The sequence below is a fragment of the Clostridium hydrogeniformans DSM 21757 genome (assembly GCF_000686705.1).
GTDB lineage: Bacteria > Bacillota > Clostridia > Clostridiales > Clostridiaceae > Clostridium_Z > Clostridium_Z hydrogeniformans.
Window position 1 is genome coordinate 115344 of record NZ_JMLJ01000012.1, and the last position, 40957, is coordinate 156300.

General features: G+C 31.6%; 40 protein-coding genes, 2 tRNA genes and 1 other annotated feature (1 of these 43 running past the window's edge). Of the genes, 5 read left to right on the forward strand and 37 right to left on the reverse strand.

Translation table 11 applies throughout. The annotated features are described in order from the left end of the window. From BR69_RS0107815 to BR69_RS0107835, 5 genes are all read right to left on the reverse strand, one after another. On the reverse strand, positions 1–337 hold the start of the coding sequence (locus BR69_RS0107815) for an MIP/aquaporin family protein (RefSeq protein WP_027632691.1). The gene continues 419 nt to the left of window position 1, outside the view; the window shows 337 of its 756 coding nt (coding positions 1–337); it begins with the start codon at positions 335–337; the stop codon falls past the left edge of the window. 92 nt (positions 338–429) lie between these two features. Continuing rightward, a complete protein-coding gene (locus BR69_RS0107820) occupies positions 430–990 on the reverse strand; it encodes a glycerol-3-phosphate responsive antiterminator (RefSeq protein ID WP_027632692.1) in 561 nt (186 codons plus the stop codon). Positions 991–1479: 489 nt separating this feature from the next. After that, positions 1480–1833 (reverse strand): DUF1667 domain-containing protein, encoded by a 354-nt coding sequence (locus BR69_RS0107825; RefSeq protein WP_027632693.1) that lies wholly within the window; start codon positions 1831–1833, stop codon positions 1480–1482. After that, positions 1833–3089, reverse strand: a complete 1257-nt coding sequence (locus tag BR69_RS0107830; RefSeq protein ID WP_027632694.1) for an NAD(P)/FAD-dependent oxidoreductase — start codon at positions 3087–3089, stop codon at positions 1833–1835. The genes BR69_RS0107825 and BR69_RS0107830 overlap by 1 nt, the downstream gene beginning before the upstream one ends. Before the next feature lie 13 nt (positions 3090–3102). Next, a complete protein-coding gene (locus BR69_RS0107835) occupies positions 3103–4530 on the reverse strand; it encodes an NAD(P)/FAD-dependent oxidoreductase (protein ID WP_027632695.1) in 1428 nt (475 codons plus the stop codon). Positions 4531–5117: 587 nt separating this feature from the next. On the opposite strand from BR69_RS0107835, the gene BR69_RS0107840 reads away from it, so the two are divergent. Further along, a complete protein-coding gene (locus BR69_RS0107840; protein ID WP_242840667.1) occupies positions 5118–5609 on the forward strand; it encodes a CarD family transcriptional regulator in 492 nt (163 codons plus the stop codon). 332 nt (positions 5610–5941) lie between these two features. Here BR69_RS0107840 and truA read toward each other — a convergent pair whose 3' ends face one another. After that, positions 5942–6679 (reverse strand): tRNA pseudouridine(38-40) synthase TruA, encoded by a 738-nt coding sequence (gene truA, locus BR69_RS0107845; protein WP_027632697.1) that lies wholly within the window; start codon positions 6677–6679, stop codon positions 5942–5944. A gap of 323 nt (positions 6680–7002) precedes the next feature. On the opposite strand from truA, the gene BR69_RS0107850 reads away from it, so the two are divergent. Continuing rightward, positions 7003–7899, forward strand: a complete 897-nt coding sequence (locus tag BR69_RS0107850) for an FUSC family protein (protein WP_027632698.1) — start codon at positions 7003–7005, stop codon at positions 7897–7899. A 161-nt stretch (positions 7900–8060) separates the two neighbouring features. On the opposite strand, the gene BR69_RS0107855 is transcribed toward BR69_RS0107850, so the two are convergent. From BR69_RS0107855 to BR69_RS0107905, 10 genes are all read right to left on the reverse strand, one after another. Beyond that, the gene (locus tag BR69_RS0107855) at positions 8061–8939 is read right to left on the reverse strand and encodes a sulfite exporter TauE/SafE family protein (protein WP_027632699.1); all 879 of its coding nucleotides are present in this window, start codon (positions 8937–8939) and stop codon (positions 8061–8063) included. A gap of 199 nt (positions 8940–9138) precedes the next feature. Then, positions 9139–10143 carry a proline racemase gene (locus BR69_RS0107860; RefSeq protein ID WP_027632700.1) on the reverse strand — a complete coding sequence of 335 codons (1005 nt, stop codon included), beginning with the start codon at positions 10141–10143 and terminating at the stop codon, positions 9139–9141. Between the two features lie 2 nt (positions 10144–10145). Beyond that, positions 10146–10616, reverse strand: a complete 471-nt coding sequence (locus BR69_RS0107865) for a glycine/sarcosine/betaine reductase component B subunit (RefSeq protein WP_027632701.1) — start codon at positions 10614–10616, stop codon at positions 10146–10148. 16 nt (positions 10617–10632) lie between these two features. After that, positions 10633–11391 carry a proline reductase cluster protein PrdD gene (gene prdD, locus BR69_RS0107870; RefSeq protein WP_027632702.1) on the reverse strand — a complete coding sequence of 253 codons (759 nt, stop codon included), beginning with the start codon at positions 11389–11391 and terminating at the stop codon, positions 10633–10635. A 77-nt stretch (positions 11392–11468) separates the two neighbouring features. After that, complete coding sequence (gene prdB, locus BR69_RS21470) at positions 11469–12194, reverse strand: D-proline reductase (dithiol) protein PrdB (protein ID WP_084315343.1); 726 nt, start codon at positions 12192–12194, stop codon at positions 11469–11471. 1 nt (position 12195) lies between these two features. Further along, positions 12196–12447, reverse strand: a complete 252-nt coding sequence (locus BR69_RS0107885) for a CBO2463/CBO2479 domain-containing protein (protein ID WP_027632705.1) — start codon at positions 12445–12447, stop codon at positions 12196–12198. A gap of 23 nt (positions 12448–12470) precedes the next feature. Continuing rightward, positions 12471–14621: a D-proline reductase (dithiol) proprotein PrdA gene (prdA, locus tag BR69_RS0107890; protein WP_027632706.1), complete on the reverse strand. Its 2151-nt coding sequence runs from the start codon at positions 14619–14621 to the stop codon at positions 12471–12473. A 24-nt stretch (positions 14622–14645) separates the two neighbouring features. After that, the gene (prdC, locus tag BR69_RS0107895; RefSeq protein ID WP_242840668.1) at positions 14646–15947 is read right to left on the reverse strand and encodes a proline reductase-associated electron transfer protein PrdC; all 1302 of its coding nucleotides are present in this window, start codon (positions 15945–15947) and stop codon (positions 14646–14648) included. Between the two features lie 268 nt (positions 15948–16215). Further along, a complete protein-coding gene (gene prdR / locus BR69_RS0107900; RefSeq protein ID WP_027632708.1) occupies positions 16216–17988 on the reverse strand; it encodes a sigma-54 dependent transcriptional regulator PrdR in 1773 nt (590 codons plus the stop codon). 14 nt (positions 17989–18002) lie between these two features. Then, positions 18003–18512 (reverse strand): DUF5698 domain-containing protein, encoded by a 510-nt coding sequence (locus tag BR69_RS0107905; RefSeq protein WP_027632709.1) that lies wholly within the window; start codon positions 18510–18512, stop codon positions 18003–18005. Positions 18513–18893: 381 nt separating this feature from the next. Then, positions 18894–19114, forward strand: a binding site (T-box leader). Positions 19115–19208: 94 nt separating this feature from the next. On the opposite strand from BR69_RS0107905, the gene proS reads away from it, so the two are divergent. Next, positions 19209–20648, forward strand: a complete 1440-nt coding sequence (gene proS / locus BR69_RS0107910; RefSeq protein ID WP_027632710.1) for a proline--tRNA ligase — start codon at positions 19209–19211, stop codon at positions 20646–20648. 284 nt (positions 20649–20932) lie between these two features. Then, the gene (locus BR69_RS0107915; RefSeq protein ID WP_242840670.1) at positions 20933–21427 is read left to right on the forward strand and encodes a hypothetical protein; all 495 of its coding nucleotides are present in this window, start codon (positions 20933–20935) and stop codon (positions 21425–21427) included. A 321-nt stretch (positions 21428–21748) separates the two neighbouring features. On the opposite strand, the gene BR69_RS0107920 is transcribed toward BR69_RS0107915, so the two are convergent. After that, positions 21749–22360 (reverse strand): TrkA C-terminal domain-containing protein, encoded by a 612-nt coding sequence (locus BR69_RS0107920; RefSeq protein ID WP_027632712.1) that lies wholly within the window; start codon positions 22358–22360, stop codon positions 21749–21751. A 184-nt stretch (positions 22361–22544) separates the two neighbouring features. Here BR69_RS0107920 and BR69_RS0107925 point away from each other — a divergent pair, with 184 nt between their 5' ends. Further along, complete coding sequence (locus tag BR69_RS0107925; RefSeq protein ID WP_027632713.1) at positions 22545–23483, forward strand: Rossmann-fold NAD(P)-binding domain-containing protein; 939 nt, start codon at positions 22545–22547, stop codon at positions 23481–23483. Positions 23484–23691: 208 nt separating this feature from the next. Here BR69_RS0107925 and modA read toward each other — a convergent pair whose 3' ends face one another. The 20 genes from modA to BR69_RS0108025 all read right to left on the reverse strand — a co-directional run bounded on the left by modA (position 23692) and on the right by BR69_RS0108025 (position 40953). Beyond that, on the reverse strand, positions 23692–24480 hold the full coding sequence (gene modA, locus BR69_RS0107930; protein ID WP_027632714.1) for a molybdate ABC transporter substrate-binding protein: 789 nt from the start codon (positions 24478–24480) through the stop codon (positions 23692–23694). A gap of 3 nt (positions 24481–24483) precedes the next feature. Continuing rightward, positions 24484–24915, reverse strand: coding sequence for an MOSC domain-containing protein (locus BR69_RS0107935; RefSeq protein ID WP_027632715.1), 432 nt, complete (start codon positions 24913–24915; stop codon positions 24484–24486). Between the two features lie 6 nt (positions 24916–24921). Further along, positions 24922–25908 carry a GTP 3',8-cyclase MoaA gene (gene moaA, locus BR69_RS0107940; protein WP_027632716.1) on the reverse strand — a complete coding sequence of 329 codons (987 nt, stop codon included), beginning with the start codon at positions 25906–25908 and terminating at the stop codon, positions 24922–24924. 16 nt (positions 25909–25924) lie between these two features. Beyond that, positions 25925–26707, reverse strand: a complete 783-nt coding sequence (locus BR69_RS0107945) for an ABC transporter permease (protein WP_150112254.1) — start codon at positions 26705–26707, stop codon at positions 25925–25927. Next, positions 26682–27173: a cyclic pyranopterin monophosphate synthase MoaC gene (moaC, locus tag BR69_RS0107950; RefSeq protein ID WP_027632718.1), complete on the reverse strand. Its 492-nt coding sequence runs from the start codon at positions 27171–27173 to the stop codon at positions 26682–26684. Before moaC ends, BR69_RS0107945 begins: the two co-directional genes overlap by 26 nt. Beyond that, a complete protein-coding gene (locus BR69_RS0107955) occupies positions 27157–28179 on the reverse strand; it encodes a molybdopterin-binding protein (protein WP_027632719.1) in 1023 nt (340 codons plus the stop codon). The genes moaC and BR69_RS0107955 overlap by 17 nt, the downstream gene beginning before the upstream one ends. 17 nt (positions 28180–28196) lie before the next feature. Further along, entirely contained in the window at positions 28197–28688 is a 492-nt protein-coding gene (locus tag BR69_RS0107960; RefSeq protein WP_027632720.1) for a MogA/MoaB family molybdenum cofactor biosynthesis protein, read from the reverse strand. Position 28689: 1 nt separating this feature from the next. After that, positions 28690–29496 carry an XdhC family protein gene (locus BR69_RS0107965; protein WP_027632721.1) on the reverse strand — a complete coding sequence of 269 codons (807 nt, stop codon included), beginning with the start codon at positions 29494–29496 and terminating at the stop codon, positions 28690–28692. 3 nt (positions 29497–29499) lie between these two features. Beyond that, positions 29500–30303 (reverse strand): selenium-dependent molybdenum cofactor biosynthesis protein YqeB, encoded by an 804-nt coding sequence (gene yqeB / locus BR69_RS0107970; RefSeq protein WP_027632722.1) that lies wholly within the window; start codon positions 30301–30303, stop codon positions 29500–29502. Next, positions 30296–30880 carry a molybdenum cofactor cytidylyltransferase gene (mocA, locus tag BR69_RS0107975; protein WP_027632723.1) on the reverse strand — a complete coding sequence of 195 codons (585 nt, stop codon included), beginning with the start codon at positions 30878–30880 and terminating at the stop codon, positions 30296–30298. The genes yqeB and mocA overlap by 8 nt, the downstream gene beginning before the upstream one ends. Next, entirely contained in the window at positions 30873–31595 is a 723-nt protein-coding gene (yqeC, locus tag BR69_RS0107980) for a selenium cofactor biosynthesis protein YqeC (protein WP_027632724.1), read from the reverse strand. The genes mocA and yqeC overlap by 8 nt, the downstream gene beginning before the upstream one ends. 64 nt (positions 31596–31659) lie before the next feature. Next, the gene (locus BR69_RS0107985) at positions 31660–33942 is read right to left on the reverse strand and encodes a xanthine dehydrogenase family protein molybdopterin-binding subunit (protein ID WP_027632725.1); all 2283 of its coding nucleotides are present in this window, start codon (positions 33940–33942) and stop codon (positions 31660–31662) included. Between the two features lie 3 nt (positions 33943–33945). Further along, positions 33946–34401: a (2Fe-2S)-binding protein gene (locus tag BR69_RS0107990; protein WP_034849548.1), complete on the reverse strand. Its 456-nt coding sequence runs from the start codon at positions 34399–34401 to the stop codon at positions 33946–33948. Continuing rightward, complete coding sequence (locus BR69_RS0107995; RefSeq protein WP_027632727.1) at positions 34389–35198, reverse strand: FAD binding domain-containing protein; 810 nt, start codon at positions 35196–35198, stop codon at positions 34389–34391. The genes BR69_RS0107990 and BR69_RS0107995 overlap by 13 nt, the downstream gene beginning before the upstream one ends. 760 nt (positions 35199–35958) lie before the next feature. After that, positions 35959–38223 (reverse strand): xanthine dehydrogenase family protein molybdopterin-binding subunit, encoded by a 2265-nt coding sequence (locus BR69_RS0108000; RefSeq protein WP_027632728.1) that lies wholly within the window; start codon positions 38221–38223, stop codon positions 35959–35961. A gap of 3 nt (positions 38224–38226) precedes the next feature. Further along, positions 38227–38676: a (2Fe-2S)-binding protein gene (locus BR69_RS0108005; RefSeq protein WP_027632729.1), complete on the reverse strand. Its 450-nt coding sequence runs from the start codon at positions 38674–38676 to the stop codon at positions 38227–38229. A gap of 3 nt (positions 38677–38679) precedes the next feature. Then, entirely contained in the window at positions 38680–39465 is a 786-nt protein-coding gene (locus BR69_RS0108010; RefSeq protein WP_027632730.1) for an FAD binding domain-containing protein, read from the reverse strand. Between the two features lie 208 nt (positions 39466–39673). Continuing rightward, positions 39674–40465, reverse strand: coding sequence for a transglycosylase domain-containing protein (locus tag BR69_RS20170; protein WP_051623537.1), 792 nt, complete (start codon positions 40463–40465; stop codon positions 39674–39676). A 268-nt stretch (positions 40466–40733) separates the two neighbouring features. Next, positions 40734–40810, reverse strand: a tRNA-Arg gene (locus BR69_RS0108020). A 69-nt stretch (positions 40811–40879) separates the two neighbouring features. Next, positions 40880–40953: transfer RNA gene (locus BR69_RS0108025), tRNA-Gly, on the reverse strand. Between the last annotated feature and the right edge of the window lie 4 nt (positions 40954–40957).

Below are 40957 nucleotides of genomic sequence, written 5' to 3' on the forward strand. Positions count from 1 at the left end.
TTGTTGTTTCATCATAATGGTTTTTATAGTTAAGATAAACTATAACCATACCTGCCATGGCTCCTAGCATTTGGCTTATTATATACATTGGCACCTTGTCCCATTGAAACAATCCTGAAGATGCTAGTCCAATTGTTACTGCTGGATTTAAATGCGCCCCACTCATCCATCCTGTCATATATGCTGCTACCGCTACTGCAAACCCCCATCCTGCTGTTATAACAATCCATCCTGAGGAGTTACCTTTAGTATTTTTTAGTACTACATTGGCTACAACCCCATTACCAAGTAAGATTAAAATTAAGGTACCTAAGAATTCCGCTAAATATGCTTGCATTCTGCTCTCTCCTTTTTAAAATTATTTAAAGAAAAAACTACATAAAATTGCATAAGCAATCTTATGTAGCCTTTTCTCTCATTCTCTTTGCTCTACATAGACCAAATTTCCTTTTTAGTTGTTGATATACATGTAGCACCTGCTTTTAAAGCTCCAAGTACATCTTCTTTATCTGAGATTAATCCCCCTGCTATAAGGGGCTTATTTAAACTTAGAGATAATTCCTTAATAATCTTAAATAACAGTCCTGGAAGTATCTCAACAGCATCACATTCTTCTACTAAATGATTTTTTATGTTTTCCTTAGATAGACTATCTATCATAAACACTCTTTGAATTGCTATAAATCCTAACTTCTTAGCACTTCTTATAACCTGTGGTTTAGTGCTTATTATTCCATGAAACTTTGTAGTTTCTTTTAAAAACTTTAAAGATACTTCTTTATTAGAAAGTCCCTCTACTAAATCTACGTGAATAATCCCCACTTTATTACTACTATATATTTTTTCACTTATTTCAGTAATATTTAATATACTACCGAATAAAACAAAAATAACTTGTATATCACCTTCTAAAGCTAACTCTAATTCTTTTTCATCTTTTACTGCTGCAACTATTGGGTTGTCTTCTAAAACCCTTTTAAAATTATTCATACTATCATCAATCCCTTGTAATCATTTACAACCTAATATTATTTTATCACGTTATATTAGCAATTGTCAAATACTCGCTTATTTTTTTGATGATTTGTTTATATTTTAACAATCAACCTAATATTTATTAATAATATAATAATTCATATTCATGTTTCCATTTCTAACGCACCATAATATAACCTATATATATACTTTACTAGCCTTAAAACTTCTAAAATAAATGTCTCCAACTTTATAATGATCTAATTTTCTTCCTTAAGTAGTTATATTCTTAATAAAACACATATTAATAACTCTTTTATTTCTAGACAATGTTTTAACAATATGTAAGTATTTTTAGGGTTTTTCAGCCAATATAAAAAAAGTTATATCTATAAATTTCCTTTTATTCTAACAAAAAAAATATTAAATTAAAAAACAATAGGTTAATAAAAAAGATTTTTTAATCTTTTTATGATTAACCTATTGTTTTAAAACTCTAAAATCTTATATTTTCTTTAAAGTCCTTGCTGCCACTACATTTATTCCAGTTCCTAAAACATTTTCTATTACTACTTGTCCTACTTTTATAGGAGCTTCTACCTCTACCTTAGCTATTTCTTCCATACATTTAAAGTTCAAATCCTTTGGTATTGCCCCATCAGTTTTTACAGGTAACATCCTTAAAGCTGCTCCATTTATTTTAACAGTAGAAGTTATAACTCTAACAGGACTTGTAACCTCATTTATTCCATAGATTTCTCCTCTTTTGCAGCTATTTCCTGTTACTGTCTTTTCATCCACATTAACTTTTAATCTACATCCTCTTGGACAAACTATACAAATTAACTCTCTCTCCATTACTTAACACCATCCTCAAGTGAAATTACTATATCTTCAGTTACATTTTCTAGCTTAGACTTTGGTATTATTAATTTTTCCATTTCTGCTGGAAGTAAATGTAGTTTTTTAAATGAGGCTATGATTTCTCCCCCAGATCTAACCACTAATGTCTTATTCTCATAAACATTATTAACTCTTAGGAAAATATTTAGATTGTCCTCCACAGCATCTATACATACCTTTTGAGGCACTGTATAGTTAACTGCATTTCCATTTTTAATATTAATGTAGTTTCCTCTTTTTAATTCCCCTTTTACATACTTAGCAGCATTTTTTCCTGCATGCTTTGACTCAGCAGTAACAAAGTCAACTAAATCATGGACATGGACAGCATTTCCACAAGCAAATATTCCTTCTTTTGATGTTTCCATGCTCTCTGTAACTATTAATCCGTTGGTCCTTTTATCTAGTTCTATTCCTGCATTTTTAGATAACTCATTTTCTGGTATAAGTCCTACTGATAATAAAAGTGTATCTGCACTGAATTCTATTTCTGTTCCTTCTATAGGCCTTCTATTTTCATCAACCTTAGCTATAACTACCTTCTCTAATCTATCTTTACCTACTATCTTAGTTACTGTATGAGATAAATATAATGGTATATCATAATCATGAAGGCATTGAACTATATTTCTATTAAGACCATTGGAATATGGCATAAGTTCAACCACTGCTTTAACTTTTGCTCCCTCTAAAGACATTCTTCTAGCCATTATAAGCCCTATATCACCAGAGCCTAAAATAACAACTTCACGGCCTACCATATATCCTTCCATATTTATATATCTTTGAGCTGCTCCAGCTGTAAATACTCCAGCTGGCCTATCTCCTGGTACATTTATAGCTCCTCTTGTTCTTTCTCTACATCCCATAGAAAGAACTATAGATTTTGTCTCTATAATCATATATCCTTCTTCTGTGTTTATAGCATGAATTACATTATTATCATCTATATTAAGAACCATGGTATCTAATTTCACTTCTACCTTAGTACTCTCTACCATATCTATAAATCTCTCTGCATATTCAGGACCAGTAAGCTCCTCTTTAAATGTATGAAGTCCAAATCCATTGTGTATACATTGATTTAGTATTCCTCCTAATTCCTTATCTCTTTCTATAATCAATATATTCTCTACTCCATTTTCATAAGCTTCATAAGCTGCTGCTAGTCCTGCTGGACCTCCACCTATTACAACTAAATCATAATTCATAACTCCATACCTCCTACTTTGTTTTTCCTGTTAAAATGTAAGAATTCCCCTTGTCCAATGTTATACTAGTTATGTCTTTATTAAGTTCTCTAGATATTATCTCCTGTACTCTAGGTCCACAGAAACCACCTTGGCATCTTCCCATTCCTGGTCTACATCTTCTCTTAATCCCGTCTATGGACATGTTTCCAAAAGATCTTTTTAAAGAATCTACAATCTCACCCTCTGTAATATTTTCACATCTACATATTATTCTTCCATACCTTGGATCTTTTCTTATTATCTTTTCCTTTTCTTCTTTAGATAAATCCATAAAGTGAACCTGTTCTCTTATAGGATTAAAATTATGGTTTACTTCTAAATTAAGCCCTGAATTTTTTAATATATCTATAACCCCAAGAGCTATAGCTGGTGCTGAGGAAAGTCCTGGTGACTTTATTCCTGCAACATCTACGAATCCCTTAACATCCTTTGCTTCCTCCACTATAAAATCATTTCTATCACTAGTAGCTCTAAGCCCTGAGAAATTTCTTATACTTTCCCTGTAATTTACTGCCTTAGTAGTCCTACTTGCTATTTCCCTTATTTTCTCAAGTCCTTCCATAGAAGTTGAAAAATCTTCCCTCTCTTCTATATCAATAGCATCTGGTCCAACTAAAAGGTTTCCATGTACTGTTGGAGTTATCAATATTCCTTTACCAAGTTTTGATGGACATTGGAACACTGTATGACTTACCACATCCCCTTGACTCTTGTCCATTACAAAGTATTGTCCTTTTCTTGGAAGTATTTTATACGACTCTTCACATACCATATTATGAATCTTGTCTGCAAATACTCCTGCAGCATTTATTAAATATCTGCTTTCTATAGTACTTCCATTAGATAATTTTATTTTAAAGTTCTCATCCTTCTTTATATCAACAACCTCTGAGGATAATTTTACTTCTCCCCCATTGTCTTTTCCATTTTCCATAAGTGCTATTGTGTATTCAAAAGGTCCAACGATAGCTCCTGTTGGTGCATATAAGGCTCCAACTATATTATCTTCTAAGTTAGGTTCCTTCTCTAAAACCTCTTCTTTACTTAAAATCCTTAATCCCTTAACTCCATTATTTTTGCCATTGTTATAAAGCTCTTCTATAGTTTTCATATCTTCTTCATTAAAGCCTATTATTAAGGACCCATTTCTCTCAAAAGGCACTGAAAGTTCTTTACATAGGCTTTCAAACATCTCATTTCCAAGAACATTATATTCAGCCATTAAACTGCCCTTCTTTGGATCATATCCTGCATGAACTATTGCTGAGTTTGCCTTTGATGTTCCCATGGATACATCATTTTCTTTTTCTATTACTACTACTTTTAGATTGTACTTTGTAAGTTCTCTAAATACTGAAGCCCCTATTACACCTGCTCCTATTATTGCAACATCATACATAAATAACTCCTCCTATAAAACTCAATATCTTTTAGTTTTTATTTAAAGCATTTTTACTAGATCATAATTGTAAATAATTTTTTTTGTATTTAATTTATGCTTTGTCCTTCTTTAAAGGATGCTAAAAAATAAATACGACAAAATAAAAAAGAGTTACGCAAAAAGTGGGTATTATATCCCGACTTTGTGCTTAACTCTATAATTCTCTTGCACTTTTATATATTAATTTTTAATTACTACGTTTTCATTCTATCACTATTTTATATTTTTTTCTATAGTTTTTATAAAAAAAGTTATATTTTTAACTTTAGACTGGATAATATTGATTTCTTTTTAACTATATAATCACCATATAATTGAACACTTTTTCATAAATTTAGTGCTTCTTTACACCATCCTGAAAAAAGAATATATGATAACTTTAGAAACCAAGACTAGTGTATAAATGTGATAATATTTTTCCGCATTTTTTGTTGATATTTTATGTATAAAAATTATTGACTTGATTATATTTTTTATGTTAATATAATAAGTTTGATTTAAAAATCCATATATGTTATAATAAATTTAAGAAATATAATGTAGAGGTGAGTTATTTGTTTTATGTTGGCGATAAGGTAGTTTATCCAATGCAAGGTATAGGGATAGTAGAGGGTATAGAGGAAAAGGATTTTTCAGGAGAAAAGCAGCAATACTATATTATAAAGATGCTTACAAATAATATGGACATAATGATTCCATCAAAAAGACTTGAAACTTCTAATATACGTTTAATAAGTGATGCATCAACTCTTGAAGATGTATTATTTAATTTTCATACTAAGGAATGGGATTCAGAAGATGTACCATCCTCAAAGGAAAGATATCAAGTTAATATGGATAAAATCAAGTCTGGGGCTTTAGAAGATATTGTGGAAGTTGTATATTACTTAACTCATATGAATAAAGAAAAAAGTCTTAATTCAAGTGAAAAGCAAATGCTACAAAATGTAAGAAAATCTCTAATAGATGAAATGTCATTAATAAAAAAAATTACTGAAAAGGAAGCAGAGAAGTTATTAAATGCTAATATTAGTTAAATCTATTAATGTGAAAAATAACATAGCTGAAGAATATTTAGGTTTAATATTCTTTCACTATGTTATTTTTTTACTATTTTATATGTATTTGAGAATAACCCTTAAATTTAACACTTAATATTCTTTAGATAAACAACACATCCACTTTATACTGATATATGTTTATCTCATAATTTAACACATTTAAAAACCTATATTTATATTAAAATATTAATATATTTCATATAAGGATTATACGGTAATTACCCTACATCTCATATGAAATATAGGGATTACTCACTTAAATCTTAATCTATTTAATGCTTATACTTCTATTACTATAATAAAACTCTTTAGTAATCAATTTCTTTTAAGCATAATCCCTTAGCTTGAGCTATTGGACCTGCTTCTGATCTTTTTTTCTCATCTAATACCTTTTTCACATCTTTAGGAGTCAGCTTCCCACTACCTACTTCTAATAATGTTCCAGTAATAATTCTTACCATATTCCAAAGAAAACTATTACCATTAACTTTTATTTCTATTACTCCATTGTCCTCAACTATATCTATGTAATTAATAGTTCTAACAGTAGATTTTGTTTTAGGCTTTAGACTAGTAAAGCTCTGAAAATCATGGGTTCCAATTAAAAATTTTGCCCCTTCTCTCATATGGCTTAAATTTAGAGTTTCATCTGTATGATAAGTATATTTTCTATTAAATACATCTCTAAACTTACTATTATTTATTCTATATACATAAGTTTTTGCCTTAGCATTATACCTAGCATGAAATCTTTCTGTTGTATCCTTTATAGATTTTACAACTATATCCTCAGGTAAAAATTCGTATAAATAGTTTAGCATAAGTTCTATACTAAGGTCACAATTAGTGTGGAAATTTGCTATATATTCTTCTGCATGAACTCCTGTATCTGTTCTTCCACATCCTATTAATTGAATTTCCTCACCTGTCATCTTACATAAGACATCCTCTATTTTCCCTTGTATGGTTGGCACATCTCCTTTTTGTCTTTGCCATCCTCTATATCTAGTTCCATCATAAGCTATTGATATTTTTAAATTTCTCATAATACTCCTTCTCCAACTCCTTGTATTATTACTTTATTAATCTTTTGCAAAAGCACTATATAATTATATAGTTTATATTGAAACAAAGCTATAGATAAGTATTTTATATTATTGTTTTAGATTTATAAAACAACTAATATCTAATGACTAATTTCTACTAAAAAAGCTAAGGATAAATAATATCTAAATTTAAAAGTTATAAAACTAAGAAATACTCCTGTTTTAATATTATTAACAATTAATCCATTATATATATACAGTTTATTAACTCTACTTTGATAAACTACATAAGATATAAATATTTAAAGTTGGAGGCAGTAAAAATGTTTAAACTAGAAAGAAATCAATTAAGAATTGTAAAAACTGCGCTGGCTATAGTCTTATCTATGCTTCCGTTTTATGTTTTAAATGTAGATTCCCCATTTTATGCCCTTATAGCTGCTCTAGTAACTTTTCAAAGTACTATTTATGATAGCTTCATGGCAAGTAAACATAGACTTCTTGGAACACTTATAGGAGCCATCTTAGGTTCTATTCTTGGGAGTTACTTTAGCTTCAACATATTTGCAATTTTTTTTGGAATAATATTTTTATTAAATTTAGTCAGGTACCTTAATATACCAAAGGCTGGAACCTTGTCTGGTATATCTTTCTTATATGTAATGAGCCACTCTCAGGTAGCCCCTCACGAGTATTATTTTATAAGGCTAACTGAAACCTTTATAGGTATAGTAATTGCCTTAGCTGTTAATTATATAATATTTCCTCCTAAGCCATCTCATGATGTGGAAAAGTCTTCCCGAGCCTTGATAGATGATATTTTTACTTATCTTGAAAATCACTTAAATAGTAAAGATCCTATTAACACCACGGATCTTTACCATAGCTTAAAGACTTATATAGATTGTTTAGATATCTATTCTAAGGAACTTAAACCTAAAAGACGAGATCTTTTAGATATTAATAAACTAAATTTATTAAAGGAGAACTTTATAGAGGCCCTATCTCACATATCAGCACTAGAAAATTTAGCTAAGGACTCATATATAAGCTCTAATAATCATAAAATTTTATCTGAAAAATACTTTAGAACAATAAAATTAAAACCTTATAAGGATTCAACTAATAATATTGTTTATAATTATCACCTTGAAAAGCTAATAAGTCTTTTAGATGGGTTCAATAAAATTATTTCAATACCAGACTACTTAAAAAAATAACCTAAGAAAATAACTTCTGAACCACACCTTTGTTTATTTAGCCTTAATCCATCATAATTCTATCTATATCCATAATAGAAACTTATATAAAAGATATAGGGCTATAAGTATAATATTATACTTATAGCCCTATATCTTTTATAAGTTATTTACTTTTTAAACTATTTAGCTGCTTTTGCTCTCTTACTATAAGATCTAAACATTGTTATAGAAGTATAAAGTATAACTACTACTACAAGCCACTTTAGTATATCGAGAGGTAAACTCTTTACTAGATAAGCCGCTATAAACACACCACAAGATCCGAATATAGTTATGGCTATAGATGCTTTTTTATCATAAGCTCCCTCTTTAACAAATTTTAAAGAAGCTGATGGCATTAAAAATGCACAAGATCCCATCATTATAGGGAAGGCAACTGCTGGGCTCATACCTAAGGCATAAACTAATGCCATACATGGTGCATATAATCCTATTCCAACAGTCATTAATGCTCCTAATATAAAGTTAGCCACTATTGCTATTACAAGTTTTACTCCACTTAGTCCTATTTCTTCTCCACCTATAGGCATTAACCCTAACTGAGATGCTAACATAATTAAAGCAACTGCCAGTAATGCTACAGCCATAAATAACTGTATCTTTTTCTCATCAAGCTTAGAAACAAATCCTGCTCCAAGAACTGCTCCTATAGCAGCTGCTGCAAGCATTCCTATCAGTGTTACAGGTTCTACCTTTATACCATCTATAAATATAAATGCCTCTAAAACAACTGGTATTGTACAAGATACATTTAATGTTCCTGGTATAAGTTTATCTCTTGTTAATTTAAAACCCTTTAATAAAGCTGTTAATGGTGCAAATGCCCCTATTCCTAAGGTATCAAAGAAGTTTACTACAAATCCTGATACTCCGGCTATTACAAAATTTCCTTCTCCAAGGTTACCTTCTTTTCCCGCTGATATAACATCTTTTATATAAAAGACTGCGAATACTAATGTAATAACTCCTAATACTGCAAGGACTATATTGGTTAACATATATCTTCCCCCTATGTTATGTTGCATATTTTTATTTAATTAAATTCTCTTTTTTAATCAAATTTCAGATATTTTTATGTATTATTGCTTTATATATTGCTTTAAATTTTAACCTTAACTTATGTTATTTAATCTGCAAAACCTTGTATTGATATCTTTATTATATGAATTTTATAGAGGGATTAACCCTCTATAAAATTTATCCTAATATAAATCCATGCTTTACTGGGTCATTCTCATCTATTACAAAGTGGTTAAATCCTGTTATATATGCACTTCCTGTTATTTCTGGAATTACTGCAGTATATTCTCCCACTTTAGTAGTTCCTAAAATTTTGCCTTTAAACATGGTTCCAAGAATACTTTCATACACAAAATTTTCGCCCTCTTTAAGCTCTCCTTTTGCAAATAATGTAGCCATCTTTGCACTTGTACCTGTTCCACAAGGAGATCTATCAACTTGACCTTCTCCAAATATAACTACATTCTGGTAAGTTGCTTCTTTATTCTTTGGTGCTCCATAAATTTCTACTAAATCTACAGTTTTTATGTGAGATAAAGTTGGGTGCTTTATTTCTACTGTAGAGTTTATTATATCTCTTATTTTTAATCCAACCTCTGTAAGCTTTGTAGAGTTTTTAGACTCAATCTCTAATCCTAAATCCTTAGAATTTACTATTGCAAAGAAACTTCCTCCAAAAGATATATCAACTTTTACCTTACCTATTTCAGGAACTTCTATTTCTACACTCTTGTATAAAAATGATGGTACATTAACTATTGATGACTCAATAGCCTTTCCATTTTCAACTTTAACCTTAGCCTTGACAAGTCCCGCTGGTGCTTCTAAAACTATTTCTGTGTAAGGTTCTTTAACCTCTACCATTCCTGTTTCCACTGCAACTGTTGATGCTCCTATGGAACCATGGCCACACATGTTTAGATATCCACCGCCATCCATGAATATTATTCCAAGATCTGCATCTTCATGGGTTGGCGCTGTTATTATTGAACCGAACATATCCTTATGTCCTCTTGGCTCATGCATTATAGCTGTTCTTACATAGTCTAAGTTCTCTTCAAGATAAGCTTTTTTCTCTGCCATTGTGTTTCCTTTTATAACTGGAATTCCACCTACTACTATTCTTGTAGGTTCTCCCATAGTATGAGAGTCTACTGCTTGAATTGATTTTGAAAATTTCATTATTATTCCCCCAATTTCTTCATTTTTAATTTTAGAAAAGCTAAAGCTTTTCTTGCATCCTTTATGATAACATTATTTTCTCCAATAACTTCTGTCTCTATGCCTTCTTTAGATTTATTAAAATCTACTATGGTATCCATATATTTATTGGTAACTACAAATTGACCTTGAGTACCTATAAAGCTAAGTCCTACCACTGGTATATCTCTTTTTCCTATTTCTTCAATGGTGTTTGCAAAATCTACATGACTGTTGCCCCATCCATCTAAGGATACTATGGCACCATCAGCTCTCATAGATTCTAATAAAACCCCTACTCGTTTTCCAACAAATACTTTATCCTCATTAGCCTGTGGTGTACCAACTATAACTATACCTAATAAATCTACATCATCATCTTTATCTACTACATCTAATAAAGGATCTCTAAAATGGTGAAGGGTTGTTTCTTTTGTAGATGGTCCTACTCCCATAATCATCCCTCCAAAATTAATGCATCGCTCTTAGGGCTCCATCTCTATATTCATTAGGTGATAATATCACAGGAACATTTCCCATATCTATTATAGATCTACTTCCTAAGGCTCCGCAGGGTTCTTTTCCAAATAAAGCAGTGTCATACATAGCACCTTGACCTGCCACTTGCTTTACTATAACAATGTTTTTTCTATGTTTTTTTACTGTGTCATAATATTCATATCTCTCATCACATAATTTTCCATTTAAGTTTTTTAAAAATCCTCTTATTTCCTGTATTATAGTATCGGCTACTTTATGAACCTCTGTTATAGCTGATCTTAATGTTCCCATACCTTTTTTTAATACAAAATCTAAATGAATTATTATATCATCTTTTTTAGGTGTTCCTGCCCTATCAAAAACTACCTGCTCTTCTAGGATTCCTTCAGATGATCCAAACTCTGCAACTTGAATACCTTCTTCATCTATCCCTGTAAGCATAACAGTTATCCCTGTGAATACATGAGTTATTCCCTCTCCTAAGCTTCCTAACACTTTAGTAGCTATAGGAGAAAAGTCCATTATTGAATTCACAAAAACCTTTCTATCACTGGGCTCTATAAGCCTTATCTTTAAACCCTTTATATATTCTTTGTTAAATTCTAGATTATTAATTCCATGTCTTAAGTAAAGGGTTCCCTCTTTCAAAAAAGTTTTGTCTGAAAATTCAACTTTTTCAACATGGAAAGTTTTTATTGAAAGTTTTCTTAATTCCTTTACTTCTCTCATAATTTAATCCTTCTAAACAAATAAATAATAGTTAATAAATACCGATCTCTCTAAAAAGAGAGATCGGATATTTTTTATTAAACCTTAGCAACGTACTCGTATGGAAGAGAAACTATCTTTCCTGGAGTATCTATTGTAACTAACTGATTTAAAGTGTCTTTTAATATTGCAGTTTGCATTTCTTTGTTGTTAGGCTCTCCAGCATTAGCTCCCATTGGAACTAATGGTGCAACTGATCTTGGTGTTCCAGTTTGTCTAACAACTGGTGGTAATGCTGCTATACATATTGTAGGAATCCCCGATTCCTCTATCGCTCTCTGTACTAATACAGCAGAACGGTGGCAAGTTCCTCAGCCAGCAGTTAAAACTACAGCATCAACATTTTCTTCTTTTAAAATTTTAGCTATTTCTGGACCAGTCTCATGAGCGAATTTTTCTTGGTTTCCACCACCACCCATGAATCCTATATGAGTTTCAGCAACTTCCTTTATAAATCCTTCTGCTGCTAACTCTCTTAGTCTATCTATAGGGAACATACAGTTGATGTCCTTATTAACATCTGCATTATCATATCCTCCATGGGATACCATCATATCAGATACTGGTGCATCTCCTGGTATTCTTCTAAAAGTAAAATCTCCTGCTAAATTAAATCTCTTATCAGACTTTAAATGTACTCCAGCTGCTGTAGCAAAAGCTATTTTCATATCTTTTAACTCTTTTGTTACAGGTGTCCATACTGGAGGAGGAGTTATTGGTACAAATATCTCTGATTGTAAACCCTTAACTACAGTATAATCCATGTTACTTTCCTTCCTTTCTATTTCTTATCTCTAGGTTACTTACATATTTTTCATTAACCTCTTCTGATACAACTTCTGGAAAGCTCATATTAAAAGCTATCTCTTGCCCTACCTTTAGAGGATAATCTGTTATAAGCATTCTCATAGGAACTTTCAAGTATCCTAGTCTTCCTTTAAGGTCCATAGCTACAGCTCCATCTTGAACTTCAACTATAACACCTTCCATTTTTATTATCTTATCACCATATTTCATATTATGGCCTCTCTTTATCTAAATTACTTTGTAGAGTATTTCTCTAATCTTTTTTCACTCATTGGTATTGTAGTTTCATTTGGTACTCTATCTATCTTGCTTCCATAAGCTTTTTCAACTGATTCTAAATTACTTTCCTTAACATTTGGATTCCACTTTCTTTCAGCTGTCTTTACATCTTCTCCTGCTATAGCAGACTTAACCATAGATAAAGCTCTTATAGCATCTTCCTTACATAAAGTGTTACAAGAAAGAACCTCGTTCTCTATTCCACCCTCTGACTTGTTATTATCAACCATATACTTCATATGCTTGTTTCCAACAACTAGAGCTCCTTGAACTGCACAGAATGACATTCCTACTGCTGGAACTCCTCTCATTCCTATTTGCTCTATGTGAGATGCGAAATCTATATGGTTGTTTCCAAATCCTTCAGTTGTAACTATGGCACCATCAACATCCATAAATTCGATCATCATTCCTAATCTTTCAGATACATAGAACTTTTCAGCATTTATTTGTGGAGATCCAACAAATATAACTCCTGCAAAGTCTATTTCTTCATCATGCAGCGCCTCTGTTACAAGTGGTTCTCTCCAGTAGTGTCTTGAACATTCCTTAGATGCTGGTCCTATACAAGTTAATGCGTGGATTCCTCCATCTAATACTTCAAGAGGAGATAACATTACAGGTACATTTCCAAGGTCAACATTTGGCTTACCTCCAAGTACTCCAACTGGTTCAACAGGTAATATTAAGTTATCGTGCATTGCACCTTGACCCATTATTTCCTTAACTATAACAACTTTCTTTTTACCTGGTCTTCTATACTCTACAAGTTCTTCAGTATTAACTACTAATGACTCATCAAGTGTCTTAAGAGCTTCTCTTATTTCTTGAGTTATGAAGTCAGTTGCTGCGTGAGCTGCTAGAGGACCTGGTCTTTCCATATTCATTCCTCTTGCTATAACAACTTCTGTCTTTATGAATATTTCACCCTTATCTGGTGCTCCTGGTCTTCCCCACATAATGTTTTCTTCTAATATTCCTTCTGAAGATCCAAATTCTCCAATTTGTACTCCGTCAACATCTGTACCAGTTACCATTATGATGGCTCCATCTATAACTCTTGTAACTCCATTTCCTACCTTAGCATCCTCTTCTTTAGTCGCTATAGGTTGAACATCCATTATAGTTTCAGAATAAGTGTTATACTTATCTGGAGTTATTATATCAAGCTTTATAGACTCAACTAAGTGGCTTTGCTGTGCAGCATCTTCACATACATTTTCTCTTATATAAAGAGTTGTTCCTTCTATCTTAGTTTCATTTCCTTCAACTTTAACATTCTCTATCTTAAAATGTTTCTTTGTTAAAGATCTTACCTTCTTTTCAGCTACTACATTTTTAACTTCTACCTTTTCCTCAGCTTTAGCTGGTGACTTAACCTCTGCTGCTTTAACAGCTACTGGTGCTACAGGTTTAGCCATTGGTGGAACTGGAGCTGATCCATTTAATGTTAATGGAACTTCAATGTCAATTCCCTTACCTTCAGCGATTTTTATCTTAAGTACTGAACCGCTTATGGTTGTTACAACGTTTTGTTGGTTTGGCATTATTTCTTCCTCCTCATATCCCTCTAGGATCCAACTTGTTACAGGAGTTAAAGCTGGAACTTCAACACTTAATGTCTTCCCTACAGCTTCCTGTCTTGTTAAAACATTATCTCCTAAATTAACAAGTAAAGAATCCTCTAATTGCTCAAAGTACATCGGATTTTCTAAATCTTCAGCATCAATTGTTTCTCCAGCCTTCTTATTAAATTTAAGAACAGCTTTCTCTTCTGGGCAACATAATTCATTAGTTTCTTCTTTTGATTCATTAGTTTCTTCTTTTAATTCTTTCTTTTCTTCATCTAACTCTTTGTAACCTTCAACTACATCTGGAGTTAATGGTGTTAAAGAATCTACTGTCTTTGTAAGCTTTGCTCCAATTATTTGCCCTACTTTAAGGCAGTTGTCAGGTATTGTTAACAATCCTGAGTCAACCATATCTGGAAATATATCCGGATCTTCTAAATTATCTGCTGAAAGTATAGTTCCAGCTTCTGCTCTACAACAAACAACAGCATGCTCATTTTTAAGAGACTCTGCATGTTCAGCACTCATTGACATATCTCATTTCCTCCTTCTAAGTTGTTATTCAACTTCTAATCTTCTAGTTAATTTATGGTCTACTGTTCTAAAGATATGGTCTGTTGCGTGATATACGCCCACACCCATCTTTGGAGCACAGTTCATAACAGTATTAGAACAATCACTACAGTTAGATATTAATATTCTTTCTGCACCCATTTTCTTTAGCTGTAAAACTACAGCCGTTTGGCCAGGTCAGTCACCTGGTGTCTTACATTTTAAAGCTGTTTTTATATGTTCTACATTTTTACACTCTACAGCTCCAACCACATCTGAATTCATCTTTCCAGCAATCTCTCTTAATCTATCCTCATTTGCACCGCAGGCACAAACTAATAAGCCAAGCTTTCCTTTAAATTCTGGAAGTTCAATAGTTGGTATTGCCCCACCTGATGTTTTGGTAACACTTGCATTTTCAAGGTTGTCTGATTTTCCAGTATATGGTCCACCTATAACAAGCTCTCCATATGTACCATCAATTCCTCCAGCCTTTTCTACAAGTTCTGATACCTTACTTCCTACTGGAACATCAAAGAAGACTACTGTCTCTTTTCCACTCTTAAGCTTTCCTGCTACCGAAAAGTCTTTATCTATAACTGGTTTTCTATCCTCAACTGCTCTCTTTATATTAGCAAGGGTTTCAGTATTTAAAACAACACACTTAGCTTCTAATGGAAGTTGGTCTGGTCTTAACCACTGTCCAAATATTCCATTTATAAGTGCTCTCTCTTCCCCCATTGGATACAAATCTTGAAGTTCTTTCACTTCTATATTATTTACTCCACTTAATGCTTTATTTATAGATTCTATAGCCTTCTTATTCTTAGCTTTTATTCCAATATACGCCTTTGGAGCCTTTGTAGCTTCCATAGCATACCTTATTCCCTTTATAACTATTTCTGGATTTTCCTCTAAGATTCTTATATTATGCTTTAATAAAGGTTCACACTCAACACAATTGGCTATTATATATCCATCAGGTATATCAGCCTTAAGTTTTACATGAGCTGGAAATCCTGCTCCACCTGCACCTACTATTCCTGCCTCAAATACATAATCTATAACTGAATCACACTCTCTTATCTTCATATAATCTTTGCTTTGATTTTCATCAGCTAAAATTATTATTTCATTATCATTAACCTTTGATACCACTCCATTAACACTAGAATGTATCTTAGCACCTAAACCTTTAGTTGGATCTGCTATACATTCCCCTCTTTGAACCTTCTGTCCTTCTTTCACAATTGGTTCACATGGTGCACCTACATGCATCTTTAGAGGAAACTTGAACATCTTGTCCATACACTCACCTCCGATTGAATTACGATATTATATACAGCAATTACCGTGCCAAAACTTTTAATATCAGAAAAATTTATTAAAAACCCTTGTAGAATAGGTATGTGCAATAGTGTGAATTTTTATTCAAAAAATAGATTCCAAATATAAAATCGTCATTTTTTCGACACTTATTTGCATTTTTCATTGTTAATAATATGTCAAGCATTGATGAATCAACACCTAACCATATTTTTCTATATAGTGTCAAAAAATAAACACACCTGTCAAATTATTGACAGGTGTCTACAAGTCCATATTGCTTTAATTTATAATATAATGTAGTTCTTTTAATTTTAAGTATCTCAGCTGCCTTTGCTTTATTCCCTTTTGTAATCTCCATAACCTCTTTAATTATGTTGTACTCAAGGTTTTTCACTCTTTCTTCTATATTATATTTATCGTCTTTTTCTTCCTGTATTTTCTCTTTAACTACTGAGGTATTAAGTATATACTCCGGTATGCTACTTATAGATATATGTCCCTTGTTAGAAAGAACCACAATCCTCTGAATTACATTTTTAAGTTCTCTTATATTTCCTTCCCAGGTATAATCAGAAAGTATTTCATATATATCTTCATCTATATTGTTAACTTCAATACCCTCATATTTTGATATGTTATTAACAAAATAATTAATTAAATCTCTAATATCTTCCTTTCTTTCCCTAAGAGCTGGAAGTTCTAACTGAACAACTGCTAACCTATAAAATAAATCATCCCTAAAACTTTTATCCTTTATTGCTTCCCTTAAATTTTTATTTGTAGCTGCAATTATTCTAGTATTAGTATGGATTGCTTTTTCACTTCCCAATCTATATACAACCCCATCTTGAAGAACTCTTAAAAGTTTACTTTGCATTCCAATTGGCATATCACCTATCTCATCTAAAAATAAGGTTCCATTATTTGCAAACTCAAACATACCAATTTTCCCTTTTTTAACAGCCCCAGTAAAAGCCCCTTCTACATATCCAAAAAGTTCACTTTCAAGAAGTTGCTCTGGTATAGCACTACAGTTAACAGCCACAAACTGTCCTTGTCTACCACTAGCTTCATGTATTGCTTTAGCAAAAACTTCTTTTCCTGTTCCACTTTCTCCCGTTATAAGAACTGATGCAGTGGTGGATGCAACTTTTTGACAAAGAGCTATAGAGTCTATCATCTTTTTACTCTTTCCTATTATATGAGGAAATTTATAATTATTTGCAATTTCCCTATTATAGGCATTACTTAAAAGCTCCACCTTTTCATTTGCACTTTCTAATTCCTTGGATAACGCAACCACCTCAGTTATATCTCTGTCAGTGGACACAACAGCAATAACTTGTTTTTTAGAATTATATATAGGTACCGCACTTAAAATAACAGACTTACCTTTTATAGGTTCATGTCTTATATTTTCTATAATTTCACCATCTTTTAATGCTTTTAAGATTATAGCATTAGTAAAGTGATTTTCTATAGGTCCCCCAATAACCTCTTCTGCCTTTAATTTATATAATTTTTCTGCACTCTTATTCCAATAACTTACTACACCTTTTTCATCACATATACATACTGCTTCATGGATATTATCTAAAATATTATTTTGCAAATCAAACATTTCATCTATTTTTAGATAAAAGGTATCTCTAAGATTATTAGATGTTATAACCCCTATAACCTTCTCATTTTCTACTACTGGTATTCTTCCAATACCATTATCTATCATAATATCTCTAGCTACCCTTGCAGATTCCTCTGGTCCTATAGTTATTAGGTTCTCTATCATGTGATCCTTTATAAGATCTTTTATATAGTTATTTCTTCTTGATACACGAGCTAAATCCTTTCTTGTGAACATTCCTAGCAGTTTCTCACCTTCATCTACAACAATAACCTCATCTAAGTTATTGTTTACAATAAGATCAGCAACATCACTTAAAGTACTTTTCTCTTCTACCTTTATAAAATTTACATTCATTATATCTTTTACTCTATAAAGCAATTCAGATAAATTCATTTAAATCTCCACCTCTATTTTCTAAGACCATACCCTCCATAAACTACCTTTGTATCATTTATAGATACTACACAATTGTAACTTGATTCCTCTATTAAAGATACTATTTCATTTTTTCTCTTTCTTTTTAAGTGTACTATTAACATTTTTTTATGCTCAATTTTCCCTTCCCCATCAATCGTGGTAACCCCAACCTGTTTTTCTCTCAGCATAGCTGCTATGGCATCACCTTGTTCTCTAGATGCTATTATATTTAGAGTTATTAAACCTAAAGCTAACCTCTCTTCTATTATAGCTCCTACATAATTTCCAAGAGAAAATCCAAGGGAATAGAATACAACCTTAATAGGATCTTCTATAACATTAGAAATTATAGATCCTATTAAATAAAGCCAAATTACAACTTCAGCAAATCCAATTAATGACCCCCAAAATTTTTCTCCTCTAGTTATAAGAACCATCCTAACCGTAGCTAAGGATACCTCTAAAACTTTAGCAAAAAAGATAGCAAAATAACTAAGCAAAACCATAAATCCCCCTCCATCCTTAAATGTTTTTTTAATATTTTATCCCTTAATTATGGTGCTCATTATAATTAATTAACATTAAATTTAATTATAATGAACACCATAAATAGAATACACTATTTTAAAATTAGCATATCCTATAGTTACCCCTAAATATAATGATTTATTATGCTTATATGTACTTTTCCAATAATAATATAAACATAACTAAATATTAGTCTTTATTTGCATAATTTATTATCTTAATTATACTATACTCCCCTTATTATTTAAAGATAAATACTACAGTAACTTTATTATTTAGAACCAAAGAATTTTATAACATTCTTGACAAGGATTACTTTATAATATATTATAAAGTAATAAAAATATAATATATTATAAACTATGATAAGGACTAGTAAAAAATCACTATTTTTTAAGAGAGGGAATAGATTTGGTGAAATATTCCTAAAGATATATTTTTGAACCTACCTTTGAGTTCTGTTACGATTAAGTTACAGCGGATTTTTACCGTTAAAGATTTTAGAGCCGAACATAAATTAATTAGTTATGTTAATTAGGGTGGTACCGCCGATATTTAAGCCTCGGTCCCTTCATTGGGATTGAAGGCTTTTTTTATATTCAAAAATATATTTTTTAAACTTATTACTAAGATTTGTTGTATTTGTTATTATTTAAGGAGGTATTAATATGTCAAAAGATAAGAAGTTAGTTGAAGCAATTACTTCTATGGATGTGGATTTTACACAATGGTACACTGATGTTGTTAAAAAAGCTGAGCTGGTTGATTACGCTCCTGTTAGAGGTTGTATGGTTATAAGACCTTATGGATATGCTATATGGGAAAATATTCAAAAAGTTCTTGATAAGAGTTTTAAGGAAACTGGTCATGAAAATGTATATATGCCACTTTTAATCCCAGAAAGTCTTTTAAAGAAAGAGGCTGACCACGTAGAAGGTTTTGCTCCAGAAGTTGCTTGGGTTACCCATGGTGGTTCTGAAGAACTTACAGAAAGATTATGTGTAAGACCTACTTCTGAGGTTTTATTCTGTGATCATTATAGTAATATAATTCAATCTTATAAAGATCTTCCAAAATTATATAATCAATGGTGTTCAGTTATAAGATGGGAAAAAACTACTAGACCATTTTTAAGAAATCTTGAATTCTTATGGCAAGAAGGTCATACTATGCATGCATCTCGTGAGGAAGCTGAAGAGGAAACTTTAAGAATCTTAGATATATATGCAAACTTCTGTGAAGAAACTTTAGCAATCCCTGTAGTTAAAGGAAAGAAAACAGATAAAGAAAAGTTTGCTGGTGCTCTAGCAACTTATACTATAGAAAGCTTAATGCATGATGGTAAAGCTCTACAATGCGGTACATCTCATAACTTTGGAGATGGATTTGCCAAAGCTTTTGATGTAACCTTCACTGATAAGGATGGCAAAATAAAAAATTGTTTCCAAACATCTTGGGGAGTTTCAACTAGAATTATGGGAGCTATAATAATGGTACATGGAGATGATAATGGTCTTGTACTACCTCCAAGAATAGCACCAACAGAAGTTGTAATAGTTCCTGTTGCTATGCATAAAGAAGGGGTTCTTGAAAAAGCTACAGAACTTAAAGATAAACTAAGTAAATCCTTAAGAGTTAAGTTAGATAGTTCTGATAAGAGCCCTGGATGGAAGTTCTCTGAATATGAAATGAAGGGAGTTCCTCTAAGACTTGAAATAGGCCCAAAGGACATAGAAAAAAATCAATGTGTCCTTGTTAGACGTGATACAAGAGAAAAACTATTTGTATCCCTTGATGACTTAGACGTAGAGATTCCAAGAATACTAGATGATATTCATAATTCTCTACTTGAAAAGGCAAGAACTTCTCAAAACAGTAAAACTTCTGATGCTGAGAACTTAGATGAGTTTAAAGCAAGCCTTGATAAACAACCTGGTTTCGTTCGTGCTATGTGGTGCGGTGATGTAGAATGCGAAAATAAGATTAAAGAAGTTGCAGTGGCTACTTCTAGATGTATGCCATTCCACGATACTGAAAGAATATCTGAAACTTGTGTTTGTTGTGGAAAAGAAGCTAAATCTCTAGTTTATTGGGGTCGTGCTTATTAAAAATAAATATAGAAGAAAAGGTGTGGTAGTTTATATCTACTACACCTTTTCTTCTTCTGCTCTCCTTTAAATTAAATATATACTAAGGTTCTATAATATTTAATTACGGCTGATTTTATGTATTTAAGTAATTAATGATAAATTAACATGCCCTTACTTAAAATGATTTACTTTTAGTTAAAATTAATTTAAGATAAATTAATTTTAACTCTTTTAACTACAAGTAACATTTTACCCATATATTTCATATTATATGTAGTGTAAATAATTCTTAGGAGTATTGTATGAACTATTTTTATCCTGATGATTTAGATGAATTTGAAGGTGTTAGATTTTTTAGGGAATATGAAGGAGATGTTGGGGAATATGAAATTGAAGTTTTAAATCCTTATGAGCAAAACTTCACTGTGATGGATGATGAAACTAGAGGATTTATGCCTCCACCACGTCCTCCTAGTGGAAATATGCCCCCTGGTGGAAACATGCCTCCTGGCGGTAGTTCTTCTCAAGCCCCTAAGTCTGCTCCTCCTCCTTACATTCCAAGTAAAACACAAAAAGGGGTTAAATCTATGGCACCAGGTGCTAAGGCAGTTGATCCTGGTTCTATAAGACCTTGTCTATTTAGGTTCACTTACATTTGGCAAACTAATGGACGAGGATATTGGGCATACTTAACTTATATAGGTCCGAGATCTTTAGCTGGTTGGAGATGGATGGGCTGGAGATGGATTTATTTTGGTCTAGACTTAAACAGAGTTGAGAGCTTCTACTGTATTTAATATCTTTTGAAATTATATACTTTTAGACTTTATTACTAATTAATACTTATTTAGTAATAAAGTCTTTGTTTATATAGGAACCTTATAATTATACTCTCCTCTTCTTAAAGGAACATAATAATTATAAGGTTCATTCATTTTCATCTACTCTTCATCTTTAAGAAAAATTCCCCACTAATTAAGGTGAAATTTCTCACCCTTACCTTTAGATAGATACTCTTATCCTTATAAATATTGATTTTTATAGGTTACTTTTATCTTTTAGAAGTTTAAATTATAAATCATTATGCCTTTAAAATTTAACTTGTATAATAAATAAACTTAAATATCATTAATATAATTATTTATAACTCCATAATCCCCAACTACAAGAATTATATCTCCTTCTTCTATGGTAGCATAAGGACCTGGAGATATTATAAGATTCTGCCCCCTTCTAATACCAACAATTGTACCACCGGTATTTTGCCAAAATTTAAGTTCTTTTATTGTATCTCCACTTTTTTTCCATGGGCTTGGAATTTGAACTTCTACGGTATTTAATGGATTTACATTTTTAAGCCTATTTGACAAATCCGTTATTTTATTTATTAATTCGTTTACTTCCCCATCTATTTCCTTTCTTTTATCTATTAATTCCTCTAGCCTGTTTTTCATTGTACCTAGGCTCTCTACCTCTTGAAATCTTTCTATAAAAGAATAAGCCTTATCTTTAGATAATACGGTTATACCACTTCCCTTAGATACTGTTAAAACCTCCATGTCTTCAAGAAGCTTTATAGATCTTCTTATGGTTTCTGGCGATACGTTATACTCACCAGCTAAGGTAGATCTTCCATGAATTTTTTCCCCCTCATTAATTGAGCCATGATATATTCTATTGGCAACATCTAAGGCTATTTGTTTATATATTGGAGAAACTATTTTCTGCACTTTTTCTTCCCCCTATGATAGTTATGTATATTTTATTTCATTATTTTACATATTAAGAATAACACAAATTTCTCAACAAACAACTATTTTTGTTAAATTCTATATACTTTTTTTGACAAGTAAAAACCTATATATTATAATTAAGTTGTTACTATTTATTGTACAAAGAAAGGAGCGTGCATTATTGAAATTAGGATTTATAATTCCAAATCATCCAAGCGAACGTCGTGTAGCACTTTTACCAGAAGATATAATTGACTTTGAAAATGAACTCTTTATACAAAGGGGATTCGGAGAAACCCTAGGTATAGAAGATGAAGAATATGAGAAAAAGGGATGCACAATCCTAAGTAAAGAGGACATATTCAGCACTTGTGATGGTATCTTCTCATTAAAAAATCTAAAAGAAGATGACTATGATCTTATAAAGAATGACCAAATAATAATAGGTTGGACTCATCCTTACGGTTCAGGACGTGATTTCATGAAAGACATCGCAATTCCTAAAGATCTTTTAGTAGTTGATCTTGATAATATCCACCCTGCAGTATTCTATAAAAATCATGAACTTCCATTAAACTGGGTTCCAAAAAACTTTATTTATGAAAATAGCTTCATCGCAGGATATGCCTCAACTATTCATGGACTTATGAGCCATGGACTTATTCCTAATAACAACACCAATGTAGCTGTTTTAGGTTCTGGCAATGCGTCCCAAGGAGCTTATAAAGCAATTTCTATGTTTAATGTAAACTTAAGAATGTTCTATAGAAAAACTATGGATGAATTTTATGATAATATAAATGATTTCCATGTAATAATCAATGGAATAGAAATTGAACCTGGCACTAATCCTATAATATCTAATGAAGATAAAAATAAGCTAAAAAAGGGATCACTAATCATAGATGCTGCTGCTTGTGCAGGCAGAACCATTGAGGGTTCAAAACACACATCTTATGAAGAACCTCTATATATAGAAGAAGGGGTTTATTATTATGCAATAAACAATTCACCCTCTATATTCTACAGAGAGTCTAGTAAATTTATAAGCAAATCCTTTAGTAAATACATCTACTCTAAGGATCTTAATGTTTACAAAGAAATGTGTATAGATCTTTAATATTTTCATTTCATTTTTTACCATGAAAAAAGAGATGCCTTTCTTTAAGCATCTCTTTTTATATTTAGAGCCATTGTAAATTATTTTATCCTTAATAATGATTTTTATCAGTAGAGAAAATCTATTGATATCCTATATTTTATTTCTAAATAAGATATCCTCATAGTTTTAATAAAGTCCTTAGCAAATTATTTATTAACATATAATGTTATATTTTAAACTTATGTTTCTTTATGATTTCTTTTCCTTTTTCACTTTCAATGAACTTCATAAATTCATCTCCAAGTTCTTTCTTTTTAGAGTTTGTAGCCATCCAATACTCTGCTTTTTCATTTAAGTTTTCTTTGATTTCTATTTCTTTTATGCTATCCTTAACATCATCTGTTACATCTGTTAGATATACAAAAGTAGCATCTCCTTCTTTTATCTTAACCTTATTTAATGCCATTTTAACATTAGCTTCATTTGAAACTACCTTAGCCATTACCTTATCTTTGAATCCTTTATTTTCCTTGTCTACCTTGTCTATGATCTTTCTTGAGTACTTTCCTATTGGAACTTCCTCAGCACTCATTACAAGCTTTTCTACAGATGTTAAATCTTCTAAAGAATTTATGGTTTTATTATCCTTATTAACAACTAAAACCACTTCATTAAATGCCATTACCTTACCTTCATTTACTAAAGACTTCTCATTAAGCTTTGAATAGTGTCCTTTGTCTGCAGATAAGAATAAATCAAAGTCTGCTCCACTTTCTATTTGAGTTCTTAGTGTACTAGAACCACCAAAGTTTGCAACTATTTCTCTATTTTTGTTTTCTTTTTCAAATTCCTTTTTTAAGTCATCCATAACTTCTGTTAAAGATGAAGCTGCAAATACTGTAATTTTCTCTTTCTTCTCCTCTTTCTTTGGTTCTTCTTTCTTACTTCCATTTCCACAAGCCACCAATGATAACATTAAAACTACTGAAATAATAACTGATAAAAATCTTTTCATTTTTTACTTTACCTCCTGAATTTCATCTCCAATTTTTACTTTTCCACCCTTTAATACTTTTGCAAATATACCATTAGTCGGCATTATACAGCTTCCTACAGTATAAAAAATATTACAAGGTTTATGACATTGTTTACCTATTTGGGTTACCTCAAGTAAAGTTTCCCCAACTGAAAGCTTAGTTCCTATTGGAAGGTTAACCAAATCCACTCCCTCTGTAACTAAGTTTTCACCAAAGTCTCCTAATTCTACCTTTCCTCCCTTTTCTCTAAATTCTGTAATCCTCTCCATTGCAAGAAGGCTTACTTGTCTATGCCAATCACCTGCGTGAGCATCACCTTTAAGACCATGATTTTCAATAAATTCACATTCCTTAACATCAGCTTTTCCAATTCCCTTTTTATCACTTGTACACACTGCTAAAACTTTACCCATAACTATTTATCCTCCTATTTGAGACATAAATCTAATGTCTACATTGTTCTTTTTTTCTCCAAAATTATGATGAGTTGGTTTATTATATATTGTATCTTTTATAATCATCTTAGCTTCTTCGTAGGTTTTTTCTCCCCTAAGTATAGCCCTTAAGTCGGTTCCACTATTCCAATGAAGACACTGTTTTAGAAATCCATCACAGGTGAGCCTTATCCTATTACAATCACTGCAAAAACAGTTGCTTATAGGACTTATAAATCCTATGGTAGAAGTCTTACCTTTGCTTTCGTTGTAAAAGCTTTTGTATAACGCTGGGCCTCTTAGATTACTCTTTCTTGTTTCTTCCTCTATGTAAGTCCTTTCTTCCTTTATAACTTCTTCTATTTCCCCTGAAGTCATTCCTATAAAGTCCTTACCTTTTCCTATAGGCATAATTTCAATAAACCTAACTTTAATACCCTTATCTTCTGAAAATCTTACAAAGTCCATTATTTCATCTTGATTTTTCCCTTTAACTATTACTACATTAAGGCTAACTTCAATTCCATATTCTATGGCCATGTCTATAGCCTTAAGAACTTTTTTAACATCCCCATTATGGGTTATATTTTTAAATCTATCTTCCCTAAAAGAATCTAGACTTATATTTACTCTATCTAAACCATTTTCTTTTAATGTTTTGATTTTTTCTGGTAATAATATTCCATTAGTTGTTATTGCAACTTCATTAACACCTGGTAAACCCTTAACCTTTTTTATTAACTCTTCTATGCCTTCTCTTACTAAAGGCTCCCCCCCAGTAAATCTAAATTTATTGATTCCAAGTTCTGAGCCTATTTTAGCAACAGTATATATTTCCTCAAGAGTTAATACTTCTTCTTCTTTAAAAAAATTATTATACCCTGATGGCATACAATAGCTGCATCTTAAGTTACATCTATCTGTTAAAGATATTCTCATATAATTTATTTCTCTATCTAAGTTATCCTTCATCCAATCCCCTCTTTAATTAATACATTTCATATTTTTTTACTCCGAGGATTACAGCTAAAGATATTATAACAAGAACCATAGAAATAGAAATTGATAAGTTTAAATCCCTTTCCAGTGCCATATAAATAGCCAATGGTAATGTTTGAGTTTTTCCTGTTAGATTACCTGCAAAAATTATAGTGGCTCCAAATTCTGATAGAGCTCTTGCCCAGCAAAGTATACTCTGGGTAACTATTGGCTTTCTGCACATAGGCAGGGTTAACTTATAAAAAACCTGATAAGGCTTAAGTCCTAAATCCGCTGCTGCATCTTCTAAAGTTTTATCTACACTCTTAAAAATATGAGTTGTTGCTGTAATAAATTGAGGAAGTATTATAAAGGTTTGAGCCATTACTACTGCTATAAAAGAAAAAGATATATTTATTCCATAAAGATCTAGATACTTACCTATAAAGCCTGCCCTTCCAAAGGATAGGAGTAATAGTATTCCAGCCACAGAAGGTGGCAAAACAGTTGGAAGTCTAAATACTATATGAAGAATTCCCTTTCCCTTAAAGTTATATCTTGCCATAAGCCATGATATGGGTATTCCTAAAATCAGCGTTGCTATAAGGGATATACCGGTACTTTTAAGACTTATAGCTATTGCCTTTAAAACATAATCACTTAGCATTGTTTTTATTGAAAATGTTGAATAAAGTAATATTGATACCATAGGCAAAAATAAAAATCCTGCCCCTAAAACCGTTATTATTACTATTATTATTAAAGGCTTATTTTTCATAAATGTAGTGACCACTCTTTCCTCCAATCTTCTCTCTTAAATGTATACCCTCTATTGTCATAGCCTTATCTACTGCCTTACACATATCATATATTGTAAGAGCTGCAATAGATACTGCCGTTAATGCCTCCATTTCAACCCCAGTCTTACCTGTAGTCTTAACGTTAGCTCTTATTATAACTGAATTATTTTCATCATCTATCTCAAAATCTACCTCACATCCATTTATCATAATAGGATGACAAAGTGGTATTAAATCTGATGTTCTTTTACTTCCCATTATAGCTGCTACCCTTGATACTCCAAGAACATCACCTTTTTTCATATTTCCTTCTTTTATAAGATTCAATGTTTCTTTCTTCATTGTTATTTTGCCTTCTGCAAAAGCTATTCTTTCAGTTTCATTTTTATTTCCTACATCCACCATTATAGCTTTTCCATCTTTATCAAAATGAGTAAGCACATTAAACCCCCTTTCCAAAATTACAATGTGGAAATCTACAAATTTCACAGTCTAAGCATAATCCACCATGTCCATAAGAACCTATGTCTTCCATAGTCAATTTTTCATCTGTTAGAATTCTTGGAAGAACTAAATCAAATGCTGTTCTCTTTGAATACATAACACATCCCGGAAGTCCAAGTATAGGAATCTCTCCCTTATAAGCAACTAAAAGCATTGCCCCTGGAAGGATTGGTGATCCATAAGTACAAAGCTCTGCTCCTGTACTTTTTATAGCTGTAGGTGTTAAATCGTCTGGGTCTACTGACATTCCCCCTGTACATATAACTACCTCTGCTCCCTTTGCAATCCACTGTTCTATTGCTTCCTTTATTCTAGTTTCATTATCATCAACTATAACCTGTCCTAAAACCTCGCATCCATATTCTTCTACCTTTTTTCTTATAACAGGTCCAAAAGCATCTTTTATTCTTCCATGATAGACCTCATTTCCAGTAGTTACTATTCCAATCTTCTTTGATTTAAAAGGTATAATTTCTACTATACTTTGTCCGGTTGCTATTTCCTCAGCTTTTCTTAACTTTTCTTCTTCTATTATTAGAGGAATTATCCTAGTTCCTGCAACCTTTTCTCCTTTTTTTATTGGAGTATTATTATGGACTGTTGCCATCATAATTTCTCCTAAGGTATTTATTTTAAATAAAAGATCTTTATTTATTTTTAAAAGCCCATTGTATTTAGCATAAAAATCTATCTTTCCTTCTTTTGTTTCTCCAAAGGTAAGTCCATCCCCCGCACTTAAATCCCTTAATCTTTCTGCTGCATCATTTTCATGAACTATTCCCTCTGTTTGTTCCCAAACATATATATTGTCCTTACCACAAGATAATAGCTTAGGAATATCCTCTTCTTTTATTATATGACCCTTTTTAAATGCTCTTCCTTTAAACTCCCCTGGAATAATTTGTGTTATATCATGACATAAAACACAACCTACTGCATCTACTGTTCTTATTTTTTTCATAGCTATTCCCCCTTAGGTTATTTCCTTGCACATTCTGTAGCATTAGCCTTTAGTATATCAAGACCATGTTTAACACTTGGCATAATATAATCTATAACCTCTTTAACTGCTTTTGGACTCCCTGGCATATTTATAATAAGAGTTTCCCCTCTTATACCACTAACCGCTCTTGAAAGCATAGCCCTATCCGTTATTTTTAAGCTATACATAGTTATAGCTGTACTTATACCTTGTGCTTCCTTTTCTATAACCTTCTTTGTAGCCTCTGGAGTCACATCTCTTTTACTAAATCCAGTTCCTCCTGTTGTTAGGATAAGATCTACTTTAAGGGTATCACACATATACTTCATTTCTTGTATAAGATCTATTTCCTCATCTGGTAATACTACATACCTCTCAACTTTATATCCCAGTTTTTCTACTTCTTCTATTATTACTTTTCCACTTATATCTTCACGTTGACCCTTTGATCCTTTATCACTTGCTGTAATTATTCCAACCTTATACACACTATTCCCCTCCCCTTATATCTTTTATGTGTTCTAAAGTTCCCCTATTTTTTATAAGTAATATTTCAGCTAATGCACTAAATGCTACCTCTTCTGCTGATGGTGAAGATAAATTAAGTCCTATTGGTGCATATACCTTTTCTAATGTATCCTCTTTTGTAATATTATCTTTTAGAAGCTTTTCTTTTAATGTAGTCCACTTTTTCCTACTTCCTACAACTCCTATATATGGAACATCTTTATTTATAACTGCCTTTAGTGTTTCATAATCTCCATTAAATCCACTTGACGCTATTACCATATAGGTATTCTTGGTAATTTTAATACTAGAAACCTTTTCATAAAAGTCTCCACATAAAACCTCATATGCATTTTTAAATCTATCTTTATTTGCAAATTCTTTCCTATCATCTATAACTGTTACATTAAATCCTATGGTATTAGCTATATTATAAAGAGAAAATCCAACATGTCCTCCGCCACATATTATAAGGGATGGTCTTGGTTTAAAGATTTTTATAAAACCTTTAGCACTTCCACCTAGCTCTAGCCCATTAGTATTTTCACTTATCTTTTCCTCAAAAGTTTCATCTTTACCTAATTGTAGATTCTTTGAAGCTTTTTGAATAATCCTATACTCAAAACTTCCTCCACCAACTGTTCCCTTTATAGACCCATCCTCAAAAACAGCCATGGTAAATCCTTGCTTTCCAGAAGTTGATCCTATGGTTTCTGTTAATGTTACCATAGCTACACTTTCTCCCTCTTGAAGCTTATTATATATTTCCTTAAGCATCATGTCTTCCATAAACTAGACCTTTTGTCTTTCTAGCATAAGTATTGCTTCTAATACACTTCCTGCTATACACCTTGCTTTATCAGAAATGGTGAAACAATTTTTTAATTCTGAATATCTTGGATCCACATCTGCTATTTTAAATTTTTCTGTAACCTTATACTGGTCTTTAATAATCCCTCTAAGTATGCCATCAATAGATGATAGAACTTTATGATCTCCAATAGTTGCAATAACTTGTCCTTTTTCTACCTTATCACCAATTTTGCTTAGGGTATTTATAATACCAGTCTTTCCACTATAGATTACTCTTTCCTTTGAATAACCTTTAATCTCTCCTGGCATTCCCGTGTTTTCCATAGGTTTACCCTCTAAAATTATTCGTCCAAGGTCATGTCCTCTCATAGTCTCTATTACTGCATCTACGTCTTTACCAGCCTCAAATCCTGGACCAAGACCTATGGTTATAGGAGCCATTGATTTATTTGTTCCCATATTTCTTTTAGCTAAGATTGCATCTACTACTACCTTTGGCTTTAGTTCCTCTATTAGACTTCCCTTCTCATCTATGGCTATTGGAATAAATCCATTTTGCCATGCCTCTTTAATTTCATTAAAAGTTCTAACCTTTACCGCCTTTACCCCTTCTACTACAGATTCTCCATCATATATAGCCTCACAAAACGAAACAGCACGTCTTATAGCTGATGGTTTTTCTATATCAAGAACAAGGATCTTAAAACCACTTCTATAAAGCTTATGAATAGTTCCAGAAGCTATATCTCCGCCTCCTCTTATGACTATTATATCTCTATACATTTTTAAATACCCCTTTTATAAGATTTAAGTATTCCTCATTAGTATCGATATCAATAAAGGGAAGTTCCTCCTCCATATTAACCTCTTTAACTTTATGAGGATATTTTTTTATAACTGCCCGTCCACCAGTATCTCCTTCTATGGATAATAAATCCTCTCTATATATCTTTGGAAATATAGTTGGGTGTGCTCTATGGCCTTGTACTTTAGGAATTATTATACAGTCCTTTTGTTTTTCACTCTCTTTAATAAGAATTTCAATAACCTTATTATTTAATAGAGGTTGATCTCCAGTAAAGAACATATAATCTCCATCCTTTAAATACTCTACCCCCAGTTTAAGACTTTCACTCTGTCCAAGATAAGGTTTTTCATTTTCTATGACTATGATACCCTTTTCTTTACCTATACTTAAAACTCTTTCATCTTTAGCTACAAGAACTATTTTGTTAAACTTTAAAGAGCTTAATGTATTTATAAGAGTTTCTATAAAGGTCTTCCCTTTATACTTCAGTAATAACTTATTCTGTCCCATTCTTTTTGAGTAACCAGAAGCCATTATTACAGCATTAATCATATATTACCTTCTCCTTTTTTAGACTTACTCCAACAACTTTATCTATGTAATTTTTATTTGTTTTCTCTACTAATTTTTTAAGCTTATAATATTTCTCTTTATCCTCCTCATTATCAACTGCATTTATAACAAGGATTCTTTTTCCCCTACTATTTTTAAATAATCCATTTTCATTAAAAATCATATTTACTAAATGATCATAACTAACCTTTTCTGATTCTATCCCTTTAGATATTTGTAAAAACTTTTCTAATCTATGTACGTTTTCACAATTAATAATAAGATCTAATGCCTTAAGAGAAACAACTCCCAAGGTCTTGGTTGTTATATTTGGAACTAAAGGTTCATCTTCTCTCCACCCTTTTAAACTTTTCCTTTTTGAACCATCCCCCTCTATAAAAATATAATTAAAATTTTTAGCTAAGCCCTCTAAATCCCTATGGCTTATGCCATAAATCTTATTTTCTTTACTTAGTTCGACACCAATCACCCATATACCTTTTTTATTATAATTTAACTCATTAAATTTATTTCCCATATATATATGATCGTAATCCTTAGATTCTGGTAAAAATATTTTAGTTGTTGTTGTAATTAAAGTTTTTTCATTTCTAAATTCTTTAGAAAGAGCCATCATAAGGGATGTTTTTCCACCTGCTCCTACAATAGTTATGATATCCTTATTTTCAATATTAAATAACTTTTTTAAATCCATGATAATCATCCTTTATTAAAGTGAAAGAACTGAGATATCCTCAGTTCTTCCACCCAAATTTACACTACTTATTTAAATGCATTGCATTAAATACCTTTTCTGGGAACATTGGAAGTTCTCTAAGATTTACTTCTACAGCATTATATATAGCATTTGATATAGCTGGAGCTGTAGTATTTATAACAACTTCTCCAACTGACTTAGCTCCAAAAGGACCTGTTGGCTCATAACTTGGAATAAAGTCAACTATTATGTTTCCTATCTCTTTTCTACATGGCATTTTATATTGCATAAATGTATTAGTATCAAGTTTTCCTTTTTTATTGTATCTTACGTCTTCATATAAAGCTAATCCTATACCTTGTACTATACCACCCTCTACTTGAACTTTTGCAAGTTTTGGATTTATAAGAGTACCACAGTCAACTATTCCTACATAATTAACCATATCTACCTTTCCTGTTTCCTTATCAACTTCTACTTCAGCAAGTCCTACCATATATGGTGATGGTGACGTAGCACTACCAAAAGTTCCATGTCCTTGAAGCTGCCTTCCCCCTACTCCTGATACACTCTTAACTGCCATATCCTTAAGGGTAAGTTGTTCTCCATTAGTACTTTTTAAGACTTTTCCATCAAAATCCACGTCATCCTTAGACACATTTAAGTATCCTGCTCCTGCTTCGTAGATTTTTTCTATAAGCTCATCACAAGCTTTTACTACTGCCATTCCTGTTACATAGGTAGTAGAAGATGCATAGGATCCTCCATCATAAGGAACGGTATCTGTATCTGTAACATTTATAACTATATCATCAAAGTTTGTCATTAATTTTTCTGCTGCTATTTGTGTAAGGATTGTATCGCATCCTTGTCCCATATCAGTTCCTGCTAAATATATAGTATAGAATCCATCATCCCCAAGTCTCACTTGAACAGATGCACAGTCAACATTAGCTATACCTGAACCTTGCATTCCAAGGGCCATTCCTACACTACGAACCTTAGTATCAGATACCTGAACTCTTGGATATTTATCCTTCCATCCTATAATTTCCTTACCTCTCTCTATACACTTATCAAGAGTTGAGCTTGTTAATGGAGTTCCAAGTAAATGCATCTTCTCTCCAACCTGACATAGGTTCTTTAATCTAAATTCTGTTGGATCCATATTAAGTCTTGCTGCCATCTCGTTCATAGCTGACTCTAAAGCATAATCTCCTTGAGTAGCTCCATATCCTCTGAAAGCTCCTGCTGGAACCTTATTAGTATATACAACCTTACCATGGAATCTAGCTGCATTTGCTTTATATAGAGGTATACTCTTCTTACCAGATGCTCCAAACACTGCAAATCCGTGATCTCCAAAAGCACCTGTATCAGATAATCCTTCCATATCTATAGCTTTTATATTTCCTTCATTATCCGCACCAATTCTAACTCTTATTTTCATAGCATGTCTTGTATTAGTACATCCAAAGGTTTCTTTTCTATCATATATTATCTTTGATGGCTTTCCAGTCTTCCAAGTAACTATAGCAGGGAAGAATTCAACTGCTGCTGTTTGCTTTCCTCCGAAACCACCACCTACTCTAGGCTTTATAACTCTTACCTTACTTGAAGGTATTTCTAAAGCTCTAGACACATGTCTTCTAACATGGAATGGTATTTGAGTTGAGCTTACAACTACTAATCTTCCAGTATAGTCAAGATAAGAGAATGATCTATAAGTTTCCATCATTCCATGTCCTTGAGCTTGCATTGAATAAGTTTCATCTACAACTACTTCTGAATTATTAAGCTCTTCTTCAACATCTCCACCTGTAGCCATGTTAACAGTAGCTACTATATTTCTCTTAGCATCAAAACCACATATTTTTCCTAATCTTTCTACGTTCTCTATATCATCCTCATCATGTATAACTGATGGGTTGTCTATTGCTTTCTCTGGATCAAGCACTGGTTCATAAACTTCATACTTAACCTTTATAAGGTTCATAGCCTTTATTGCAGTTTTTTCATCCTTTGCTGCAACTATAGCTACCTCATCTCCTACATATCTAACTATAGGATCTAGTATTAATCTATCATATGGTGATAATTCTGGATAAGCTTGTCCTGCTAGAGCAAAACGGGTTTGAGGTACATCTTTATAAGTTAATATGCACTCTACTCCATCAACCTTTTCTGCTATAGCTGTATTTATATCTATAATTTTTGCAAAAGCATGAGGACTTCTAAGTATTTTTATAACTAAAGCATCCCTCATTACTAAATCATCTGTATATGCTGGCTTACCAGTAATTATTCTAACTGCATCAACTTTATCAATATTACTTCCTACCATGGTTTACTGCACCCCCAAGTATATTTTTATAGCTCTAAGTTGAGACTCATATCCTGTACATCTACATAAGTTTCCTGTTACATACTGACGAATCTCATCATCAGTTGGATTAGTAAGCTCTTTTTTCATAGCTATAACTGTCATTATAAAACCTGGACTACAATATCCACATTGGTCTGCTCCTTGCTCTGCTAAAAGCTTTGCAAATTTATTAGCCTCTTCTTCAATTCCTTCTATTGTAGTTATCTCTTTTCCTACTGCTCTTACAGCTAGATAACCACAAGATAGGGTTGGTTTACCATCTATCCATATGCTACATAATCCGCAGCATCCAGTATCACATCCACGTCTAACACTTAAGTTTCCAAGATCTCTAAGAACATCAACTAAGAATGCATCCTCTTCTACATTTAACTTTGTCTTTTTCCCATTTAAAATAACATCTATTACTTGTGACATGATAAAACCTCCATTATAGCTCTCTTAACTAATATCTTACATACATTTTTTCTATATTCTGCTGAAGCTCTCATATTAGGACCAAAGCTTAATTCTTCCGCTGCCATTTCAGCTGCCTTTATAGCTATAGTTTCATTAACCTGATTTTCTGATAAAAATGCTGAAGCTGTTTTAGCCTCAGTAGCTACTGCCGGTCTTGCTCCAACTACTATTTTCCACTGTCCTTCTAAAAGGCTTACTCCAAGATTAAGCACAGGATAATCACTTATTTCATTTCTCATATCCTTATATACTGCTATCCTTGGGTTCTTTTTTATAAATATTTTAGTTAAAAGATCTTTTTCACATTTTTCATATGGTCTATCAAGCCACTTGTCTAATGTCATTCTTCCTTGATTATATAATTCAACCTCAGTATCTAATGTTAAAAGTCCTGTTATAAGGTCTGAAAATCCATATCTTGAGTAAACTGTAGCTCCTACTGTTACAACATTTCTAAATTGTATTCCTATTATATTTCCTACTGCTTTTTCTAAAAGGCCATTAAATTGTTTATTTAATCCTTCATGAACTTCTAAAGTTCTAAATGTTGTCATTGCTCCTATTTCAAAATATTCATCATCTTCTTTAACATAATCTAAATCTAATTTAGATAATTGTACTGCTGTACCTATTCTTTTCTTTCCCATTCTTAAAAAACCACATCCAGCTACAACCGCATTAGTCTTCTTAGCCGTAAGAGCCTTATAAGCATCTTCTATGGTTTCTGGTTGTACTAACTCCATTAATGTAAACACGTTTATTCCCCCTAATTCAATGTATTTGTTTTATCCAGTCATCCTAAAATGTTAGTCAAAATTTTTAGTATATTTTATGTAATACCTGATCTTAACTTAAAATAAACACTAATTATATATTTGTATAATTTTTAAATATTACATAAAATATATAAACCTAATTAACTAATAGCTTTTAAAATTACTTATGTAAAATAAGCTAAAATATTAAAGCTTATATACTACCTAATTAAAACAATAATTTTCCTATCCTTAGTAATGTGAACCCCAAAAATATATTTATAATTCTATTTAATGTTTTCCTGGTTTTAAAATTAATTTTCGTTTTTTTCTATTTCTATATTGATAATTTATCAAAAAACTTGGAAACATTTTCAACGTTTAATTATATCATTTTATTACCTTATTACAAGAAGCTAATTATTGTTATTAATAATAGGTCTTATTAGCATAATAGATATAACTTTAAGATTTTTATGTTTTACTTATATTAGTTTAATAAAGATTTTTTTTATTTGTGTTTTTGCGAAGATTCTCTTTAGTAAGCATATAATAATCCATAAATATCTCTATAAATATAATTTTTTATTTATAGATTTTTTCTAAATTTTCTATTTGTTTTTCTTATGAAATATAAGCTTTGCTTATGTTAAATACTTCCAGTCGAATATTTTCTAGAAATTTATAATTAATATTCAAAAACTTTAAATTAAATACTCTATTTGTAATGAAAAAAATGCTGACTTACGTCAGCATTTTTTTATTTATTTATCATAGCACAAAAAACTTTTTCACTAGTTATTGGTAAACTCCTTACATTAACTTTTCCCCCATTATATACTGCGTGAGCTATAGCTGGAGACGGTGTATTAACAACAACCTCCCCTACCGATTTTGCTCCAAAAGGACCTGTTTTCTCAAAACTTGGAACAAAGTCTACTATTATATTTCCAATATCTTTTCTATTTGGTATTTTATATTGCATAAAAGTATTAGTATCAAGTTTTCCTGTAGGATTATAATGTACATCTTCATAAAGAGCCATTCCTATCCCCTGTACAATACCGCCCTCAACTTGAACTCTGGCAAGATTAGGATTGATAATGGTTCCACAATCTACTACTGCTATATAATCTATTACCTCTATTCCTCCTGTTTCCTTATCTAACTCTATTTCAACAAACCCAGCTATAAATGGAGGAGGAGAAACCTGACTTCCATGACTACCTATTCCCGTAAGATGTTCTGTTCTTGGCCCTAAGGTTAGCCCTTCTGCAAGATTTTTTAAAGATATAGACTTTCCACTAAGAGTACTAACCTTATTTCCCTGGAAAATTACCTCTTCTAAGTCCACATCTAAATTTTCTGCAGACTTAGAAATTATCTTATTTTTAAGATTTTCAGCAGCCTTAACCACTGCCATGCCTGTAACATAAGTAGTTGATGATGCATAGGAGCCTGGATCATATGGTGTTACATCTGTATCTGATGCAATTACTACTATATTATCCACTGTAGTTTCTAAAATCTCTGCCGCCATTTGAGCAAGTATGGTATCACTGCCTGTCCCCATATCCGTGGAACCTATAAATAAAATATATTCTCCACTATCTGAAAGTCTTATCTCTGCTGATGAGGTATCTATTCCAGCTATTCCTGAACCTTGCATTGTCACCGCCATACCAACTGATCTTACTTTATTGTTTCCTACAGAAACACATGGATATTTTTCATCCCATTTTATAAGTTCTTTTCCTTTTTCTATACACTGATGTAAGGTAGAGCTTGTCATAACTTTTTTATAAGGATAAGTCATTTCTCCTTCCTTACATAAATTTTTAAGCCTTATATCTATTGGATCCATATTAAGCTTTTCCGCCAATTCATTAACTGCACATTCTATGGCAAAACATCCTTGAGTTGCCCCATACCCCCTAAAAGCTCCTGCTGGCACTTTGTTAGTATAGACAACCTTTCCATGATATCTTCCTGCATTTATTTTATTATATAATGTTATTGTTTTTTCCCCTACTACTCCGAAAACTGTTGAACAATGCTCTCCATAAGCCCCTGTATCTGATAACCCTTCTATATCTATTGCTTTTATATATCCTTCTTTATTTGCCCCTATTCTTACTTTAAACCTCATAGCATGTCTACTTGTGGAGCACTGAAAAGTTTCCTTTCTATCATAAATAAGCTTGGCTGGTTTTCCTGTTTTTAAAGTAACTATAGCTGTGAATATTTCCACACAAGCTGTTTGTTTTCCCCCAAACCCTCCACCTATTCTTGGCTTTATTACCCTTATTTTACTACCTGGTATTTGAAGAGCCCTTGATAGATGTCTCTTTACATGAAAAGGTATTTGAGTTGAAGTTACCACAACTAGCCTTCCCATATGATCCATATAGTTGAATGCTCTATAAGTTTCCATCATACAATGAGACTGTGCTTGAGTATAATAAGTTTCTTCTACCACATAATCACATTTTTTAAGCTCTTCATCTACATCCCCATATTCAACATACTCCTTAGAGGCTATGTTTTTTTCTTTTTCCATTCCTATGTTAAAATTACACTTTACATCTTCTTCATGAACTACAGAATCATTTCCTTCTGCTTTTTCAAAATCTAAAACTGGTTCATAAACCTCATACTTAACCTTTATAACTTCCATAGCCTTCAAAGCTGTTTTTTCATCCTTTGCAGCTATTATGGCTACCTCATCTCCTACATATCTAACTATCTCATCCAATATAAGTCTGTCATAAGGGGATGGCTCTGGGTAACTTTGTCCTGCTAAGGTAAATCTCTCCTTTGGCACATCCTTATGAGTTAATATGCACTCTACTCCTTCAACTTTTAAAGCTTTTTCTATATCAATATCTAGTATTTTTGCAAAACTATGAGGACTTCTTAAAAGTTTAACAACCAGTGCATCCTTCATAGCTAAATCATCAGTATATACTGGCTTACCAGTTGTTATTGCCATAGCATCTATCTTTTTTATATTATCCCCTATCATTTGTTACTCTCCCCCTAAATACTTCTGTACAGCTCTTAATTGTCCCATATATCCTGTACATCTACATAAATTTCCTGCTAAATACTCTTTTATTTCTTCATCACTAGGATTATTTAATTCTTTCTTCATAGCTATCACTGTTATTATAAATCCCGGACTACAAAATCCACACTGCTCAGCTCCCTCTGCTGAAAGTATCTCTGCAAATTCCCTAGCCTTTTCTTCTATTCCTTCAATAGTCAATATTTTAGAACCAAGAGCCCTAACTGTTAAATAACTACAAGATAAAGTGGGCTTCTCATCTATTAAAACGGAACATAGACCACATGAACCAGTGTCACATCCTCTTTTAACACTGTAATTTCCTATTTCTCTTAAGGTATCAACTAAATAATCCTCCGGGGATATATTAACCTTTACATCTTTATTATTTATATTTAAAATTACTTCCATAATCTATACCTCACTTACTGCTCTTTTTAATAATGTTTTACAAACTTCTCTTCTATATAAAGCAGAAGCTCTCATATCACTTCCAAAGGAAACTTCATCTTCAATAAGCTGGCACATCTTATTTAAATTTTCTTCATTAATAGGATTCTCACTTATAAATTTACTAGACTTTTTTGCAATTATTGCATTAACAGGTCTTGCCCCTATAACAATCTTAAATTCATTATTAAATTTACTTACTGATAGATTCAAAATAGGATAATCACTACTAGATCTTCTTATGTCCTTATATATAACCTTTCTATTATCTTTTTTTATGTATATACTAAGTAGCATATCTTTTTCATAAGGCTTTTCCATAAATTCACAAAGTTTCATTCTTCCACCCTTATAAAGATTCACATCTACATTTAAGGCTAGTAATGAAGTTATTAAGTCTGAAAAACCATATCTAGAAAATAAAGTAGCCCCTATGGTAACTACATTTCTAAATTGAATTCCTATAATCCCTTTTAATGACTTTCCAATTACACCATCAAAATAACTATTTAACTCTTTATGAATTTCAATATCCCTAAAAGTTGTCATTGCTCCAATTTCAAATTCATCCTTATCTTCTCTTATGTACCTTAAATTAAGCTTTGAAAGCTCTATTGCTGTCCCAATCCTTTTTTTACCCATTCTTAAAAAGGCGCTTCCCCCAATTAATGTATTATTATTTTTTTCCATTAATATACTATAAGCCTCATCAATTGAAGTGGGTTGAACAAAATTCATTAGTTTAAACACTACCTTTTCCCCCTAATACATTATTTAAATTATATACTTTAATATTTATTTAACTATTTTATAAAAATCTATCTTCAACCATTTTCTTCTTAAATATATCACATGAAAAACAATAATACAAATAATTATCTATTTATTTTCCTTATTGTTCGTATATATAGGAATGCTATAATTTATTTTAACTATAATATACATGTATTTCCTTAACTTATATTAATAAAGAAATTCTTATATTTAAAATAAAAAAGAAAAGTTTGCTTTTAACAAACTTTTCTTCCTTATTCATTGAACTTTTATAGGATATCTTAGTTAATGTAAGTTTTTCATTAAGAATTTCATCCATCTGCTCTTTAGTTATATGATTATTCCTCACCATACTTTCTAAGACTCTAGCTTGCCTTTTTCTCGCTAGTTTTAAATTATTATAAGGATTATAATTACTTGGTGCTTGAGGTAATCCTGCTAAAAAGCTACTTTCGCTTAAATTTAAATCTTTAACTTCTTTATTAAAATATATCTTAGCAGCTTCTCCTATACCATTAGCTCCTGCTCCAAAGTAAACTTCATTTAAATACATTTCTAAAATCTCTTCTTTAGAATATTTAAATTCCATAATTACTGATAAAATTATTTCATTAACCTTCCTTATATAACTCTGATCTTGACTTAAAAACATATTTTTAACTAATTGTTGTGTTATGGTGCTTCCCCCACCCATAATTCTTTTATTTTTTATATTTAAATAAGCTGAACGCCCTATTGCAATAGGATCAAACCCTAAATGATAGAAAAATCTTTTATCCTCTATAGAAACAGTTGCATTTATCAGCTCTTTAGGTATATCTTCTATTTTAGTATACTCATTTCTTTGTTCTTTCAAATATTTTAAAGCATTTCCTAGACTTATATTTTTTTCTTTTTCTATTTTTGAATTTAAAAAATTAGAATATATTGCTACAGAAAGAAAAACAACTAAGAAAAAACAAATTATTTTTTTCATATAATCACCTTCCAATAGTAATAGCTTTCGCCTAATACTATTATATGATATTTATATGATTTTTTTATTTCACTGGACTTACATTAAGTCTTTTTAATCTTACATTATTGTAAGTCAATATTTTAATAATCTTTGTCTTACTTTTTTAAAATCTAATATTTAAATAAAAATATATATATTTTATATGGGAAAAGTGTGGGAAAATCTATTATAAAAGAAAAATATCAAGGTTCTAGATTGCTCTAAGCCCTTGATATTTCAACACTTTTGGCACACCTAGTGAGATTCGAACTCACGGCTTAAGGATTCGAAGTCCTTCACTCTATCCAGCTGAGTTATAGGTGCATAATAAATATATTTTTAATGTTAAAAATATATAAAAAAATAAAGACAACAGTAGGTTGTCTTTAAATTTGGAGCGGGTGATGGGAATCGAACCCACGTAGCCAGCTTGGAAGGCTGGAACTCTACCATTGAGTTACACCCGCATAT

Coding starts and splice junctions, on each gene's coding strand:
- BR69_RS0107820 (WP_027632692.1), bottom strand. CDS start 990: ATGAATAATTTTAAAAGGGTTTTAGAAGACAACCCAATAGTTGCAGCA.
- BR69_RS0107825 (WP_027632693.1), bottom strand. CDS start 1,833: ATGGAGAGAGAGTTAATTTGTATAGTTTGTCCAAGAGGATGTAGATTA.
- BR69_RS0107830 (WP_027632694.1), bottom strand. CDS start 3,089: ATGAATTATGATTTAGTTGTAATAGGTGGAGGTCCAGCAGGACTAGCA.
- BR69_RS0107835 (WP_027632695.1), bottom strand. CDS start 4,530: ATGTATGATGTTGCAATAATAGGAGCAGGTGTAATAGGGGCTTCAGTA.
- truA (WP_027632697.1), bottom strand. CDS start 6,679: ATGAGAAATTTAAAAATATCAATAGCTTATGATGGAACTAGATATAGA.
- BR69_RS0107850 (WP_027632698.1), top strand. CDS start 7,003: ATGTTTAAACTAGAAAGAAATCAATTAAGAATTGTAAAAACTGCGCTG.
- BR69_RS0107855 (WP_027632699.1), bottom strand. CDS start 8,939: ATGTTAACCAATATAGTCCTTGCAGTATTAGGAGTTATTACATTAGTA.
- BR69_RS0107860 (WP_027632700.1), bottom strand. CDS start 10,143: ATGAAATTTTCAAAATCAATTCAAGCAGTAGACTCTCATACTATGGGA.
- BR69_RS0107865 (WP_027632701.1), bottom strand. CDS start 10,616: ATGGGAGTAGGACCATCTACAAAAGAAACAACCCTTCACCATTTTAGA.
- prdD (WP_027632702.1), bottom strand. CDS start 11,391: ATGAGAGAAGTAAAGGAATTAAGAAAACTTTCAATAAAAACTTTCCAT.
- BR69_RS0107885 (WP_027632705.1), bottom strand. CDS start 12,447: ATGAAATATGGTGATAAGATAATAAAAATGGAAGGTGTTATAGTTGAA.
- prdA (WP_027632706.1), bottom strand. CDS start 14,621: ATGTCAATGAGTGCTGAACATGCAGAGTCTCTTAAAAATGAGCATGCT.
- prdR (WP_027632708.1), bottom strand. CDS start 17,988: ATGAATTTATCTGAATTGCTTTATAGAGTAAAAGATATAATGAATGTA.
- proS (WP_027632710.1), top strand. CDS start 19,209: ATGTCAAAAGATAAGAAGTTAGTTGAAGCAATTACTTCTATGGATGTG.
- BR69_RS0107915 (WP_242840670.1), top strand. CDS start 20,933: ATGAACTATTTTTATCCTGATGATTTAGATGAATTTGAAGGTGTTAGA.
- modA (WP_027632714.1), bottom strand. CDS start 24,480: ATGAAAAGATTTTTATCAGTTATTATTTCAGTAGTTTTAATGTTATCA.
- BR69_RS0107935 (WP_027632715.1), bottom strand. CDS start 24,915: ATGGGTAAAGTTTTAGCAGTGTGTACAAGTGATAAAAAGGGAATTGGA.
- moaA (WP_027632716.1), bottom strand. CDS start 25,908: ATGAAGGATAACTTAGATAGAGAAATAAATTATATGAGAATATCTTTA.
- BR69_RS0107955 (WP_027632719.1), bottom strand. CDS start 28,179: ATGAAAAAAATAAGAACAGTAGATGCAGTAGGTTGTGTTTTATGTCAT.
- BR69_RS0107965 (WP_027632721.1), bottom strand. CDS start 29,496: ATGGAAGACATGATGCTTAAGGAAATATATAATAAGCTTCAAGAGGGA.
- yqeB (WP_027632722.1), bottom strand. CDS start 30,303: ATGTATAGAGATATAATAGTCATAAGAGGAGGCGGAGATATAGCTTCT.
- mocA (WP_027632723.1), bottom strand. CDS start 30,880: ATGATTAATGCTGTAATAATGGCTTCTGGTTACTCAAAAAGAATGGGA.
- yqeC (WP_027632724.1), bottom strand. CDS start 31,595: ATGGATTTAAAAAAGTTATTTAATATTGAAAATAAGGATATCATAACT.
- BR69_RS0107985 (WP_027632725.1), bottom strand. CDS start 33,942: ATGGTAGGAAGTAATATTGATAAAGTTGATGCAGTTAGAATAATTACT.
- BR69_RS0107990 (WP_034849548.1), bottom strand. CDS start 34,401: ATGTCACAAGTAATAGATGTTATTTTAAATGGGAAAAAGACAAAGTTA.
- BR69_RS0108000 (WP_027632728.1), bottom strand. CDS start 38,223: ATGATAGGGGATAATATAAAAAAGATAGATGCTATGGCAATAACAACT.
- BR69_RS0108005 (WP_027632729.1), bottom strand. CDS start 38,676: ATGGAAGTAATTTTAAATATAAATAATAAAGATGTAAAGGTTAATATA.
- BR69_RS20170 (WP_051623537.1), bottom strand. CDS start 40,465: ATGAAAAAAATAATTTGTTTTTTCTTAGTTGTTTTTCTTTCTGTAGCA.